Annotated in this window: 51 protein-coding genes (2 of these 51 cut by a window edge); 19 read left to right on the top strand and 32 right to left on the bottom strand. The window is 63.2% G+C overall.

Going from position 1 to position 57,261, the window contains the following annotated elements; all coding sequences use genetic code 11:
- The 5 genes from WA950_RS22920 to WA950_RS22900 all read right to left on the bottom strand — a co-directional run.
- On the bottom strand, positions 1-975 hold the 5' portion of the coding sequence (locus WA950_RS22920; RefSeq protein WP_424554055.1) for a bifunctional folylpolyglutamate synthase/dihydrofolate synthase. The gene continues 369 nt to the left of window position 1, outside the view; 975 of the gene's 1,344 nt are visible here — the first part of the coding sequence; it begins with the start codon at positions 973-975; its stop codon lies beyond the left edge, outside the window.
- Between the two features lie 20 nt (positions 976-995).
- Positions 996-1,898 (bottom strand): acetyl-CoA carboxylase, carboxyltransferase subunit beta, encoded by a 903-nt coding sequence (accD, locus tag WA950_RS22915; RefSeq protein WP_424554054.1) that lies wholly within the window; start codon positions 1,896-1,898, stop codon positions 996-998.
- A gap of 96 nt (positions 1,899-1,994) precedes the next feature.
- On the bottom strand, positions 1,995-2,834 hold the full coding sequence (gene trpA / locus WA950_RS22910) for a tryptophan synthase subunit alpha (RefSeq protein WP_424554053.1): 840 nt from the start codon (positions 2,832-2,834) through the stop codon (positions 1,995-1,997).
- A gap of 1 nt (position 2,835) precedes the next feature.
- The gene (gene trpB / locus WA950_RS22905; protein ID WP_424554052.1) at positions 2,836-4,056 is read right to left on the bottom strand and encodes a tryptophan synthase subunit beta; all 1,221 of its coding nucleotides are present in this window, start codon (positions 4,054-4,056) and stop codon (positions 2,836-2,838) included.
- Positions 4,053-4,727: a phosphoribosylanthranilate isomerase gene (locus WA950_RS22900; protein WP_424554051.1), complete on the bottom strand. Its 675-nt coding sequence runs from the start codon at positions 4,725-4,727 to the stop codon at positions 4,053-4,055. Before WA950_RS22900 ends, trpB begins: the two co-directional genes overlap by 4 nt.
- A gap of 129 nt (positions 4,728-4,856) precedes the next feature.
- Here WA950_RS22900 and WA950_RS22895 point away from each other — a divergent pair, with 129 nt between their 5' ends.
- On the top strand, positions 4,857-5,054 hold the full coding sequence (locus WA950_RS22895; protein ID WP_424554050.1) for a YqaE/Pmp3 family membrane protein: 198 nt from the start codon (positions 4,857-4,859) through the stop codon (positions 5,052-5,054).
- A gap of 32 nt (positions 5,055-5,086) precedes the next feature.
- Here WA950_RS22895 and WA950_RS22890 read toward each other — a convergent pair whose 3' ends face one another.
- The 10 genes from WA950_RS22890 to gabD form a co-directional block, all read right to left on the bottom strand.
- Positions 5,087-5,848, bottom strand: a complete 762-nt coding sequence (locus WA950_RS22890) for a M48 family metallopeptidase (RefSeq protein WP_424554049.1) — start codon at positions 5,846-5,848, stop codon at positions 5,087-5,089.
- 95 nt (positions 5,849-5,943) lie between these two features.
- Positions 5,944-6,378: a DUF2852 domain-containing protein gene (locus WA950_RS22885; protein ID WP_424554048.1), complete on the bottom strand. Its 435-nt coding sequence runs from the start codon at positions 6,376-6,378 to the stop codon at positions 5,944-5,946.
- A 128-nt stretch (positions 6,379-6,506) separates the two neighbouring features.
- Positions 6,507-7,796: a polyhydroxyalkanoate depolymerase gene (gene phaZ, locus WA950_RS22880; RefSeq protein ID WP_424554047.1), complete on the bottom strand. Its 1,290-nt coding sequence runs from the start codon at positions 7,794-7,796 to the stop codon at positions 6,507-6,509.
- 152 nt (positions 7,797-7,948) lie between these two features.
- Positions 7,949-8,923 carry an ABC transporter permease gene (locus tag WA950_RS22875; RefSeq protein WP_424554046.1) on the bottom strand — a complete coding sequence of 325 codons (975 nt, stop codon included), beginning with the start codon at positions 8,921-8,923 and terminating at the stop codon, positions 7,949-7,951.
- Positions 8,924-8,951: 28 nt separating this feature from the next.
- Complete coding sequence (locus WA950_RS22870) at positions 8,952-10,505, bottom strand: sugar ABC transporter ATP-binding protein (RefSeq protein WP_424554045.1); 1,554 nt, start codon at positions 10,503-10,505, stop codon at positions 8,952-8,954.
- Positions 10,506-10,582: 77 nt separating this feature from the next.
- A complete protein-coding gene (locus WA950_RS22865; RefSeq protein ID WP_424554044.1) occupies positions 10,583-11,572 on the bottom strand; it encodes an ABC transporter substrate-binding protein in 990 nt (329 codons plus the stop codon).
- A 209-nt stretch (positions 11,573-11,781) separates the two neighbouring features.
- The gene (locus WA950_RS22860; protein ID WP_424554043.1) at positions 11,782-12,228 is read right to left on the bottom strand and encodes an RbsD/FucU family protein; all 447 of its coding nucleotides are present in this window, start codon (positions 12,226-12,228) and stop codon (positions 11,782-11,784) included.
- Between the two features lie 27 nt (positions 12,229-12,255).
- Positions 12,256-13,275 carry an aldo/keto reductase gene (locus WA950_RS22855; protein ID WP_424554042.1) on the bottom strand — a complete coding sequence of 340 codons (1,020 nt, stop codon included), beginning with the start codon at positions 13,273-13,275 and terminating at the stop codon, positions 12,256-12,258.
- Between the two features lie 262 nt (positions 13,276-13,537).
- Positions 13,538-14,338 carry an aldolase/citrate lyase family protein gene (locus tag WA950_RS22850; protein ID WP_424554041.1) on the bottom strand — a complete coding sequence of 267 codons (801 nt, stop codon included), beginning with the start codon at positions 14,336-14,338 and terminating at the stop codon, positions 13,538-13,540.
- A 65-nt stretch (positions 14,339-14,403) separates the two neighbouring features.
- Positions 14,404-15,858, bottom strand: coding sequence for an NADP-dependent succinate-semialdehyde dehydrogenase (gabD, locus tag WA950_RS22845; RefSeq protein ID WP_424554040.1), 1,455 nt, complete (start codon positions 15,856-15,858; stop codon positions 14,404-14,406).
- A 165-nt stretch (positions 15,859-16,023) separates the two neighbouring features.
- Between gabD and WA950_RS22840 the strand changes: the two genes are divergently transcribed.
- Positions 16,024-16,617 carry a nitroreductase family protein gene (locus tag WA950_RS22840; RefSeq protein ID WP_424554039.1) on the top strand — a complete coding sequence of 198 codons (594 nt, stop codon included), beginning with the start codon at positions 16,024-16,026 and terminating at the stop codon, positions 16,615-16,617.
- A 45-nt stretch (positions 16,618-16,662) separates the two neighbouring features.
- On the opposite strand, the gene gyrB is transcribed toward WA950_RS22840, so the two are convergent.
- From gyrB to WA950_RS22815, 5 genes are all read right to left on the bottom strand, one after another.
- Entirely contained in the window at positions 16,663-19,095 is a 2,433-nt protein-coding gene (gyrB, locus tag WA950_RS22835) for a DNA topoisomerase (ATP-hydrolyzing) subunit B (protein ID WP_424554038.1), read from the bottom strand.
- 137 nt (positions 19,096-19,232) lie between these two features.
- Positions 19,233-19,613: a helix-turn-helix domain-containing protein gene (locus WA950_RS22830; protein WP_424554037.1), complete on the bottom strand. Its 381-nt coding sequence runs from the start codon at positions 19,611-19,613 to the stop codon at positions 19,233-19,235.
- Positions 19,610-20,176, bottom strand: coding sequence for a Smr/MutS family protein (locus tag WA950_RS22825; RefSeq protein WP_424554036.1), 567 nt, complete (start codon positions 20,174-20,176; stop codon positions 19,610-19,612). Before WA950_RS22825 ends, WA950_RS22830 begins: the two co-directional genes overlap by 4 nt.
- Positions 20,163-21,278, bottom strand: coding sequence for a murein transglycosylase A (locus WA950_RS22820; RefSeq protein WP_424554035.1), 1,116 nt, complete (start codon positions 21,276-21,278; stop codon positions 20,163-20,165). Before WA950_RS22820 ends, WA950_RS22825 begins: the two co-directional genes overlap by 14 nt.
- 12 nt (positions 21,279-21,290) lie before the next feature.
- Positions 21,291-21,995 (bottom strand): Tim44/TimA family putative adaptor protein, encoded by a 705-nt coding sequence (locus WA950_RS22815; RefSeq protein WP_424554034.1) that lies wholly within the window; start codon positions 21,993-21,995, stop codon positions 21,291-21,293.
- Positions 21,996-22,148: 153 nt separating this feature from the next.
- On the opposite strand from WA950_RS22815, the gene WA950_RS22810 reads away from it, so the two are divergent.
- Together WA950_RS22810 and secB are read left to right on the top strand one after the other, a co-directional pair.
- Positions 22,149-22,607: an FxsA family protein gene (locus WA950_RS22810; protein ID WP_424554033.1), complete on the top strand. Its 459-nt coding sequence runs from the start codon at positions 22,149-22,151 to the stop codon at positions 22,605-22,607.
- A 72-nt stretch (positions 22,608-22,679) separates the two neighbouring features.
- Positions 22,680-23,144 carry a protein-export chaperone SecB gene (gene secB, locus WA950_RS22805; protein WP_424554032.1) on the top strand — a complete coding sequence of 155 codons (465 nt, stop codon included), beginning with the start codon at positions 22,680-22,682 and terminating at the stop codon, positions 23,142-23,144.
- Between the two features lie 81 nt (positions 23,145-23,225).
- On the opposite strand, the gene dnaQ is transcribed toward secB, so the two are convergent.
- From dnaQ to WA950_RS22780, 5 genes are read right to left on the bottom strand one after another with little or no spacing between them, the layout of a single operon-like run.
- Positions 23,226-23,930: a DNA polymerase III subunit epsilon gene (dnaQ, locus tag WA950_RS22800; protein WP_424554031.1), complete on the bottom strand. Its 705-nt coding sequence runs from the start codon at positions 23,928-23,930 to the stop codon at positions 23,226-23,228.
- Entirely contained in the window at positions 23,930-24,517 is a 588-nt protein-coding gene (coaE, locus tag WA950_RS22795) for a dephospho-CoA kinase (protein WP_424554030.1), read from the bottom strand. The genes dnaQ and coaE overlap by 1 nt, the downstream gene beginning before the upstream one ends.
- The gene (locus WA950_RS22790) at positions 24,517-25,374 is read right to left on the bottom strand and encodes a shikimate dehydrogenase (protein WP_424554029.1); all 858 of its coding nucleotides are present in this window, start codon (positions 25,372-25,374) and stop codon (positions 24,517-24,519) included. The genes coaE and WA950_RS22790 overlap by 1 nt, the downstream gene beginning before the upstream one ends.
- Positions 25,367-25,966 carry a Maf-like protein gene (locus WA950_RS22785; RefSeq protein ID WP_424554028.1) on the bottom strand — a complete coding sequence of 200 codons (600 nt, stop codon included), beginning with the start codon at positions 25,964-25,966 and terminating at the stop codon, positions 25,367-25,369. Before WA950_RS22785 ends, WA950_RS22790 begins: the two co-directional genes overlap by 8 nt.
- 25 nt (positions 25,967-25,991) lie before the next feature.
- Positions 25,992-26,813: a pyruvate, water dikinase regulatory protein gene (locus WA950_RS22780; RefSeq protein WP_424554027.1), complete on the bottom strand. Its 822-nt coding sequence runs from the start codon at positions 26,811-26,813 to the stop codon at positions 25,992-25,994.
- Positions 26,814-27,219: 406 nt separating this feature from the next.
- Between WA950_RS22780 and hemE the strand changes: the two genes are divergently transcribed.
- From hemE to WA950_RS22740, 8 genes are all read left to right on the top strand, one after another.
- Positions 27,220-28,254 (top strand): uroporphyrinogen decarboxylase, encoded by a 1,035-nt coding sequence (gene hemE / locus WA950_RS22775; protein ID WP_424554026.1) that lies wholly within the window; start codon positions 27,220-27,222, stop codon positions 28,252-28,254.
- On the top strand, positions 28,251-28,790 hold the full coding sequence (gene hemJ / locus WA950_RS22770; protein WP_424554025.1) for a protoporphyrinogen oxidase HemJ: 540 nt from the start codon (positions 28,251-28,253) through the stop codon (positions 28,788-28,790). The genes hemE and hemJ overlap by 4 nt, the downstream gene beginning before the upstream one ends.
- Before the next feature lie 185 nt (positions 28,791-28,975).
- The gene (rho, locus tag WA950_RS22765; protein ID WP_424554024.1) at positions 28,976-30,241 is read left to right on the top strand and encodes a transcription termination factor Rho; all 1,266 of its coding nucleotides are present in this window, start codon (positions 28,976-28,978) and stop codon (positions 30,239-30,241) included.
- Positions 30,242-30,367: 126 nt separating this feature from the next.
- Positions 30,368-31,693 (top strand): tRNA uridine-5-carboxymethylaminomethyl(34) synthesis GTPase MnmE, encoded by a 1,326-nt coding sequence (mnmE, locus tag WA950_RS22760; protein WP_424554023.1) that lies wholly within the window; start codon positions 30,368-30,370, stop codon positions 31,691-31,693.
- Between the two features lie 67 nt (positions 31,694-31,760).
- Positions 31,761-33,650, top strand: coding sequence for a tRNA uridine-5-carboxymethylaminomethyl(34) synthesis enzyme MnmG (gene mnmG, locus WA950_RS22755; protein WP_424554022.1), 1,890 nt, complete (start codon positions 31,761-31,763; stop codon positions 33,648-33,650).
- A complete protein-coding gene (locus WA950_RS22750; protein ID WP_424554021.1) occupies positions 33,647-34,279 on the top strand; it encodes a 16S rRNA (guanine(527)-N(7))-methyltransferase RsmG in 633 nt (210 codons plus the stop codon). Before mnmG ends, WA950_RS22750 begins: the two co-directional genes overlap by 4 nt.
- 13 nt (positions 34,280-34,292) lie before the next feature.
- Positions 34,293-35,087, top strand: a complete 795-nt coding sequence (locus WA950_RS22745) for a ParA family protein (RefSeq protein ID WP_424554020.1) — start codon at positions 34,293-34,295, stop codon at positions 35,085-35,087.
- A gap of 25 nt (positions 35,088-35,112) precedes the next feature.
- Positions 35,113-36,009: a ParB/RepB/Spo0J family partition protein gene (locus WA950_RS22740; protein WP_424554019.1), complete on the top strand. Its 897-nt coding sequence runs from the start codon at positions 35,113-35,115 to the stop codon at positions 36,007-36,009.
- Between the two features lie 10 nt (positions 36,010-36,019).
- Here the strand turns inward: WA950_RS22740 and holA are convergent, their stop codons facing one another.
- Genes holA through leuS form a run of 3 tightly spaced genes read right to left on the bottom strand, consistent with a single transcriptional unit; the run spans position 36,020 to position 40,203 of the window.
- Positions 36,020-37,054 (bottom strand): DNA polymerase III subunit delta, encoded by a 1,035-nt coding sequence (gene holA / locus WA950_RS22735; protein WP_424554018.1) that lies wholly within the window; start codon positions 37,052-37,054, stop codon positions 36,020-36,022.
- Positions 37,055-37,061: 7 nt separating this feature from the next.
- Positions 37,062-37,586: an LPS assembly lipoprotein LptE gene (gene lptE / locus WA950_RS22730; RefSeq protein WP_424554017.1), complete on the bottom strand. Its 525-nt coding sequence runs from the start codon at positions 37,584-37,586 to the stop codon at positions 37,062-37,064.
- Positions 37,573-40,203 (bottom strand): leucine--tRNA ligase, encoded by a 2,631-nt coding sequence (gene leuS, locus WA950_RS22725; protein WP_424554016.1) that lies wholly within the window; start codon positions 40,201-40,203, stop codon positions 37,573-37,575. Before leuS ends, lptE begins: the two co-directional genes overlap by 14 nt.
- 250 nt (positions 40,204-40,453) lie before the next feature.
- Between leuS and WA950_RS22720 the strand changes: the two genes are divergently transcribed.
- Positions 40,454-41,113, top strand: a complete 660-nt coding sequence (locus WA950_RS22720; protein WP_424554015.1) for a YggS family pyridoxal phosphate-dependent enzyme — start codon at positions 40,454-40,456, stop codon at positions 41,111-41,113.
- A 132-nt stretch (positions 41,114-41,245) separates the two neighbouring features.
- Positions 41,246-43,144 (top strand): propionyl-CoA synthetase, encoded by a 1,899-nt coding sequence (locus WA950_RS22715; protein WP_424554014.1) that lies wholly within the window; start codon positions 41,246-41,248, stop codon positions 43,142-43,144.
- 66 nt (positions 43,145-43,210) lie between these two features.
- On the opposite strand, the gene WA950_RS22710 is transcribed toward WA950_RS22715, so the two are convergent.
- Complete coding sequence (locus WA950_RS22710) at positions 43,211-43,906, bottom strand: DUF1013 domain-containing protein (RefSeq protein ID WP_424554013.1); 696 nt, start codon at positions 43,904-43,906, stop codon at positions 43,211-43,213.
- A gap of 230 nt (positions 43,907-44,136) precedes the next feature.
- Between WA950_RS22710 and acs the strand changes: the two genes are divergently transcribed.
- Complete coding sequence (gene acs, locus WA950_RS22705) at positions 44,137-46,092, top strand: acetate--CoA ligase (protein WP_424554012.1); 1,956 nt, start codon at positions 44,137-44,139, stop codon at positions 46,090-46,092.
- A 133-nt stretch (positions 46,093-46,225) separates the two neighbouring features.
- Here acs and WA950_RS22700 read toward each other — a convergent pair whose 3' ends face one another.
- Entirely contained in the window at positions 46,226-46,423 is a 198-nt protein-coding gene (locus tag WA950_RS22700; protein WP_424554011.1) for a DUF1674 domain-containing protein, read from the bottom strand.
- A 136-nt stretch (positions 46,424-46,559) separates the two neighbouring features.
- On the opposite strand from WA950_RS22700, the gene htpX reads away from it, so the two are divergent.
- The 4 genes from htpX (at position 46,560) to purH (ending at position 52,425) form a co-directional block, all read left to right on the top strand.
- The gene (htpX, locus tag WA950_RS22695) at positions 46,560-47,525 is read left to right on the top strand and encodes a zinc metalloprotease HtpX (RefSeq protein WP_424554010.1); all 966 of its coding nucleotides are present in this window, start codon (positions 46,560-46,562) and stop codon (positions 47,523-47,525) included.
- A complete protein-coding gene (locus WA950_RS22690) occupies positions 47,522-48,928 on the top strand; it encodes an RsmB/NOP family class I SAM-dependent RNA methyltransferase (protein WP_424554009.1) in 1,407 nt (468 codons plus the stop codon). Before htpX ends, WA950_RS22690 begins: the two co-directional genes overlap by 4 nt.
- A gap of 103 nt (positions 48,929-49,031) precedes the next feature.
- Positions 49,032-50,714 carry a heparinase II/III family protein gene (locus WA950_RS22685; RefSeq protein WP_424554008.1) on the top strand — a complete coding sequence of 561 codons (1,683 nt, stop codon included), beginning with the start codon at positions 49,032-49,034 and terminating at the stop codon, positions 50,712-50,714.
- 100 nt (positions 50,715-50,814) lie between these two features.
- Positions 50,815-52,425 (top strand): bifunctional phosphoribosylaminoimidazolecarboxamide formyltransferase/IMP cyclohydrolase, encoded by a 1,611-nt coding sequence (purH, locus tag WA950_RS22680; RefSeq protein ID WP_424554007.1) that lies wholly within the window; start codon positions 50,815-50,817, stop codon positions 52,423-52,425.
- Positions 52,426-52,482: 57 nt separating this feature from the next.
- Here purH and WA950_RS22675 read toward each other — a convergent pair whose 3' ends face one another.
- Positions 52,483-53,868: an MFS transporter gene (locus tag WA950_RS22675; protein ID WP_424554006.1), complete on the bottom strand. Its 1,386-nt coding sequence runs from the start codon at positions 53,866-53,868 to the stop codon at positions 52,483-52,485.
- Between the two features lie 86 nt (positions 53,869-53,954).
- Positions 53,955-57,261, bottom strand: the 3' portion of a protein-coding gene (locus WA950_RS22670) for an NAD-glutamate dehydrogenase (protein WP_424554005.1). It continues 1,475 nt past the right edge of the window; the window shows 3,307 of its 4,782 coding nt (coding positions 1,476-4,782); the start codon falls outside the window, past its right edge; the stop codon is at positions 53,955-53,957.

Raw genomic sequence — 57,261 nt, 5'->3', positions numbered from 1 at the left:
GGGATTGTGCCCGCCATCCACCCAGATCTCGCTACCGCGCGGGGCAACCCGCAACAATGCGCCATCCGAGAGGCGCTGCAGGCGGCCCGGCCATTCGACATGGACGAGACCCAGTTCCAGCGCCTTGTCGGAAATGGCAAAGCCGGCAGCCTTGACGGCGCGGATCGCCACGGCCGCGTTGGCATATTGGTGGCGGCCCGGCAGGCGCGGCAAGGGCAGGTCGGCAAGGCCGAATTCGTCCTGGTAGACCAGGCGGCCATATTCCTCATGCGCCATGAAATCCTGGCCATAGACGGCATGCGGGCAGCCGAGCCGTTCGGCCGTCTCGATCAGCACGTCGCGGGCAGCATCCTCCGACTGGTAGCCGATGACCACAGGCACGCCGCGCTTGATGATGCCGGCCTTCTCTGCCGCAATGAGCTCCACACGATCGCCGAGATAGGCCTGATGATCGAGGGAAATCGGCATGATGACCGAGATGGCGGCGTGCGGGATGACGTTCGTCGCGTCGAAGCGGCCGCCGAGGCCAACCTCGATGATCGCGACATCCGCCGGATGCTCGGCGAACAGCAGGAAGGTGACGGCCGTCAGGATTTCGAAGACGGTGATCTTTTCACCGCCATTGGCCTGTGCCACGCGGCGCACCGCGTCGGCCAGAACGGCGTCCCCGACGAACTGCCCGCGGCCGCCCTTGACGCCGAGGCGGTAGCGCTCGTGCCAGTTGACGAGATGCGGCGAGGTATGGACGTGGACGCTGAGACCCTCGGCCTCGAGGATCGAACGGCAGAAGGCCGTGACCGACCCCTTGCCGTTGGTGCCGGCCACATGGATGACCGGCGGCAGTTTGAGATGCGGATCGCCGAGCGCTGCAAGCAGCCGCGTGATGCGGTCCAGCGAAAGATCGAACCCTTTGGGATGGAGGCCGAGAAGCTTCTCGATCTCCGCTGCCGCTTCGCTGGCCGTTACCATCGACATGCCGCCCTCGCCAATCCGGCTTACTGGGCCGCGATGGCGACAGCGCTGTTCGCCACGGCGGACGTCGCCGGCTTTTTCATCAGGATCTTCAGGAGACGGGCCAGCGTATCGGGAATGTCATGGCGCTTGACGACCATGTCGATCATGCCGTGCTCCAGCAGATATTCCGCCGTCTGGAAGCCCTCGGGGAGCTTCTCGCGGATCGTCTGCTCGATGACGCGCTTGCCGGCAAAGCAGATTTCCGCGCCCGGTTCGGCCATATGGATATCGCCCAGCATGGCGTAGGAGGCCGTCACGCCGCCCGTCGTCGGATTGGTGAGCACGACGATGTAGGGCTGGCCGGCTTCTTTCAGCATTTCCACGACAACGGTGGTGCGCGGCAGCTGCATCAGCGAGAGGATGCCTTCCTGCATGCGCGCGCCGCCCGAGGCGGGGAACATGACCAGCGGGCACTTTTCGGCGATCGCCCGCTCGAAGGCCTTGATGATCGCCTCGCCCGCGGCAATGCCGAGCGAGCCGGCCATGAAGTTGAATTCGTGCACGACACCGACGAGCTTGACGCCACGCACCTTGCCGACGCCGGCGACGATCGTGTCTTCCAGCTCGGTCTTGGCGCGGCTGTCACGCAGACGGTCCACGTACTTCTTCGAATCGCGGAACTTCAGTGGATCCTGCGCAACCTTCGGCTGCTGCAGGGCCTCGTAGACGCCATCGTCGAAGAGGTCCTTGAGACGCGCCTTGGCCGGCATCTTCATGTGGTAGCCCGATGCCGGGATGACCCACTTGTTTTCCTCGAGATCGCGGTGGAACACCATCTCTCCGGTTTCCGGGCACTTGATCCAGAGATTCTCGGGCACGTCCCGGTCGGGGCGGCCAAACATCGAGTTGATCTTCGGCCGAACGTAATTTGTGATCCAGTTCACGGTCTAGACTCCCGTTGTCGCTTTTGCGCAATCCCGAACGGAAAGCCGCATCGGGCTTTTCCTGGAATTGCTCTTATCCATTCCCATGTGGGACTTTCATTCCGCCGCCGCAAGGCGCGCACCGCGCACGCCCGAGGCAAGGCTCATCACCAGCGTCTCGACACCGGCAACGGTGGCGGCGCTGGCCTTGCCTTCCGCAGTCAGGCTGGAGGCGATCTGGTTGACGATCGCCGTACCGACGACCACCCCATCCGCCGCAGCCCCGATGGCGCGGGCATGCTCGGCCGTCTTGACGCCGAAGCCGACGCAGACCGGCAGATTCGTATGCGCCTTGATGCGCCCGACGGCGCCGCCGACCAGCGACGGATCCGGCAGGGCCGAGCCGGTAATGCCGTTCATCGAGACGTAGTAGACGAAGCCGGAGGTGTTTTTCAGAACGGCCGGCAAGCGCTTCTCATCGGTTGTCGGCGTTGCCAGACGGATGAAATTGACGCCCTTTGCAATAGCCGGCAGGCACAGTTCATCGTCCATTTCCGGCGGCAGATCGACGACGATCAGGCCGTCGATGCCGGCTTCAAGCGCATCGTCGAGGAACCGATCGACACCATAGATATAGATCGGATTGTAGTAGCCCATCAGCACGATCGGCGTCGCATCGTCCGACTTGCGGAAGTCGCGGGCCATCTGGATCGTCTTGGCGAGCGTCTGGCCGCCCTTCAGCGCGCGCTGGCCGGCCAGCTGGATCGCCGGGCCGTCGGCCATCGGATCGGAAAAGGGCATGCCCAGTTCGATCACGTCGGCGCCCGCCTTCGGCAGCGCCTTCATGATCTCGAGCGAGCTGGCATAATCCGGATCGCCGGCCATGAAATAGGTGACAAGGGCCGGGCGTCCTTCGGCGGCGAGATCCGCAAAGCGTTTGTCCATGCGTGCGGTCATCTTACAGCTCCATACCGAGGATCTTGCCGACGGTGAAGATATCCTTGTCGCCGCGGCCGGAGAGGTTCATCAGGATGATCTGGTCCTTGCCCATATTAGGCGCGCGCTTGATCACCTCTGCGATAGCATGGCTCGGCTCCAGCGCCGGGATGATGCCCTCGAGCCTCGTCAGAAGCTGGAAGGCCTCCAGCGCCTCGTCGTCCATGATCGGCACATATTCGGCGCGACCCGTTTCGTGCAGCCAGGCATGTTCCGGGCCGATGCCGGGATAATCGAGGCCGGCGGAAATCGAATGGCCTTCCTTGATCTGGCCGTCCGCATCCTGAAGCAGATAGGTACGGTTGCCGTGCAACACGCCGGGCGAACCGGCCGTCAGCGAGGCACAGTGCTCCTCGCCGTCGAGACCCTTGCCGCCCGCTTCGACGCCGACGATCCGAACGCCCTTGTCGTCAAGGAAGGGATGGAAGATGCCGATGGCGTTGGAGCCACCGCCGACAGCCGCGATCACCATATCGGGCAGGCGGCCTTCGGCGGCGAGAATCTGCTCGCGCGCTTCCGTGCCGATCACCGCCTGGAAATCACGCACCAGCTCCGGATAGGGATGCGGGCCGGCAGCGGTGCCGATCAGGTAATAAGTATCGTCGACATTGGTGACCCAGTCGCGCAGCGCCTCGTTCATGGCGTCCTTGAGCGTGCCGTGACCGGCGGTCACGGGGCGGACTTCCGCCCCAAGCAGCTTCATGCGGAAGACGTTCGGCGCCTGGCGCTCGACATCCGTTGCGCCCATGTAGACGACGCAGGGAAAACCGAAGCGCGCGGCAACCGTGGCCGAGGCCACGCCATGCTGGCCGGCGCCGGTTTCCGCGATGATGCGCGTCTTGCCCATGCGCTTGGCAAGCAGGATCTGGCCGATGCAGTTGTTGATCTTGTGCGAGCCGGTGTGATTCAGCTCCTCACGCTTGAAATAGATCTTCGCGCCGCCGAGATGCTGCGTCAGGCGCTCGGCATAATAGAGCGGGCTCGGGCGGCCGATATAATGGGCGCCGAGATGCTTGAGTTCGGCCTGGAAGGCGGGATCGGTCTTCGCCTTGTTCCATTCTTCCTGAAGGTCCAGGATCAACGGCATCAGGGTTTCGGCGACGAAGCGGCCCCCAAAAATGCCGAAACGGCCGTCCTCGTCCGGACCCTCGCGGTACGAATTCAGGTTGGGTGACTGGTTCACTTGCTTCTCCCTGCGACGGCGGTCTCGCGTTCCGCTTTTCGCGCCGCCTCAAAAAACGCTTCCATCAGGCCGAGATCCTTGACGCCCGGTGCACTCTCGACCCCGGAACTGAGGTCGATGCCCGGCGCGCCGGTCAGCCGAATGGCCTCGGCGAGGTTATCCTTGTTCAGCCCACCCGAAAGCATGTAATCGACGCCCCCGTCAAGCAGATGCATGAGCGACCAGTCGAAGGTGACGCCGTTGCCGCCCGGCAGCTCCGAGCCCGCCGGGGGCTTGGCATCGAACAGGAACCGGTCGGCAATGCCGATATAGGGGTCGATCTTCTTGAAATCGTCCGCCTCGCGCACAGAAAAGGCCTTCATCACCGGCAGGCCATAGACCGCCTTGAGGTTCAGCACCCGTTCGGGGCTTTCGCTGCCATGCAGTTGCAGGATATCCGGCGCAAGCTGGTCGACGATCTCGTCGAGGAGATCGTTGTCGGCATTCACGGTGACGGCAACGATCTTCGCACGGCCGCGTGCGCGCTCGGCAAGATGGCCGGCATCCGAGGGCTCGATGTTGCGCGGGCTTTTCGGAAAGAAGATGAAGCCGACATGGCTGGCGCCCAGGGATACAGCCTTGTCGACGGCCTCCTCGGTCTTCAATCCGCAGATCTTGATGTCGAGTGTCATGGCGCAGGAAGTCGCACGAATCCAGTGAAGAGTCGAGCCGAAAGACGGTGCGGCCCGCCCGCAAGGGGCGGCTCTTGCACGGGCGCGCGGCGGGCCCATATGGGGGGTGAAACAAGAACGGAGACAACCATGCGGCTCATCATTGCCATCCTTCTGCCCTTCCTCGTGTTTTTCACCATCGGGCGGCCGATTGCCGGCATCATCTGCCTCATTCTGCAGATCACGCTGATCGGCTGGCTGCCGGCGGCGATCTGGGCCGTCTATGCGCTGGGGCAGTACAATACCGACAAGAAGATCCGCGAAGTTCTGGCGGACAGGGGCCGGTAAGCCTCGCAGCCGATCGCTGACGGGAGACCGCTTCAGCCGAAATCGATTGCGTGCAACAGGCTGCCGTTGCGCTTCAGCCAGCGCTTGGCGTCATCCGTTGTCGGGCAGAGCTGCTCGCAGAGCGACCAGAACGCCGGGCTGTGGTTCATCTCGCGAAGATGCGCCACTTCATGGGCGGCGAGATAGTCGATGACATGGGGCGGCGCCATGGCGATGCGCCAGGAGAAGCTGAGCGCGCCGTCCGCCGAGCAGGAACCCCAGCGGCTGCGGGTATCGCGCAAGGTCAGGGACTTGACGCGCCGGCCGATGCGGCCGGCATGGACGGCGACGAGCCGTTCCAGCTCCAGCCGTGCCTCCTTCTTCAGGAAATCGCTGATGCGGCGCGGAATGCTTTCCTCCATGCCGCCCACAAGCAGCACCGCCTCGTCGTCGACGAGGACCGCCTCGGTCAATCCGCGCAGCCGTCCCGTCGCCTCGATGCGGTGGGAAACGCCGCGGATCATCACGTAGCCGCCATCCGCCAATTCGTTCGTCGTGCGGAATTTGGCGAGCTTCGTCATCAGCCAGCCCTGATGACGATCGAGGAATTCATGGATTTCGCGCTCGGGAAGGCCATTCGGCACGGTCATGCGCAGCGCCCTGCCACCGGGCTCGATGCGCAGCGTCAGGCGCGTTGCGCGCAGGTCGCGCCGGATCGTCAGCGGCAGGCGCTTGCCGTTGACGTCGATCTCGCGCCGTTCCGGCGGAGGCGGCGCCTTCAGGGCTTTGCGGGGCTTGCGAGCCAAGGAAAACATACCGTCTTTCATAGCCGATTCGGCACAAACTGAAACGCCTCAACGAAAAACCGGCGCCTGAGGCGCCGGTCCTGTTCTCGTTCTTCCAGGTGAGCCTACGTGGCAGGGAAGCCCGGGACATTGCCCTGACCGTTGGCGCGGCGTTCGCGCATGAAGCGGTCGAACTCCTCCTGGTCCTTGGCGCGACGCAGCTCACGCACATAGGAATCGAACTCCTCGCGCATCTCGTCGAGCTTGCGGCGCTCCTCGTCCAGGCGAGAGAGTTCGGCGTCACGCCAGTCGTCGAAGGCGACGTTGCCGGTGGCGCTGCGGAAGGCGTGGCCGCGACGCCCGCCGAACTTGCTGCGGCACGAGGCGAACATGTTGTCGACGGTCCCGTTGGCGTCCTTCTTGAAGTTTTTCAGGCGGTCGCCAAAGATGATGTAGGCGAGCATGGCAAGGCCGAGCGGCCAGAACACCACGAAGCCAAGCACCATCAGGGCGATGGTCGCAGGCGTCCAGTCCGGACGGATCAGTGCTGACTGGTTCATAGGCAATCTTCCTCACGATCGGCGGAAACCACCTCGGTTTCCGGTGTTTTCGATGTGGGCAGAGCGCCGATCACGTTCAAGACAAGGCCGGCCGAATTCGGGCAAGTGCCTGAAAGGGGCCCGAAAAATCAGGAGGCAGCGCCTGATTTTCCACCCTTGATGACGCGCGGAACCGGCTTTGCCTTCTCGCTTGCGCCATGCTCGGCAATGAAGGAGAGGATGCGCGGCGCAATCTCCTTGCGGAAGCGCGAACCGTTGAAGACGCCATAGTGACCGACATCCGGCTGCATGTAGTGCATGCGCATCGTATCGGGGATGTTGGTGCAGATGGTCTGCGCCGCCCTGGTCTGGCCGACGCCGGAAATGTCGTCGTTCTCGCCCTCGACGGTGAGCAGCGCCACCTTGCGGATCGCCTTCGTATCGACGGGGCGCGAGCGGTGCATCATCTCACCCTTCGGCAAAGCGTGCTTCATGAACACCGTTTCAACCGTCTGGAGGTAGAATTCGGCGGTCAGGTCCATGACGGCGAGATACTCGTCATAGAAGTCGCGGTGCTTTTCGGCAGCATCCCCGTCGTTCTTCACCAGATGGGCGAAGAACTCCTTGTGGGCGATGACGTGGCGGTCGAGATTCATCGACATGAAGCCGGAAAGCTGGAGGAAGCCCGGATAGACCATGCGCATGCAGCCGGGCTGCGGCCACGGCACCGGCATGATGACATTGTCGCGGAACCAGTCGATCGGCTTTTCTTCGGCGAGCTTGTTGACGGCTGTCGGGTTGATGCGCGTATCGATCGGCCCACCCATCAAGGTCATGGTCGAGGGCGACAGCGGATCGTTGTCGGCTTCCATGACGGCGACGGCCGCCAGTACCGGCACGGCCGGCTGGCAGACGGCGATGACATGGGTATCCGGCCCGAGCGCATGCAGCATCTCGATGACATAATCGATGTAATCGTCAAGATCGAAGCTGCCGTCCGACAGCGGCACCATGCGCGCATCCAGCCAGTCGGTGATATGGACTTCGGCATGCGGCAGCAGCGCCTCGACGGTACCGCGCAGCAGCGTCGCATAGTGGCCGGACATCGGCGCGACGATGAGGACCTTGGGGTCCTTGCGGTGGCCTGCCGGCAGACAGCGCTCGAAATGGATGAGATTGCAGAACGGCCGCTTCCAGACGATCTTTTCATGCACGGAGACGTCCTGGCCGTCGATGACCGTGACGGGAAGGCCGAATTCCGGCTTGCCGTAGCGCCGGGTGGTGCGCTCGAGAACCTCGAAGCCTGCATCCATCGTGCGGCCGAGATAGGTATGCGCCATCGGATTGAGCGGATTGCGCAAGGCGATGCGCATCTGATCCGCGGCTGCGCGCCAGGGCGCCATCATCGCATGATTGAGTTCGTAGAGCTGATAATACATCGAACGCGATACCCCTTCTGGGTGCGGGCTCAAATCTCTTGCGCCGCCACCCGGTTTCCGCAGTTGCGAAAACACTAACAGGTTTTCGCTGCGTGGCAACAAGTCACAGGGGCATGCCGCCGCTGCCAGCCACGCAGGCCGCTGGCTTCATCTCATCGGCTTCCGCGGCGGCGCAGCTGGTCGAAATAGACGATGACGATGATCAGCAGGCCCGTGATGATGCGCTGCCAGAACGAGTTGATGTTGAGCAGGTTCGCGCCGTTGTTGATGGTCGCCAGGATGAAGGCGCCGAGCAGCGGGCCGTGCACCGAGCCGACCGCGCCGAACAGGCTGGTGCCGCCGATGACCGAGGAGGCGATCGCCTGAAGCTCCCAGCCCTCCGCCTGCGTCGCATTGCCGATGCCGATGCGCGAGGCGAGCAGCAGGCCGACGAAGGCGGCGCAGGTGGCCGAGAGGATATAGGCGAGATAGATGGTGCGGTTGACGTTGACGCCGGAAAGCCGCGCCGCCTCGCTGTTCGAGCCGACCGCGAAGAGATAGCGGCCGAAGCGAGAGAGGTGCAGGAAGACGAAAGCCGGGATCGCCACCAGCACGACCATCCAGAACAGGCTCGGCACGCCGAGGAAATCTGCGCGCGAGAAATTCGTGAACCCCTCATGGCTGATGGAGATGGTCGAACCGTTGGTGATGAGAAGGCCGATGCCGCGAAGCGAGGTGAGCGTTGCAAGCGTGATGATGAAGGGCGGCAGGCCCATGCGCACGATGCCGAAACCATGGAAGGCGCCGATGGCGACGCCGATCAGCAGCGTCAGGATGATCGCGATCCAGAGCGGCACGCCCGCCTGGAGCAAGCCTGCGATGACGACAGTGGTGAACCCGACGATGGCGCCGACGGAAAGATCGATGCCGGCGGTGATGATGACAAAGGTCTGGCCGACCGCGAGGATCGCCGTCATCGCGCCCTGACGCAGGAGGTTGCTGATATTGTTGGGCGTCCAGAAGGCATGGGTGGACAGGCCGAGGGCGAGCCACAAAGCCAGCAGCAGCCCGAGCAGCGTCAGCCCCAGCAGGATGTTCGTGCCCCTCTTCGGTGCCGGTGCGCTTTCCGTTGTCGTCTCCACGCTCATGCTTCTTCTCCCTTTTGTCGCGTGACGTTCAGATGCCGATGGCCTGGGTCAGGACGTCCTCATGGGTGGCCGCCCGGTGGTCGTGGCTGGCGACAAGCCGGCCGCCGCGGAAGACATGCAGCCGGTCGGCAAGCTCGTAGACTTCCGGCAGGTAGGACGAGATGAGGACGATGCCGGCGCCCTGCTTGAGAAGTTCACCGAACAGGCGGTAGATTTCCGCCTTGGTGCCGACGTCGACGCCGACGGTCGGCTCGTCGAAGATGAAGAGCCGTGCGCCATGGCTCAGCCACTTGCCGATGACGATCTTCTGCTGGTTGCCGCCGGACATGGCGGAAGCAAGCACGCGGCGCGACGGTGTCTTGATGCTGAGATTGCGGATCTGCCGGTCGGCGTTGGCCGCCTCGTCGCCCTTGCGGATCACCAGGCCCGAACTCAACTGCCTGAAGACCGGCAGGTTGATGTTGAGGCCGATCGGCAGGTTGAGGCACAGGCCCTGGTCGCGGCGGCTTTCCGGCGCTAGCGCGATGCCGAGATCCATCGCCTTGCGCTCGTTGCGGATATCGACCTTCTTACCGTCCCAGAAGATTTCCCCGGCGGAAAGCGGCTGGCGGCCATACAGACCAAGCGCGAATTCGCTGCGGCCGGCGCCGATAAGGCCGTACAGGCCGACGATCTGCCCGGCGCGCACGCTCAGCGACACATCCTCGAAGCCCGGCCCCGACAGGCCGCGCGTCTCCATGATGACATTGCCGATCGGCACCTTTTCCTTGTGGTAGATCTGCTCGATCGTGCGGTTGATCATCAACGCGATCAGCTCGTTCTCGTTGGTCTCGCTTATCAGGCGCGTGCCGACATGGGTGCCGTCGCGCAGAACGGAGACGCGATCGGCCAGCTCGAAGACCTCTTCCATGCGGTGGCTGATATAGACGATGGTCACGCCCTGATCGCGTAGCCGGCGAATGAGCCGGAAGAGCTGGGCGGATTCCTGACGCGTCAGATAGGCCGTCGGCTCGTCGAAGATGAGGAAGCGGATGCCGCGCATGGCGGCCTTGGCGGTGGCGACCAGCTGCTGCTGGCCGATGGTAAGGATGCCGAGCCTTGCGGCGGCGGGAAGCTGGAAGCCGAGATCGTCCAGCACGGCCTGCGCGGCGCGCTCCATGGCGCCCTTGCGCATCAGGCCGTAGCGGTTCATCTCGTCGCCGAGGAACATGTTCGCCGCCACCGAAAGATGCGGGCAGAGCACGACCTCCTGGTGCACCGCGTTGATGCCGCGCGAAATGGCTTCGTTCGGCGTTGCGAGCTGCACCGGCCTGCCGCACCAGAACACCTCGCCGGCCGTGCGGCGGATGACGCCCGTCAGCAATTTGATCAGCGTGGATTTTCCCGCGCCGTTCTCGCCGACAATGGCGTGGATTTCGCCGGCCAGAAAGGTGATCGTCGCCGGTTTCAGCGCCTCGACGAGCCCGTATTTCTTCTGAAGTCCCCGCAATTCGAGAATAGGCGCGCCGTGCGGCACCGCATCGGATTCGGCGAGCTTCGCCTCGTCTTCGTGCCGATGGCTCAGCTCTTCAAGGCTGCTCATCGCTCTGTCCTCCCTGACGTCAAGCGCAAGTCGTTTTCGCCCGGATCATGCTATCCGGGCGAAACAGGCCAGATCGATCAGTTGACCTTCGGGTTGAGCAGGGCGTCGATCTTCGGATCGGCCATGTTGTCCTTGGTCACGAGGTTCGCGCCGGTATCGACAAGCGCCTCGACCTTCTCGCCCTTGGAGACGGCGAGCGCGGTCTTGATGCCGTCATAGCCCATGCGGTAGGGGTCCTGCACGACGAGGCCGGCCAGAACGCCCTCCTTGAGGAAGCCGACGGTCTTTTCATCGCTGTCAAAGCCGATGACCTTGATCTTGTCGCTAAGCTTGTTTTCCGCGATCGCCTGGCCGACGCCCTGCGCCATGATGAGGTTCGAGGCGAAGACGCCGACGAGATCGGGATTGGCGGTGATGAGGTCGGTCATGATGTTGAGGCCGGTGGACGCCTGGCCGTCCGCGTACTTGTCGGCAACCACCTTGAAGCCGGGATATTTCGTGGCCATCTGGTCGAGGAAGCCTTCACGCCGCTGTTCGAGCGAGCCGGCGCCCGGCGTGTTGGTAATGATCGCGATCTCGCCCTCTTCCTTGCCCGTTGCCGCCTTGACGGCGGCCGCCAGACCATCGGCGGCGATGCGCCCGCCCTGGGTGTTGTCGGTCGTCAGGAAGGAGGTGAAGGATTTGGAATCGGCGCCCGAATCGATGCCGATGATCGGTACGGACTTGGCCGCTTCATCGACGGGCTTGCCGAGCGCCTTGAATTCCGTTGGTGCGATGACAACGGCGGCCGGGCTGCCGGCAACGGCATTTTCAAGGATGCTGATCTGGCCGTTCACATCCGTTTCGGCCTGCGCGCCGAGTTCCGGCACGCTGACGCCGAGGTCCTTGCCGGCGGCGCGCGCGCCCGCAAGCACGATCTGCCAGTAGAAGGACGTGGTGTCCTTGACGATGATGGGAATGGTGACGTCCTGCGCGAAGGACGCGGCAGGGGTCATGGTGGCGAGGACTGCGGCACCCGCGAGCGCCGTGAAGGCGCGACGGGTAAGAATCGATCTTACAATGCTCATCAGTATTCTCCTCTCGATGCTTCCCGTCCTCCTTCGGGATCGTGTTGCAGGAAGCGAACAACTCGATCTTTTATAGATAAAAAACATTTATCAGGTGACGCTATACCCGCTTCCACCACTTGGCAAGCGGCGAATTCCCTCCAAAACAGCGGCGTCTCCAGGCATTGCTGTCCATCGCCCCCGTCCTCCCAAACGGCCGCGACCGGGCGCTAGGCCCGGAAGACCTCATGCGGGTGCACGACACCCTTTTTCAGAATGATATTGCCATAGAGGCGCAATTCCGTCGTAGCCACGATGCAGGCGGCCTTGCGCGCCATTGCGTAGAAGGCAAAGCGCTCCACCGTCCGCACGGTGAAATCCCCGGCGAGACGGTGCACCAGATCCTGGAACGTCGCGCAGATTTCCGGCACCGCTTCCGGGTCGCCGACCACCTCCATGCGCCAGGCGGCATCGGGCGCGAACGTGTCGAGCGGCATATGCGTCAGGATCGCCTCGGTGATCGCGACGGCATCGACGCCGTCCGCCCGGATGACCTTCGGCCCGAGAGAGCTCGAGGGAAAATTCGCGTCGGCGACAACGATATCGTCGCCGTGCCCCATGGTCCTGATCGCGTGCAGGAGATCGGGGCCGAGCAGTGGATGAATACCTTTCAACATGGCTTTTCGACCCTCCCCGATCGAAGCCTATTGCCTGATGGCGTCGATCCCAAGTTCCGGCGCCACCAGCGTATATGGGTCGAAAGCCGGATAAATATTCCCGGGCAACACCATGCGGGCAAGCGCCATGTTCCGGCGCAGGCTCTCCGGTTTCGCCGTACCGGTAAGGACCGATGCGACTGCCGGATGCTGCAGCGGGAATTGCAGGGCGGGCGCGGCAAGCGGCAGGCCCCTTTGCTGCGCGGCCTCCATCATCGCGCCGACCTTGCCGGCGATCTCCGGCGTGGCGGGCATATAGTCGAAATGCGCGCCCTCGACCGGGCCGGTGGCAAGGATGCCGGAATTGAAGACGCCGCCGACAACCAGCGACGTGCCCTTCCTCTCGCAAAGCGGCAGCAGTTGCGCCACGGCAGACCGGTCCAGCAACGTATAGCGCCCGGCCAGCAGGATGCAGTCGAGATCAGCCCGCCCCAGCACATCGAGGCAGACGGGCACCTCGTTCACCCCGAGCCCGAAGGCCTTGATCGTTCCCGAGGACTTGAGCTCGCAAAGCGCCTTCAGGCCGGAATCGAGCAACTGGCGGAGATAGACGGCATTGCGCGCTGCACCATGGGTATAGACGCCGATATCGTGCACATAGAGAATATCGATCCGGTTCAGCCCAAGCCGGGCATAGCTCAGCTCGACGCAGCGCATGATGCCGTCATAACTGTAGTCGTAGCGGGCATCGAAGGGCAGCGGATCGACGAAGCCGTAGTCCGGGACCTTGTCATCCGGCACCGGCATCATCACGCGCCCGACCTTGGTGGAAAGCACATAGCTTGCCTTCGGCTTGTCACGCAGAAAATCGCCGACATGGCGTTCCGCGCGGCCGAAGCCGTACCAGGGCGCGGTATCGTAGTAACGAAGGCCCTCTTCCCAGGCGGCGTCGAGGGTCGCCATGGCGATATCCCGCGGACAGGCGCGATAGAGCCCGCCGAGCGGCGCCGTACCGAAACTGTATTCGGTCACGGCAAGGTCCGTCTTCCCGATCATCCGCGTCTTCATGCATCCCCCGGCTGGAGTCCTCACACAGACCTGTGTCCTGTCGATATTGGATCATAGGCGGGAGGAAGCGACGGGGAGCGTGTCGGCGGGGCGCTCAGAAAGCGATCCGGTTCTTCACCCATTCAGCCAACCGGACACGCGACCCAAGAACCGAAAGCACCATGCGCAGGCAGAATACCGTCTTCAAGCACGCCGTCAATCGTTGCGTAGGCTGCTGGGCGGACACCCGGCCAGCCCTCGCGAGCTGGAGCTTGCCCGGCGGTCAGTAACCGCCGCCGGACTTTTCTGCTGCCTCCTCGCCGAGGAAGCGGCGGCGAAGGCCGTCGACCGCTGAAACGAGGCAGTTGACATCGGTGCCGATCGCCATGAAATCCGCTCCGAGATCACGGTAGATTTCGGCCTGCGGCAGCGAGACGGTCATGATGCCGCGCGCCTTGCCATGGGCTTTGGTACGCGCGAAAGCATGCGTGATGGCCGCCAGAACCTCCGGCGCGCCGGGATTGCCGAGATGGCCCATGTCGGCGGCTAAATCCGACGGGCCAATGAAGATGCCGTCGACACCCTCGACCGCCGCGATCGCGTCGATCGCCGCAAGGCCCGCCCGGTTCTCCACCTGCACGATAAGGCAGATCTCGTCATTGGCGGTCGTGATGTAGTCCGGCGTGCGGTTGAAATCACTCGCCCGGCCGAGGCCGGCGCCGACACCGCGAATGCCGTGCGGCGGGTAACGGACGGCGCGCACCAGCGCTTCGGCCTGCTCTGCCGATTCGACCATCGGAATGAGGAAGGTCTGCGCCCCCTGATCGAGCAACTGCTTCAGGATCCAGGCCTCGCCCATTGGCGGGCGCACCATGGCATGGGTTTGCGAATGGCGCAGCGCGCCGACCTGCGCGCTCATCAGCGGCATGTCGTTCGGGCCATGTTCACCGTCGATCAGAAGCCAGTCGTAACCGCTGGTGGACAGGATTTCCGCCGCATAGGCGCTGCCCAGCGCCACCCAGAGGCCAAGCTGGAACCGGCCTTCGCGAAGCGAAGCCTTGAACATGTTTTTCGGTGCTGCCACGATTTTCCCTCTCCGAATCCAGAATCCGGCCGGACGGTGCCGGCCGGGTCTTCATGCGTCGTTGCTCAGGCGATGCCGCCGAGGCAGACATATTTCATCTCGGTGAATTCCTCGATGCCATAGCGCGAACCCTCGCGGCCGAGACCGGAGAGCTTGACGCCGCCGAAGGGTGCTTCCGCCGTCGAGATCAGCCCGGTATTGACGCCCACCATGCCATATTCCAGTGCCTCGGCGACGCGGAAGACGCGCGCCAGATCCTTGGCGTAGAAATAGGAAGCGAGGCCGAATTCCGTGTCGTTCGCCTGGGCGATGACGTCGTCCTCATCCGTGAAGCGGAAGAGCGGCGCGACGGGGCCGAAGGTTTCCTCCCGCGCAACCGCCATGTCCGGCGTCACGTCGGCAATGACGGTCGCCTCATAGAAGGTGCCGCCGAGCGCATGGCGCTTGCCGCCCTGCACGACGCGGCCACCCTTCCGCAGTGCGTCGTTGACGTGTTCCTCGACTTTTTCCAGCGCCGCCGTATCGATCAGCGGGCCAAGCACCACACCTTCGTCGAAACCGTTGCCGGTCTTCAGCTTGCCGACGGCGGCGGCGAGCTTTTCCGAAAAGGCGTCATAGACGGCGTCCTGCACGTAGATGCGATTGGCGCAGACGCAGGTCTGGCCGTTGTTGCGGAATTTCGCGATCAGCGCGCCCTCGACGGCCGCATCGAGATCGGCATCGTCGAAGACAATGAAGGGCGCATTGCCGCCAAGCTCGAGGCCGAGCTTCTTGATGGTCGGCGCGCACTGCTTGTAGAGCTCGGCGCCGATTTCCGTCGAACCGGTGAAGGTCAGCTTGCGCACGGTCGGGTTGGCGGTCATTTCCGCGCCGATCTCGCGGGCCGAGCCGGTAATGACGGAGAAGAGGCCGGCGGGAAGACCCGCACGCTCGGCAAGGAGGGCGATGGCGATGGCCGAGAACGGCGTCTGCGAAGCGGGCTTCAGAACCATGGCGCAGCCGGCGGCAAAGGCCGGACCGGCCTTGCGGGTGATCATGGCATTCGGGAAGTTCCAGGGCGTGATGGCCGCGACAACGCCGATCGGCTGCTTCATCACGAGAAGGCGCTTGTCCTTCTGATGGCCGGGAATGATATCGCCATAGAGGCGGCGGGCCTCTTCGGCGAACCATTCGACGAAGCTTGCGCCATAGACGATCTCGCCGGTGGCTTCCGCCAGCGGCTTTCCCTGTTCCATGGTGAGGATGCGGCCGAGATCGTCCTTGTTCTCGATCATCAGCTCGAACCATTTGCGCAGCACGGCCGAGCGTTCCTTGGCGGTCCGTGCGGCCCAGCCCTTCTGTGCGCTCGCTGCCGCGTCGATCGCTTCCTTCGTTTCCTTCGCACCGAGCTTGGGAACATAGCCGACAAGCTCGCCCGTCGCCGGGTTCTTCACGGCAATGCCGGTCGATGCCTCCGCTTCGATCCAGCGGGTGCCCACCAGGGCTGCCTGCCGTAGCAGGCTGGGGTCTTTGAGGCTCATCGGATATCTCCCATTTTTCGCGATGCCGTCTGATATCGTGTCGCAAGGGTTATATTGCGTCAGCCACCCATTCGACAATGCGACAGAGCGGTGATTATACCGCTTCGCGGCGGACGTGGGTGGGGCTAAGGTCGGCCCCGCAGATTCTGAAATTCGAGGCTTGCAATGACCCACCCTACCGGCCGCTCGGCGGACCATGCCATAGATCCCATCTTCCTCGACCGCTGGTCGCCCCGCGCCTTTACCGGTGAGGCCATGCCACAGGAAACGCTTCTTTCGCTGTTCGAGGCAGCTCGTTGGGCGCCTTCGGCCGCCAACGGCCAGCCCTGGCGCTTCATCTACGGCCACCATGGCACGGCGGCGTTCGAGGCGATCTACAACACGCTGGACGAAGGCAACCGGCGCTGGGCCGACAAGGCCTCCGTCCTGGCTGTCATCGTCTCGCAAACCCACCGCAAGAGTGCCGATGGCGAGATGCGGCCCTCCTATACCCATGCCTTCGATACGGGAGTGGCCTGGGCCTATCTTGCGCTCCAGGCAACCCGCGCAGGCTACCACGCCCACGGCATGGGCGGCATCGATCGCGCGAAGGCCTGTGAGGTGCTGGGCATTCCGGAAGGTTTTCGCGTCGAAGCGGGCCTTGCCATCGGCAGGATCGCGGGTAAGGAAACGTTGCCGGAGGATCTCATGAAGCGCGAGGTGCCGAGCACGCGCAAGCCCGTGGCCGAATTCGTCACCGAAGGCCGCTTCGCCTCGTAACCCGGCTCATGAATTGAAAGAGCCGCCTTGCGGCGGCTCTTATCGTCAGATGTCGAGGTTTGCGACGTTCAGCGCGTTTTCCTGGATGAAGTCGCGGCGCGGCTCCACCTCGTCGCCCATGAGGCGGGAGAACAGACCGTCCGCATCGGTCGCGTCCGGAACCCGCACCTGCAGCAGGGAGCGGACGTTCGGATCGAGCGTCGTTTCCCAGAGCTGTTCGGCGTTCATTTCGCCCAGCCCCTTGTAGCGCTGCATGGAAAGGCCCTTGCGGCCGGCCGCGAAGACCGCATCGAGCAACGCCCGCGGGCCGTTGATTTCGATCTGGCCATCCTTGCGGCGCAGCACCGGCGGCACCGAATAGGTTTCCTGGAAGCGCTCCGAAAGCTGGTCCATATAACGGGCATCGGACGAGCCGATCAGCGCCATGTCGATATGGGCGAACTCCTTGACGCCGCGCACCATGCGCTCGAAATGGAGACCTCCGTCGGCAGCGACAGACCCTTCCCAGCCGCGCTCCGTCTCCTCGGCAATGAGGTCGAGGCGGCGTGCCACTTCCTGCGCCTTTGCGGCGAAGCCCTCGCGGTCATGGCTGAGTTCGAGGTTCAGCGCGCCGGCAATCGCCGCCTGCTCGATGATCGAGCGGCTGTAGCGCGAATGCAGGCCGTCGAGCAATGCGCGCAGGCGCAGGGCGTCCTGGATCAGCTCGAGGATATCCTGGCCGGCACGAACCTCGCCCGAGCTCAGCTCCAGCGTCGCATCGTCGAGGCCCGAATTGATCAGGTAGTCTTCCAGTGCCTTCTCGTTCTTCAGGTACTGGCTCGATTTGCCGCGTGCCACCTTATAGAGCGGCGGCTGGGCGATGTAGATATGACCGCGCTCGATCAGCTCCGGCATCTGCCGGAAGAAGAAGGTGAGCAGCAGGGTGCGGATATGGGCGCCGTCCACGTCGGCGTCCGTCATGATGATGATCTTGTGGTAGCGCAGCTTGTCGGCGTTGAACTCGTCCTTGCCGATCGAGGTGCCGAGCGCCGTGATCAGCGTGCCGATTTCCTGGCTGGAAAGCATCTTGTCGAAACGCGCGCGTTCGACATTGAGGATCTTTCCGCGCAGCGGCAGGATGGCCTGGTTCTCGCGCGAGCGGCCCTGCTTGGCCGAGCCGCCGGCCGAATCGCCCTCGACGAGGAAGACTTCGGACTTTGCGGGATCGCGCTCCGAGCAGTCTGCCAGCTTGCCGGGCAGCGACGAAATATCGAGCGCGCCCTTGCGCCGCGTCAGTTCGCGCGCCTTGCGCGCCGCTTCACGGGCAGCGGCAGCCTCGACGACCTTGCCGATGAGGGTCTTTGCATCCGCCGGATGCTCTTCCATCCAGATGCCGAGCGCTTCGTTGACGAGGCTTTCGACAACGGGGCGGACTTCCGAGGATACCAGCTTGTCCTTGGTCTGCGAGGAGAACTTCGGATCGGGCACCTTGACCGAAACGACGGCGGTGAGGCCTTCGCGGCAGTCATCGCCCGTCAGCGAGACCTTCTCCTTCTTCATGATGCCGGAGCTGTCGGCATAGGAGACGACCTGGCGCGTCAGCGCGCCGCGAAAACCCGCCATATGGGTGCCGCCGTCGCGCTGCGGGATGTTGTTGGTGAAGCAGAGCACGTTCTCGTGGTAGCTGTCGTTCCACCACATGGCGACTTCGACGGTGATGCCGTCCTTCTCGCCGCGGATGGCAATCGGCTTGTCGACGAGCGGCTTCTTGGCGCGGTCGAGATAGGTGACGAAGGCTTCAAGACCGCCCTCGTACATCAGCTCGTCCTGCTTGACGTCCGAATGGCGGCGGTCCGTGAGTAGAATGCGCACGCCGGAATTGAGAAAGGCGAGTTCGCGCAGGCGGTGTTCCAGCGTCGAATAGACGAAAGCGATGTTGGTGAAGGTTTCCGGCGACGGCAGGAAGGTCACCTCCGTGCCGGTCTCGTCGCCGCATTCACCGGTTACGGCCAGCGGGCCATTGGCAACGCCGTGGGAGAAACTCATCTCGTGGATCTTGCCGTTGCGGCGGATCTTCAGCTTGAGCAGAACGGAAAGCGCATTCACCACCGAGACGCCGACGCCGTGCAGGCCGCCCGAGACCTTGTAGGAGTTCTGGTCGAATTTACCACCGGCATGGAGCTGGGTCATGATGACCTCGGCTGCGGAAACGCCCTCTTCCTTGTGGATGTCGGTCGGAATGCCGCGACCGTTGTCGGTCACCGTGACGGAACCATCCGCATTGAGCGTGACCGTCACGATATCCGCATGGCCGGCCAGCGCCTCATCGATCGCATTGTCGACGACTTCGTAGACCATGTGATGCAGACCTGAACCGTCATCGGTGTCGCCGATATACATGCCGGGGCGCTTTCGCACCGCGTCAAGCCCCTTGAGGACCTTGATCGAATCTGCGCCATACTCGGCCGGGCCGTTGTCGGTCTCGGGTGTGTCAGTCATTCAAAAGTCTTTCCAGAGTTCTCGCGAAAGGCGGGGAAAGCAGGGGCGAATCACGGCTTTCCGGATTCTATGAATATAGGGATTTTGCCCTGAAGTTCCAAATCAGAGACCGTGCAAACACGACAGAATTCAGGGGATCAACGGGGTTTTACCCGCGAATTGCACGCTTTTTCGAGAATGCCCGCAAGACGGCGCACCGTCTCGGGCGGCAGGTTGCCGATTTCGGCCGAAAGCCGGTTGGCAAGGGCCGTATATTCCGGCGGCAGGCCGGCCGTATCGACCACCACACGCGGATCGGAAATCTGGGCGATGCGGAAGAGTTCCTCTGCCTCGTCCCAGATGACATTGAAATAGCCGGCGACGCGCTGGAGAAAATCGAAGCTCGGCATGCCGCGCTTGCCGTGCTCCAGCGCCGAAAGATAAGCAGGACTGACACCAAGCGCCTCGGCCATCGCCTTCTGCGAGACGCCCTTGCGATCGCGCAGATGCCGAACCGCCTTGCCGAAGGGTGTCGTCATGACCTGTCTCCGGGATGGCGGGCGAGCCGGACATAGAGCGCGCCCTCCCCGCCATGGTTCCGCGCCGCCGGCTCGTAGGAAGAGATCAGCGGACGAAATTCCGGCAGCGAGAACCACAGCGGCACCGCCCGCTTCAGCGCGCCGTCGCTGCCAAAGGACGCGCCCTTGCCGGTAATGACCAGCACATGCCGCAGGCCGCGCTCATGCGCCTTGATGAGGAAGCCGAGCAGGAAGCCGTGCGCGTCGCTCTGGATCATGCCGTGCAGGTCGATGCGGGCCTCGAGCGCCAGGCGGCCCTTGGCGATCTTGCGCTTGACCGGACGCTCCAGCGGATGATGCCGGGTTTCCTTGCCCCGGCTTGCGGTGAGCGCGATATCTTCAGTCGGCTTTTTGGCGACCTTGGGCTTTTCCGGCGCCGGCGCCTTCTGCTCCTCGACCTTTTCAGCGAAAACAGCCTCGAATTCGGTCAAGGCGTCGAGCTTGCCGGGCATCGCCCGCGTGCTGCGGGCAACCTTGCCCCACAGGATGCGGTCTTCGCTGGAGAGCGTCTTATCCCTTGGCATGGAGGTAGCGCTCCGCTGCCGCCCTGGGGACGAGGATATGGAAGGTCGCGGCATTGCGCACATGGCCGGCCAGCGCGCCCGCAGCGTCGCCCGAGCCGGTGAAAATATCGCCGCGCGCCGGGCCGACGATCGCCGTGCCCGTATCGAGCGCCAGCATCAGGCGGCCAAACGGCTTGCCGCCGTCCATATGGGTGAGGCTGTCCGAGGCGATGAAGAAGGGCAGGCCGAACGTGTGGATCATCCGGTCGACCGCCAGCGAGCGGCCGGGAACGAGCGGCACCTTGGCCGCGGCGATCGGGCCGAGCGCGCTATCGGCGACCGGCGCTTCCTTGAAGAAGATGAAGGAGCGGTTGTGCCAGAGGACATCGTCGACCGCCGCTTCATGGCGCGCAAGCCAGTCGCGGATCGACGCCATGGAAACGGTCTCCGCATCGATCTCGCCGCGGTCGATCAGGAGCTTGCCGATCGGCGAGAAGGGATGGCCGGTCTTTCCGGCATAGGTGATGCGTTTCATCGAGCGGTCGGGATAGACGAGCCGCGCCGCGCCCTGGACATGGGCGAAGAACACGTCGACCTTCGAGCGGGCATAGGCGATCTCAAGCCCGCGGCCGTTCAGGTAGCCGCGTTCGACTTCGCCGCGATCCGGGTGCTCGACGATGACGCCGTCCTTCTGCAGCCCGAAGGCATAGCCCGCCGGCAGGCCAGCGGGGCGATTGCTGTCGTCGATATCGATAAGGTCGGCCGGCCGGCGATAGAAGGGATAGCAATAGTCCGCATCCGGCTCGGCCTTCACCGCCACTTCCGGCTCGTAGAAGGCCGTGACGAAGCCGGCCGATCGATCCGCCTTCTCGATGAGAAAGGGCACGCACTGCGCCTCGAAGAAGGCGCGCACCGCCGCTGCGCCCTCGGGCCTTTGCGCCGCCGCCGCATCCAGAAGCGCCAAAAGCTCGCCGGCGGTGATGCCGAGCGAGCCTGTCTTGTAGGGTTTGACGGTACGGATATGATCGCGACAGCGGCTCATCGCCGCCAGCAGGGGTGTCGGGTCGTCCTCGTCCCAGCCGGGAAGCGCCGAAAACCGGGCCGGAACCAGACGGTAATCCATGATTGGCCTCGCTCAGCCTTCCGATTCGGTGGCGATCAGCTTCCAGTTCGGGTCGCGCGAGCGGATGTCGCGGGCGAAGGTCCACAGGTCATTGACCTCGACCACCGTATCCGCATCGCCTTCGACCAATGCACCGGCCTTGTCATAGGTGGCGGAGATCAGCTGGCTGACGATGCGCACCGTCACGTTCGCTTCGCTGTCCTTGACCTCGGCCCCGACGATGTCTGCCTTCTCGATGCCGACGAAGCTCGAGCGCACGACCTCGCCCTTGCTCTCGCGTTCGGTGATGGCGGCATCGAAGCCTTCATAGACGTCGCGCGACAGAAGGTTCTTCAGCGTTTTGCGGTCGCCATCGGCAAAGGCGGCGACGATCATCTCGTAGGCCATGCGGGCGCCATCGACGAACTGCTTCGGATTGAAGGCCGCGTCGACTTTCACGACCGAGCGAAGCTGCTCATTGAGGGGTGTTCCGGGCGCAGCAAAGCTGTCGACGGAGGCAAAGGGATTTTCTTCCTCGTCGGTACCGTCGCGCCGCGGCAGCGTCACCACCTTGCCGCGCTCGGCCGAATCAGCCTCTCCAGCGGCCTCCCGCTTGGAGTACGGATCGAACGGCGGACGCTCGCTGCCGGTGCGGCGGCCAAGCACGCTGCGCAATTGCAGGAAGATGACCACCGCAGCCACGAGAAAGAAAATCGTTACAAAGTCGAATGAGCCCATTATCGATCCGCTGCCGGTTTCTGTTTTTTGTTCCTTCCCCATATAGTCTGCAAAGACCGATCATTCAAATGGCGATGACGTGAATGCGTCGAAGAGATGCGAAACCGGCGGCGGCGGTATCGGTCCGGAAAAATCTATGCGACATTGAAAGCCATGCTCAGACTCCTCATTCCCCTCTTCGTTCTCGTTCTGCCGCTGGCGGAAATCGCCGGTTTCATCCTCGTCGGACGGCGGATCGGCCTGTTTCCGACGCTGTCGCTGATCGTGCTTTCCGGCGTCGCCGGTGTCCTGCTGGTGCGCATCCAGGGCTTTGGCGTGCTTGCCCGGTTGCGGCAGACGGGGCAGACGGGCCGGGCCCCCGGCAAGGAGCTGCTCGATGCAGCGATGATCCTGATTGCCGGCATCCTGCTGATCATTCCCGGTTTTCTGACCGATATTCTCGGCCTGACCCTGTTTCTTCCGCCGGTTCGCTCCTTTTTATGGAACCGTTTGATGCGCAACATGGTTGTTGTCGATATCGGCGGCATGGACGCCGGCCGACGGCCGCAGACCGGGCCACAGCGCACGATCGACCTCGACGAGGACGACTTCCGTCGCGACGACCGGGCCTGAAGGCCCAGGGTTGTAAGGCTTCTGCCGAAATGTTAGATGGCCTGACTTTCCAAAGCCCCCGAGGATATTCGCATGACCGACGCAGCAACCGAGAACCCTTCGCTCAACATCCTGGCGCAGTATGTGAAGGACTTCTCCTTCGAAAACCCGGGTGCACCGCGGTCGCTGCAGGCCCGTGACAAGGCGCCGGCGATCAACATCAGCGTCAACGTCAACGCCAATCCGCTCGCCGAAAACGACTTCGACGTCATCCTGTCGCTGAACGCGGAAGCCAAGGACGGCGACAAGGTTCTGTTCAATGCCGAGCTTGCCTATGGCGGCGTCTTCCGCGTCACCGGCTTTGCGCAGGAACACATGCTGCCGGTCCTCTTCATCGAGTGCCCGCGCCTGCTCTTCCCCTTCGCCCGCCAGATCATCGCCGACGCCACCCGCAATGGCGGCTTCCCGCCGCTGATGATCGACCCGATCGACTTTGCCCAGATGTTTGCCCAGCGCATGGCTGAAGAGCAGGTCAAGGCCAAGGTCCAGACCAACTAAGGTCAGCCCGCTTCCCGAATGCAGAATGCCCGGCACATCGTGACCGGGCATTTTCTTTGGCTCAAACTTTGTAAGCCGGATTCAGGCGTCGTATTTCGCCCAGATGGCCTTGCCGCCCATCTTGCCCACCATGGCGGCATGGGCGGCGCGGTCTTCTTCCGAAAGCCGGGGAGCAAGCGGCTTTGTCCGCATGCCGAGCGGCTCGATGATCTCGTCCTCCGCATCGATCAGCGCGTTGCGGCCGCTTTCGGCCGAACCGAGGCCGAGCGCGGCCTGACGGCCGCCGATCATCTCGATATAGACTTCGGCGAGCAGTTCGGAATCGAGCAGCGCGCCGTGTCTCGTGCGGTGCGAATTGTCGATGCCGTAGCGCCGGCACAGCGCATCCAGCGAATTGGGCCCCATCGGATGCTTGCGGCGGGCAAGCGCCAGCGTATCCGTCACTCGCTCCGACATGATCGGCGGCAGGCCGAGACGGTCGAATTCAGCATTCATGAAGCCCATGTCGAAGTTGGCATTGTGCGCCACCCAGCGCGCATCGCCGAAAAACTCGAGAATCTCGTTGGCCACGTCCGCGAAGGGGGGCTTGTCCTTCAGGGACTCGTCCGTGATGCCGTGCACGGCGAGGGCATCGGGATGGACCTTGCGGTCGCCGGGATTGATATAGATGTGCAGGACCCGGCCGGTCGGGAAATGGTTTTCCAGTTCCACGCCGCCGATTTCAATGACACGATCGAGCTTGTTGTCGAGGCCGGTCGTTTCCGTATCGAAGATGATCTCGCGCATCAGTCCCGTTCCGTCAGTTTTGAAATTATCTCTTCGACCTGTTCGCGCGCCGCTTCAAGCCCCTTGCCCGTATCGATGAGGAAATCGGCACGCCGCCGCTTTTCCGCATCGGGCATCTGGCGCGACAGGATGAGGGAAAACTTCTCCTCCGTCATGCCCGGCCGGGCGAGCACGCGCTGCCTCTGCATGTCCGGATCGCAGGTAACGACCACCACCTTGTCGACCCGCGCCTCGCCACCCGTCTCGTAAAGCAACGGAATGTCGAGCAGCACCAATGGCGCGCCGTTCTGCCGTTGCGTATCGAGGAAAGCCGTTTCGCGCGCGCGCACCAGCGGGTGGATAATCGTCTCCAGTTCGCCGAACCGTTCCGGCGATTGCGCGAGGACGGCCGAAAGTGCCTTGCGGTCGATGACGCCATCCCTGAGCGCTTCGGGAAATTTTTCCGCAACCGGCGCGACCGCTTCCTTCCGGTAGAGATCGTGCACGGTCGCATCGGCATCGTGCACCGGCACGCCGAGATCGTGGAACATCCCTGCCGTCGTCGACTTGCCCGTTCCGATCGATCCGGTAAGGCCGAGCACGATCATCAATGCTTCTCCATATCCGCAAGGATCAGCTGGCGCAGCGCCGCATCGACGGTCGGCCGCGCACCAAACCATTTTTCAAATCCCGGCACTGCCTGATGCAGCAGCATGCCGAGCCCGTCGACCGTCAGGAAACCCTGCTCCGCCGCCTGGCGCAGGATCGGCGTGACGAGCGGCACATAGACGATGTCCGTCACCACGGCGCCGGCCGAAAGTGGCGAGAAATCGAAGTCCGGCGCCGGCTCACCGTCCATGCCGAGCGAGGTCGTGTTGACGAAAAGACCGGCCCCCTTCGATACCTCGCAGAGAGCCTCCATGGCGTGGGCATGCACCTTGGGGCCGAACCGGTCGGCAAGTTCACGGGCGCGCGCGACCGTGCGGTTCACCACATGGATTTCACCGACGCCGCGGTCGCGAACCGCCTGGATGATCGCGCGGCTCGCGCCCCCTGCCCCGAGGATGACCGCACGGTCCGTCCTGTCCCAGCCCGGCGCTTGCGCCTCGAGATTGGCAAGGAAGCCATAGCCGTCCGTGTTGGTGGCGCAGAGTTTCCCGTCTTCCAGCCAGAGCGTGTTCGAAGCGCCGAGTTCTTCAGAGAGCAGGTCCGGGCGGTCCGCCAGCCGGAAGGCATTTTCCTTGTGCGGGATCGTGACATTGCCACCTATGAAGCCGGATTCTCCATTTTTTAATCGGGAAACAAAGCCTGCGAAATCCTCAGGCGAAACCTCCTGCCGCGTATAGGATCCGGTCAATCCAAGTGTCTTGAGCCAGTGACCGTGGATCAGCGGCGAACGCGAATGTTTTACCGGAAAGCCGGTGACGAAGGCATGGCGGGCGGATGTTTCACGTGAATCACGCATCGATTGCACCCAGATCGCGAAGTTTAGCCAGCAGCGGAAGCAGCGGCAGACCGAGGATGGTGAAGTAGTCGCCATCGATCCTCTCGAAGAGTTGCACGCCCTCGCCTTCGAGCTGATAGGCGCCGACGCTTGCAAGAACCCGCGTTCCGACCCGCGCCAGATGGCGGTCGATGAAGGCTTGCGACAGGGGTCGCATCGTCAGATGGGCGATGGAAACATGGCTCCACAGCGTCTCCCCGTCGCGCACAAGCGCGATGCCGCAGTTCAGCGAGTGGGTGCGCCCGGACATTGCCATCAGGTGTGTCTTGGCCTCCGCCATGTCGGCGGGCTTGTGAAACACACGGCCCTCCAGCGAAAGCGTCTGGTCCGAGCCGATGACGATTGCGCCGGGATTGCGCGCCGCGACATCGCGGGCCTTTTCTACCGCCAAAGCCGAGGCGACTTGCTGCGGTGTCGGATTGCCGACCGCAAGATCGGCTTCGACAGCACGCTCGTCGATATCAGCGGCCTGAGCCTGGAATGCCAGCCCGGCATTTTCCATCAGCATGCGGCGAAAGGGACTTTGCGAGGCAAGGATCAGCGGCGGCGTCATGAAAATCTCCTGTTCCGGTTCCGCGTTAGCGGAGCTTGGGGCGAAGAGCAACGATGGCGGCCGCCGTTTCCTCGATCGAGCGGCGGGTGACGTCGATGATCGGCCAGTTGTGCCGCGCACAGAGGGCGCGGGCATATTTCAGCTCCTCGGAGATCTGCGCGCGATCGATGTAGTCGTCGCCGCGGAAATCCTGCGTCTGCCCGAGAATGCGGTTCTGCCGCACCTGGGCGATGCGGTCGGTCGTCGCAATCAGGCAGACCGTCAGCGGTCTGGCCGCCGTCGACAGTCGCTCCGGCAGCGGCACGCCGAGCACGATCGGCACATTCGCGGTCTTGATGCCGCGATTGGCGAGATAAATGCTGGTCGGGGTCTTCGAGGTGCGGCTGATGCCGACGAGAATGACATCCGCCTCGTCGAGATCGGCCGGCAATTGCCCGTCATCGTGATCCATCGTGAAATTCAACGCATCGATGCGGGCGAAATAGTCCGCATTCATCACATGCTGGGCGCCGACCCGGCGGCGCGAGGGAGCGCCGAGATAGGACTGGAAGAGATCGATCACCGGTTCGAGCACAGAGACACAGGGTACGCCCATCTCGCGGCAGCGCTGGTCGATGATTTCCGAAAGTTCGCGATCGACGACCGTATAGAGCACGATGCCCGGTGCACCATCGATCGCATCGAGCACAGGCATCAGCTGCCTGCGATTGCGGATCAGCGGATAGACGTGTTCCAGCGCCTGCGAGGACTGGAACTGCGCCGCCGCCGCACGGCCCGCCGCGATCAGAGTCTCGCCCGTCGAGTCCGAAATGAGGTGCAGATGAAAGTAGTTTTTGGTGCTTTCCACAATATCCTCCGCCCCCTGTTGATGGCCTGGGACAAGTGTGAGCTAAGAACGGGCGGTGGGCTGAGGCAAGAGGATAAGTGCCGACTTTTCCACAATTGGCGCTAAGCGGGAAAGGGATTCACCGCGCATGTGGATAAGACTCATGGACATGGCATAGTGTCGCGCTTGTCCACAGGCTACCCACAGAATTCTGTTTTCGGCTCGATCCTGAATCCTTTTGATTCCAAAGGCCGATTCCCGTTTTCCTCGCAGTTTTTGAAAAATGGCGCCGCATGGTTCCGGTTTTCCCGGCGACGGACTTCATGACCGGCAATTTGTGGAGAGGATTTAATCCTTGATAGTCACCGACTCTAAGAAATAGAAACCTTCTTTAAAGAGCTTATTTATAGTTAGGGAGAAGCCCGCCTTGTCTGTGAAAAACCGGAAAATCGTAGATGTCCTGAACGGGAAGACGGTTTCACCGCCTCCGCTCTGGCTGATGCGCCAGGCCGGTCGGTACCTTCCGGAATACAGGGCAGTGCGCGCAGCGGCAGGAAGCTTCCTCGATCTGTGTTATTCGCCGGAGCTGGCAACGGAAGTCACGCTCCAGCCGATCCGTCGCTACGGCTTCGATGCGGCAATCCTGTTTTCCGACATCCTCGTCATTCCCGATGCGCTCGATCGCAATGTCCGCTTCGAAGAAGGGCATGGACCACGGCTCGATCCGATCGATCCCGATGGTATTCGCGCATTGAAGATGGAAGGCGTCCAGAAACACCTCCAGCCGGTCCTGGAAGCGGTTGGACGCATCCGGCAGGCCTTGCCCGAGGAAACGGCCCTGCTGGGCTTCTGTGGGGCTCCCTGGACGGTTGCGACCTACATGATCGCCGGTCACGGCACCCCGGACCAGGCCCCTGCCCGCCTATTCGCCTACCGGGAGCCGGAAGCCTTTGCGCGCCTGCTCGATGTGCTGGCTGAGCTTTCCGCTGACTATCTCGTCGCGCAGATCGATGCCGGCGCTGATGCGGTGCAGATCTTCGATTCCTGGGCGGGTGTGCTCGGGGAGAAGGAATTTGCCGAATATGCCATCCGCCCGGTGCGGAAAATCATCGATTCGGTGAAGAGCCGCAGGCCACAAGCCAAGATCATCGCCTTCGCCAAGGGTGCGGGCCTGCTTTTGAAAACCTACCGCCAGCAGACCGGTGCGGACGCCATTGGCCTTGACTGGTCGGTGCCGCTTTCCTTCGCCGCCGAGTTGCAGAAGGACGGTCCGGTGCAGGGCAATCTCGATCCGATGCGGGTTGTTGCAGGCGGCGCGGCGTTGGATGACGGCATCGACGCGATCCTGCAGGCGCTGGGCAATGGACCGCTGATCTTCAATCTTGGCCACGGCATCACGCCGCACGCTGACCCGGACAACGTCACGCGGCTCGTAGCGCGGGTTCGCGGAGAAAAAGGGTGAGTGAAAAACAGGCGGGCGAACGGGCCGGGCGCCGGGCGCGGTTGCGCGCCGCGGCGGCTCTCACCGTCTTCGCCCTGCTTGCCGTTTTACTGATCCTCTATCCGCCGGAAAATCTCTATCTCTGGATCAAGGCGCTCCACATCGTCGCCGTGATTTCCTGGATGGCGGGCCTCCTCTACCTGCCGCGCCTCTTCGTCTATCACACCGACGCAGCACCCGGTTCCGCCCAGTCGGAGATCTTCAAGGTGATGGAGCAGCGGCTCTATCGCACCATCATGCAGCCGGCGATGGGACTATCCTGGCTGCTGGGGCTCTACCTTGCCTGGTCGGTCTACGGTTTTTCCGGCGGCTGGCTTCATGCCAAGCTGGCCTTCGTCGTCCTTCTGACCGGCGTGCACCACTTTTACGGCCGCGCCGTGAAGGATTTCGCAGGAGACCGCAACGCCAGAACCGGCCGGCAATGGCGCATCTGGAATGAGGCGCCGGCGCTGCTGATGATCCTCATCGTCATCATGGTCGTCGTCAAACCGTTCTGAACGGTCGCGACAAATCGAACGAAATTACATGAACCCCTTGCGAGACAGCCCGGGAACCGCTACTTTCCGCCCATCTCATCTTTCGTGGCATGTGTATTCGTTCAGTGAACTGCATCCTATCCCCCGCAGTTCGTCCCTGACCCGCACGCCTTTTCCCATCCTATGACCTGCAGCATGGACCATTCATGGCCGAAATGAAGCTACAAGACCTCAAGAACAAGACTCCGACCGACCTTCTCGCTTTCGCCGAATCGCTTGAGGTCGAGAACGCGAGCACGATGCGCAAACAGGAACTGATGTTTGCCATCCTGAAGATGCTGGCCGAGCAGGACGTGGAAATCATCGGCGAGGGCGTCGTGGAAGTTCTGCAGGACGGCTTCGGCTTCCTGCGCTCGGCCAATGCGAATTACCTGCCGGGTCCAGACGACATCTACATTTCGCCCTCGCAGATCCGCCGTTTCTCGCTGAAGACCGGCGATACCGTCGAAGGCCCGATCCGCGGCCCCAAGGAAGGCGAACGCTATTTCGCGCTCCTCAAGGTCAACACGATCAATTTCGACGACCCGGAAAAGATCCGCCACAAGGTCCATTTCGACAACCTGACGCCGCTCTATCCCAACGAGCGCTTCAAGATGGAACTGGAAATCCCGACCTCGAAGGATCTGTCGCCGCGGGTGATCGACCTCGTCGCGCCGCTCGGCAAGGGCCAGCGCGGCCTGATCGTGGCGCCGCCGCGCACGGGTAAGACGGTTCTTCTCCAGAACATCGCCCATTCTATCACCGCCAACCATCCTGAATGTTATCTCATCGTCCTTCTGATCGACGAGCGTCCGGAGGAAGTGACGGACATGCAGCGGTCGGTGAAGGGTGAAGTCGTTTCCTCGACCTTCGACGAACCGGCAACGCGCCACGTGCAGGTCGCTGAAATGGTCATCGAGAAGGCCAAGCGCCTCGTCGAGCACGGCCGTGACGTCGTCATCCTGCTTGATTCGATCACGCGTCTTGGCCGCGCCTACAACACTGTCGTTCCTTCCTCGGGCAAGGTTCTGACCGGTGGTGTCGACGCCAACGCCCTGCAGCGTCCTAAGCGCTTCTTCGGCGCGGCGCGCAATATCGAGGAAGGCGGTTCGCTCACGATCATCGCGACGGCGCTGATCGATACCGGCAGCCGTATGGACGAAGTCATCTTCGAAGAGTTCAAGGGCACCGGCAACTCGGAAATCGTGCTCGACCGCAAGGTCGCCGACAAGCGCATCTTCCCGGCCATGGACATTCTCAAGTCGGGCACGCGCAAGGAAGACCTCCTCGTGCCGCGCCAGGATCTGCAGAAGATCTTCGTTCTGCGCCGTATTCTCGCGCCGATGGGCACGACGGATGCGATCGAATTCCTGATCGACAAGTTGAAGCAGACCAAGAGCAACGGTGATTTCTTCGATTCGATGAACACCTGAGCCAGATCGGCGATTTTCTCGTTAGACATGGTCCCGCCGCAAGGTGGGACCATTTTTCGTTGAGGACAGAAAATCGATTCTTTTCCGAAACAAAACAGTATCGATTCGTACCCGGAACATTGAAGCATGAGCGCCACCGATACGATCTTTGCCCTGTCGAGCGGCAGCCTGCCCTCAGGCGTGGCCGTCATTCGCTTGAGCGGACCGGAAAGCTGCAATGCGCTTGCACAGCTCTGCGGCCGGGTTCCCGCCGCGCGTCACGCGTCACTGACAACGATTCGGAATCGTAATGGTGAGAAGCTGGATGATGGGATCGTTTTGTTTTTCCCCGCTCCGAACTCGTTCACCGGGGAAGATTGCGTCGAATTGCAGATTCACGGCGGTCGCGCGACGGTAAAGGCGGTGCTTGCCGCGCTGGCCGGCATGGCGGGACTACGCCCGGCGGAGGCCGGGGAATTCTCTCGTCGCGCCTTTCTGAACGGCCGCATGGATCTTGTCGAAGTTGAAGGCCTGGCGGATCTGATTGCCGCCGAAACCGAGATGCAGCGCCGGCTTGCGGCGGAGCAGGCCTCTGGTGGGCTGTCCCGGCTTTACGATTCGTGGGCGAAACGACTGACCCACGCCCGCGCCATGATCGAGGCCGAACTGGATTTTGCCGATGAGGAGGATGTGCCCGGCTCGGTGGCATCTTCCATTTGGACCGACATGCGGGCGCTGGAGCAAGAAATCCTTAACCATCTAGCGGAGGCACGGGTCGGCGAAATCGTCCGCGACGGCCTGAACGTCGTCATCGCCGGACCGCCCAATGCCGGGAAGTCCAGTCTTCTCAACCATCTCGCGAAGCGCGATGTTGCTATCGTGACGAACGTTCCGGGGACGACACGTGATGTCCTGCATGTTGATCTGGATCTTTCGGGCTTCGCTGTGCGGCTCTACGATACGGCGGGACTACGCGATACAGACGATATCGTTGAGCAGGAGGGCATTCGCCGGACCCGGCTCTCGATGGCGGAGGCACACCTGGTCCTGCTCCTGTCCGACGAAGCGGATCCGAATTGGTCTGTACTGGATGGCAGCTATGGCGGCCCTGTCATTCGTGTCCGAACGAAATCGGATGTTGCGGCGCCACATTGGCCACGGCGGGCTGAAGATGTTACTATCTCCGTCTCATCTGGTCAGGGGATCGCAGATCTTCTGGAAGCGATCGGCCGGCATCTGCCTGAACTGGAGACCGGTAGTGCCCTGGCGCTGCCGACCCGTCAGCGCCATATACAAAACCTGGCTGACGCACGCGCTCATATTCTGTTGGCCGTTCAGGCGGATGGGCATGGGCTTGATATTCAGGCCGAACATCTGAGACTGGCTGGCCAGGCGCTCGGACGGGTGACAGGTCGCGTCGATGTGGAGAATCTGCTCGACGTTATTTTCTCGGAATTCTGCATCGGTAAATGATTCACGTGAAACACTGCAACGTGCACGAGTCGTTTCGAACGTTTCACGTGAAACAGGTAGGTACGATATGACAGCAATAGGTACGTATGATGTGGTGGTGGTCGGCGGTGGCCATGCAGGTGTCGAAGCAGCGTCTGCGGCGGCGCGATTCGGTGCCCGGACGGCCTTGGTGACACATAAGGCGGCGACCATTGGCGTCATGTCCTGCAACCCCGCCATTGGCGGTTTGGGCAAGGGACATCTGGTGCGGGAGGTCGATGCGCTCGACGGATTGATGGGCCGGGTGGCGGATCGCGCCGGGATTCAGTTCAGGTTGCTCAACCGCCGCAAGGGACCGGCGGTTCGGGGACCGCGCACGCAGGCGGACCGGAAGCTGTATCGCGAGGCGATGCAAAGTGAGATCGCCGCCATTGCCAATCTGGATGTGGTGGAAGGAGATGCCTTCGATCTCGACCTGGAAGGCGGTCGGATTTCCGGCATCATCATGAAGGATGGGCGACGCCTGGCCTGCCGCGCCGTTGTCATAACGACGGGTACTTTCCTGCGTGGCCTTATTCATATCGGTAACGAAAAGATTCCCGCCGGCCGCGTTGGCGAGGACCCTTCGATTGGATTGTCCGCGACTTTCGAGCGTCTTGACCTTGCGCTTGGTCGATTGAAGACCGGCACGCCGGCCCGGCTGGACGGGCGGACGATTGACTGGGATGCTGTCGGGCGGCAGGGGGCGGACGAGGATCCGGTACCGTTCTCCTTCATGACCGATCGCATCACCACGCCGCAGATCGAGTGTGGCGTTACCCGGACCACGCCGGCGACGCATCGCATCATTGAGAAGAATATCGGTAAGTCCGCGATGTATTCCGGCCAGATCGAGGGCGTTGGCCCGCGTTATTGTCCGTCGATAGAGGACAAGATCGTCAAGTTTGGCGAGCGTGACGGGCACCAGATTTTCCTGGAGCCGGAAGGCCTGGACGATCCTACCGTATACCCCAACGGGATATCCACCTCCCTGCCCGCGGATGTGCAGGATGCTTTCATTCGGACCATCCCCGGCCTCGAGCGGGTCACGATCCTTCAGCCCGGCTACGCGATCGAATATGATCATGTCGATCCAAGAGAGCTTTCGCCTACTCTTGAAGTGAAGCGCCAACCCGGTCTTTTCCTGGCCGGGCAGATCAACGGCACGACGGGCTATGAAGAGGCGGCCGCCCAAGGCCTTGTCGCGGGATTGAATGCGGCGCGGCTGGCCTCTGGCACGGACGGGCATGTCTTCAGCCGGACGGACAGCTATATTGGTGTGATGATCGATGACCTGACGTCGCGCGGTGTCACCGAGCCCTATCGTATGTTTACATCGCGGGCAGAGTATCGCCTTTCGCTGCGCGCGGACAATGCGGATATGCGCCTGACGCCGCTTGGCATGGCGCTGGGCATTGTGGGCGATGAGCGACGGGCGCGCTTCGTCGGCTGGTCCGACGAGATGGTCGCAGCGCGGGCATGCCTCCATGCCCTCAAACTGTCGCCGAATGAAGCGATGGCGCGTGGCATCCGTGTCAACCAGGATGGCGTGCGGCGTAGCGCCTATGAGCTCCTCGCCTATCCGGATATCGACTATGCGCGCCTCGCGACAGTCTGGCCGGAGGAACTCGGTGGCTTCTCCAACCGGGTTCGCGATGCGATCGAGATCGAAGCCGGTTATGCCGTCTATATGAATCGCCAGGAGACGGACATTGCCGAGGCGCGCCGCGAGGAGGATCGACTGATTCCGGACGGTTTTGATTTCAGCACGCTGCCGGGACTGTCCATCGAGCTTCGTCAGAAACTCGCGGCAGCACGACCGGCCAATCTGGCGCAGGCGGCCCGCGTTGACGGCATGACGCCGGCGGCCCTGACCCTTCTCCTGGCCTATCTCAAGCGCCTTCCCACTGAAATGACGAATCGGATTGCAAACGCATGAATACCCTGCCCCGCGAATTGAGCGGTCTGAATGTTTCACGTGAAACTGTGGATAGGCTGAATACCTTTGTTGCGCTGTTCCAGAAATGGGCCAAGGCGATCAATCTTGTCGCGCCATCGACGCTGTCGGAAGTCTGGAGCCGACATGTCGTCGATAGCGCCCAGATCTACGCGCTGCATCCGGGCCCGCGCATCTGGGCCGATCTCGGCAGCGGCGGTGGGTTTCCGGGCATTGTGACGGGTATCCTGCTCGCTGAAGCCGGCGATGGCTGGGTTCATCTGGTCGAAAGCAACAACAAGAAGGCCGCTTTCCTGCGCACTGCCATTCTGGAAACCGGCGCGCGGGCAACGGTTCATGCGATCCGAATCGAAGAGGCCCCTGCGGCCATCGAGCGATGCGACGCCATTTCCGCGCGCGCCCTCGCCGATCTTGATTTGCTGATGCAATTCAGCGCGCCGTGGGCAGAGCGCAATGCCGATCTTCGCCTTTTCCTCCACAAAGGCCGGGATTACCAGCGGGAGCTCGATAAAGCGCTTGGTCGGTGGAGATTCGATCTGGTAAAACATGCCAGCATCGTCGAGCCAGATTCTGTTGTGCTCGAAGTCTCGCATCTTTCGCGACAACCCTAGACTGGCGGCGTCCATGATTGGCGAAAAGAACCGGATCATCACCATAGCGAACCAGAAGGGCGGCGTCGGCAAGACGACGACCGCGATCAACCTGGCGACCGCGCTTGCCGCGATCGGAGAGCGCGTCCTGATCGTCGATCTGGATCCGCAAGGCAATGCCAGCACCGGCCTCGGTATCGACCGCCGGAACCGGGATCTTTCGTCCTATGATCTGATGGTCGGCAGCCACAGCGTGGCCGATACGGCGATGGAAACTGCCGTGCCGAACCTCTCCATCATCCCCTCGACCATGGACCTGCTTGGCGTCGAGATGGAGATCGCCCAGCAGAATGACCGTGTTTTCCGGTTGAAGCGCGCCCTTTCCGCGGCTGACGCTTTGTCTTACTCTTACGTACTGGTCGATTGCCCGCCCTCATTCAATCTCCTGACCATGAATGCACTGGCGGCGGCGCATTCCGTCCTCGTGCCGCTCCAGTGCGAATTCTTCGCGCTCGAGGGCCTCAGCCAGCTGCTGGAGACCGTCGATCAGGTGCGCCGCACCGTCAATCCGCGGCTCGATATCCAGGGCATCGTGCTCACCATGTTCGATTCGCGCAACAATCTTGCGCAGCAGGTCGTGCACGACGTGCGCACGCATCTCGGTGAGAAGGTGTATCATACGCTCATTCCTCGGAACGTGCGCGTTTCCGAAGCGCCGTCTTATGGAAAGCCGGCCATCCTCTACGATCTCAAATGCGCCGGAAGCCAGGCCTATCTTCAGCTTGCCTCTGAGGTTATTCAGCGTGAGAGACAGCGCAAAGCTGCCTGAATTTCAGTATTCGTGAGTGGAACCGATGAACGAAGACAATTCCAAGCGGCGCCTCGGCCGCGGCCTTGCCGCCCTGATCGGCGAAATGGACCAGTTGCCGGCAGCCGATGTCGGCAGCCAGCCGAGTGTCAACCCGGACCGTTTGGTTCCTATCGAGTTCGTCGGCCGCAACCCGCGCAATCCGCGCCGCTATTTCGATGAATCGGAGCTGCAGGATCTCGCTTCCTCGATCCGCCAGCATGGCATCGTCCAGCCGGTCGTGGTGCGCACCATCGCCGACAATCGCTACGAGCTTATCGCCGGCGAACGCCGCTGGCGCGCCGCCCAGCTGGCGGGGCTGATCGATGTTCCCGTCATCATTCGCGATGTGGACGATCGCACGGCGCTGGAAATCGCCATCGTGGAGAACGTCCAGCGCTCGGATCTCAACCCGCTTGAAGAGGCAATGGGTTATGAGTTGCTGATCGCCGATCATGGCTATACGCAGAACGACCTCGGCGAAATCATCGGCAAGAGCCGGAGCCATGTAGCCAACAGCCTGCGGCTGCTGAAGCTGCCGGAACCCGTGCGCGACATGCTGGCCTCCGGTACGCTGTCTGCCGGGCACGCCCGTGCCCTCATCCCTACATCCGACCCGGTTGCGCTGGCAAAGAGTATCGTGGCGAAGGGCATGTCGGTGCGTGACGCCGAGCGTATCGCGCAGAACGACATCAAGGCGCAGAGCGACCCGAATCCCGGCGCCGTTGCGGCAGCGCACAAGGACGAGAAGGATGCCGATACGCTGGCGCTGGAGCGCACGCTATCGGATGTTCTCGGCCTGGAAGTGACGGTCAATCACAAGGGTAGTGGCGGCCATCTGCGGATCGCCTACAAGACGCTGGATCAACTGGAAGAAATCTGCCGGCTTCTGGAGCGCAGGTAATTAGCCGGATTCAACGCCGGGCGGATTGAAGGACGGTGGCCAGCATGGTCTGCATGGCGATCGTATCTTCCAACGCTGGGCGCTGCCGGCTTTGCAGGATCGCGGCCTGCAGGCGCTGGGTTTCCCGGCGAATAGCGGGGCCGGTCCAGGTCTTCAGCGCGTTCTCCACGATCGGTTTGCGGCGGAAGTGAAGATGGCGGCCTAGCGTTGCCATTGCCTGGGCTGCCGGCGCCCGCTTTTCGTCCATTTCCGCTCGCATCAGTTCCAGCAACTGGAACTGCCGCATGCAGCCCTGCAGTACGAGGAAGACAGGCGTCTTGGACGATACGATCTTCTGGATGGCATGCATGAAGCCGTCGCGATCACCCTTCAGGATGGCGTCGATGGCGTCGTCCGTGGAAATGGCGCTGGCATCGCCCACGATGTCGGCGACATCCTGCTCCTCGATCTGTTCCTTGCCACGGCAATAGAGGGCGAGCTTGCGCACCTCGTTGCGCGAGGCGAGCCGGTCGCCGCCAATCGTCTCGACCAGGCGTTCACGCGCCGCAGGTGAAATCCGCAAACCTTCCGACGCAAGCTCCTGATCGATGAGCGCCTGCAGGGCACGGCCGTCATCGGCGTAACAGGCAATGGCAACGGCCTGGGGTCGGGACTCGGCCGCCTTGCGAAGCGCCGCGCCCTTCTTCAGGTCGCCGGCCTCGATGATCAGGGTGGAGGGTCCGGCCGGCATGCCCGCAAGAATCTCAAGCCCGTCGGAGAGCCCTTTCTCGCTGCCGGCATTGCGGATCCAGACGAGACGATCGCCGCCAAAAAGACCAATGGCCTGCATTTCGTCGATCAGGCGGCCGGGTTGGTTGCCGATATCGCCGGCGTCGAGTTTCACGACGGAGAAGGCATCGTCGAGATTGACGCCGCTTGCAGCGGCAAGCGCCGAGGCCCGCTCGGACACGAGCCCGCGATCAGGCCCGTAGATGAGAAAAAGCCGCACGGGCAGAGGCTTCCGCTTCAGGAAACCATCGAATTCGTGCGACTTAACCTCCGCCATAGCCGGCTCAGCGACGCGCCAGCGCGGCGGCGACGTCCGCGCGGATCAGCTCGGCAAGTTCGCGGGCACCGCGATTTTCCGCATCGCGTACCGAGCGCACCTTGCCGAATTCCTGCGTGGGAAAGTCCATCATGGCGACGGCGGAGCGCTTTCCGGAAACCACTGTTTCGCCGGAGTCGGCTCGTGTGAGGTTGTAGTCCGCCGTCACGGTGACGCGGCCGGAACGGGCCGTATCCGTCTTGACGTCATTCATCACGCCGACGGTCTTGGAGGTCACGTCCATCTCCAGATGGTAGACCGCATTCTGTGCTTCAGCGCCGTTGCCCGAGAAGAGGAAGACCAGGTCATTGCGGACCTGCTGCTCGATGCGATCGCCCGCCTCGGAAATGGCGATAGAGGCAAGCTTGCCGTCCGTATCGCTGGAGGCGGAGTAGAGCGGGCGCACCTGGCAGCCGGCGAGCGCGCCGGCAAGCGCGATGCCGGCAAGCGTTTTGACAAGCCGCGAGAGAACGGTTCCGTCAGACAACAACATTCACGATCCTCTGCGGTACGACGATGATCTTCTTGGGATGCTGGCCGGCGAGCACGGCCTGGACCGCCTCGAGCGCCAGCACGGCCGCTTCGATCGCACTCTGATCCGCGTCGCGGGCGATTGTCAAATCGGCGCGCTTCTTTCCGTTGATCTGTACCGGCAGCGTGATTTCGTTTTCGGCGACCAGCCGGTCCTCATAGGCCGGCCATGCGGACATCGCCACGAGGCCTTCGCCGCCGACCTCGCGCCAGCACTCTTCGGAAAGGTGCGGCGTCATGGGAGCGACGATACGGATGAGAATGGTGACGGCTTCACGCAGTGCCGAGGCCAGTTCCGGCGAGGCCTTGCCAGCGGCAGCGGTGGTAAGCGGCGCGGCGAGCGTGTTGACGAATTCGTAGATGCGCGCGACCGCCTTGTTGAAGGCGAGCTTGTCATAATCCGCCTGCACAGCCTTCAGCGTCTTGTGGGCCGCCTGCGACACCGCAAGGGCCTCGCCCTCGGTGCCTGGACGGCTTTCGACGGCCTTCAGGGTGGGCGCGGCTTCGGCGATCAGGCGCCAGACGCGCTGGACGAAGCGATGCGAGCCTTCGACGCCGGACTCCGACCAGATGACGTCGCGGTCCGGCGGCGAGTCGGAAAGCACGAAGAAGCGGGCGGTATCGGCGCCATAGGAGGCGATGATATCGTCCGGGTCGACCACGTTCTTCTTCGACTTCGACATCTTCTCGATAGAGCCGATGGTAATTTCTTCGCCGGATTCGAGGTGGGACGCATGGCGGTTACCGTCGATTTCCTCGATGCGGATTTCAGCCGGTGTCACCCATTCGCGCTTGCCGCCGACGGTGCGGCTGTAGGTTTCGTGCACCACCATGCCCTGGGTAAAGAGGCCCTTGAAGGGTTCCTTCACGTCGAGATGGCCGGAGACCTGCATGGCGCGGGTGAAGAAGCGCGAATAGAGCAGGTGCAGGATCGCATGCTCGATGCCGCCGATATATTGATCGACCGGCAGCCAGGCATCGGCCGCGGCCGGGTCGGTCGGGTTGTTTTCCCACGGTGCGGTGAAGCGCGCGAAATACCAGGACGAATCGACGAAGGTATCCATCGTGTCCGTCTCGCGACGGGCATCCTTGCCGCATTGCGGGCAGGCGACGTGACGCCAGGTGGCGTGCCGGTCGAGCGGGTTGCCCGGCTTGTCGAAGGTCACGTCGTCGGGCAGCTTCACCGGCAGGTCGGCCTTCGGCACGGGAACCACGCCGCAATCGTCGCAATGGATGATCGGGATCGGGCAGCCCCAGTAGCGCTGGCGCGAAATGCCCCAGTCACGCAGGCGGAAATTCACCTTTCGCTCGCCCTGCGGCGCATCGCCGAGCGTGGCGGCGGCAAGACGCTTTGCCACTTCCTCGAAGGCTTCCGTGGTGCTGAGGCCGTCGAGGAAAGCGGAATTGATCATCACGCCGTCGCCGATATAGGCCTCGTCGCCGATTGCGAAGGTTGCGGCGTCCGCTTCCTTCGGCATGACGACAGGAACGACGGGCAGGTCATACTTGCGGGCGAAGTCGAGGTCGCGCTGGTCGCCGGAGGGGCAGCCGAAAATGGCGCCCGTGCCGTAGTCCATCAGAACGAAGTTCGCGACATAGACCGGCAGCTCCAAGCTCGGGTCGAAAGGATGGCGAACGCGGATACCCGTGTCGACGCCCCTCTTTTCCGCGGTCTCAAGAGCGGCGAGCGACGTGCCGGCGCGGCGGCACTCCTCGCAGAATGCCATCATTTCGGGATTCTGTTCGGAGACTTCCCTGGCCAGCGGATGGTCGGCGGAAATGGCGATGAAGGAGGCGCCGAACAGCGTGTCGGGGCGCGTCGTGTAGACCGTGATGTCTTTCTCGGCCGTCAGGCCCGCGCTGTTGGAAACTTCCCAGCGCACCAGCATGCCTTCCGAGCGGCCGATCCAGTTTTTCTGCATAAGCCGGACCTTTTCCGGCCATTGGTCCAGCGTTTCCAGCGAATCGAGCAGGTCCTGGCTGAAATCGGTGATGCGGAAGAACCACTGCGTCAGTTCGCGCTGCTCGACGAGCGCGCCCGAACGCCAGCCGCGGCCGTCGATCACCTGCTCGTTGGCAAGAACCGTATGATCGACCGGGTCCCAGTTCACCTTCGACTTCTTGCGGTAGATCAGGCCCTTTTCCAGGAAATCGAGGAAGAGGTGCTGCTGGCGCTGGTAGTATTCGACGTCACAGGTGGCGAATTCGCGCGACCAGTCGAGCGACAGTCCCATGGACTTCAGCTGGGTGCGCATCGTCGCGATGTTCTCGTAGGTCCAGCCCTTCGGATGGACCTTGTTCTGCATGGCGGCGTTTTCGGCCGGCATGCCGAAGGCATCCCAGCCCATCGGATGCAGCACGTTGAAGCCGCGGGCACGCTTGTAGCGCGCGACGACGTCGCCCATGGCGTAGTTGCGCACATGGCCCATATGGATGCGGCCCGACGGATAGGGGAACATCTCAAGCACGTAGTACTTTTCGCGCGGGTCTTCGTTCTTGGTCAGGAAGACGTTCTCGTCGTTCCATTTTGCCTGCCAGCGCGGTTCTGCATCGCGCGGATTATAACGTTCGGTGGCCATGTCTTTGATGTTCCGGAAGTCTTTGGGAGTCTTGGCGGGCGGTTCGCCCATGCGAATATGATGCCGAGACCTTCATCATGAAACCGCCGAAGCGTCAAGTTTTCCGGCCCCCGAATGGACGCGCCGGACCGGCCAGCGCTTGGCAAGTCGCGCCGATTTCGATAGGTCCGGGGCTTACGTCAGGCGCATGTGATTGCCGCAAACCGCTGCACACTTTTGCGCGCCATGCCTTAGCCGATGGAGAGTGACCATGGACTTGCAGGATCGTCTCGAAGATGTTCGCAACAGGATGCACAAGGCTGCCGACGAGGCTGGCCTTGACCCCAGATCGGCCACCCTCGTTGCGGTGTCGAAGACCTTCGATGCCGACGCGATTCGCCCGGCCATTGCAGCCGGCCAGCGCGTCTTCGGTGAAAACCGTGTGCAGGAAGCGCAGGGAAAGTGGCCGGAGCTTCGCGGCGAAACCCCGGGCATCGAGCTCCACCTGATCGGTCCGCTGCAATCCAACAAGGCGGCCGAAGCGGTTGCGCTGTTCGACGTTATCGAGACGGTCGACCGGGAAAAGATCGCCCGGGCGATTGCCGCCGAGATGACGCGGCAGGACCGGGCGCTGCGGCTCTATGTGCAGGTCAATACCGGGCTTGAGCCGCAGAAGGCCGGCATTGCGCCGGACGATACGGTTGCTTTCGTTTCCTTCTGCCGCGACGAGCTCGGCCTCACCATCGAGGGCCTGATGTGCATTCCGCCGGCGGAGGAAAATCCGGGACCGCATTTCGCGCTGCTCGGCAAACTCGCCGAGCGCTGCAATCTCGACAAACTATCGATGGGCATGTCCGGGGATTACGAGGTCGCCATCGGCTTCGGCGCGACCAGCGTGCGTGTCGGTTCGGCGATTTTCGGTACGCGCTGATCCGCCTGTCTTGTCTTTTCGCAAGGGCGGCCTTGCCGCCTGAGGCTTTGGTCTGGCTTTGCGGAAAGACCGCCCTCTCCTATTCTTCCATCCGGAGGAACCGGCACCTGTTGGCCGGGCATGGAGGATGCGATGCAAAAGACCTATGCCGAAACCTATCTTGCCTGGAAGGACGACCCGCAGGGCCACTGGGCCGAGGCCGCCCGGGCGATCGAATGGTTCACCGAGCCGAGGGAAATTTTCGATGGCGGGCAAGGCGTCTACGGCCGCTGGTTCCCTGATGCGGTCGGCAATACCTGCCACAACTGCGTCGACCGGCATGTGGCGGCAGGACGCGGCGACCAGGCGGCGCTGATCTATGACAGCCCCGTTACCGGCCGCAAGGCGCGCTACAGCTATGCCGAGCTGCTGGAAAATGTGAAGGCCATGGCGGCCGTGCTTGCCGATCACGGCGTCGGGAAAGGCGATCGTGTCCTGCTCTACATGCCGATGATCCCGGAGGCGATCTTCGCGATGCTGGCCTGTTCGCGGATCGGCGCCATCCATTCGGTGGTCTTCGGCGGCTTTGCGGCCAGCGAACTTGCAGCGCGCATCGACGATTCGACGGCGAAGGTCATCGTTGCCGCGAGCTGCGGCGTGGAACCGAACCGGCTGGTTGCCTACAAGCCGCTGCTCGATGCGGCAATCGAGCAGGCCGACCACAAGCCGGAGCATTGCCTGCTGCTGCAACGGCCGGAGCTTTCGGCCGATCTCACGCAAGGCCGTGATGTCGATCTCGGTCCGGCGCTGGCGGCGGCGCGGGGTCGCGAGGTGCCCTGCCTGCCGCTCGCCGCCACCGATCCGCTCTACATTCTCTACACGTCGGGCACGACCGGCCAGCCGAAGGGTGTCATCCGCGACAATGGCGGCCATATGGTCGCTCTCGCCTGGACGATGCGGGCGCTCTATGGCGTCGAGCCGGGCGAGGTCTATTGGGCGGCCTCCGATATCGGCTGGGTTGTTGGCCATTCCTATATCGTCTATGCGCCGCTGCTGAATGGCAGCACGACGGTGCTGTACGAGGGCAAGCCCGTCGGCACACCGGATGCCGGCGCCTTCTGGCGGGTGGTCGAGGAATACAAGGTCTCTGCGCTTTTCACCGCGCCGACGGCTTTCCGGGCCATCCGCAAGGAGGATCCGGAAGGCCTGCTCGTGAAACGCCACGACCTTTCCAGTCTCAGGGCGCTGTTCCTCGCCGGCGAGCGGGCCGATCCCGATACGGTATGCTGGGCCGAGAGCGTGCTCGGCGTGCCGGTCATCGATCACTGGTGGCAGACGGAGACGGGCTGGGCGATTGTCGGCAATCCGATCGGCCTTGAGCGGCTGCCCGTGAAGCATGGCTCGCCCGCCGTGCCCATGCCGGGCTACGAACTGCACGTGCTGGACGATGCCGGCCATGAAGTGCCGTCCGGCACGCTCGGCAACATCGCCATCAAGCTGCCCCTGCCCCCCGGCTGCCTGCCGACTTTCTGGAACGCCGACGAACGGTTCCGCTCGGTGTGTCTTTCGGAGTTTCCCGGCTACTACAAGACGGCGGATGCCGGCTATGTCGATGACGACGGCTATGTCTTCGTGATGGCGCGCACGGACGACATCATCAATGTCGCCGGCCACCGTCTTTCGACAGGGGGAATGGAAGAGGTCTGCGCCAGCCACCCGGATGTCGCCGAATGCGCGGTTATCGGCGTTGCCGATGCGGTGAAGGGCCAGGTGCCGGCCGGCTTTCTGGTTCTCAAGAGCGGTGTTTCACGTGAATCATCGTTCATCGAGCAGGAGGTGGTGCGGCTCGTGCGCGAGCGCATCGGCCCGGTCGCCGCCTTCAAGACGGCTATTTGCGTCAAGCGCCTGCCGAAGACCCGCTCGGGAAAGATCCTGCGCGGCACCATGCAGAAGATCGCCGATGGCGAGGTGTGGAAAATGCCGGCGACGATCGACGATCCTGCCATTCTCGACGAGATCGCCGCCGCCCTGTCGGGACGCCGGATCAGCTGATTGTTTCACGCCATAGAAAAGCCCGATCGCGGAGCGGCCGGGCTTTGGTTTTTCTGCGAAGGACGCTCAGTGGTTGTCGTCTTCGTCCGGTACGGACGACTTCAGCGACTTGAGCTTGGCGAAGACGGCATCGGCGTCGATTTCCTGCTCTTCATCGCGGTCCGTGCTGTAGGGCAGCTTTTCCGTTTCCTGAGCGGCTTCCAGCGTCGCGCCGAGTTCGGCGGCGGTCGGCAGCGGACGGCCCTTGGAAGCGCGTTCGACTTCGAGGTCGAGATCGATCTGCGAGCAAAGGCCGAGCGTCACCGGATCCATCGGCGTCAGGTTCGTCGCGTTCCAGTGGGTGCGGTCGCGGATCTGCTCGATCGTCGACTTGGTCGTGCCGACGAGACGCGAGATCTGCGCATCCTTCAGTTCAGGATGATTGCGCACGAGCCAGAGGATGGCGTTCGGACGATCCTGGCGCTTGGAGACCGGGGTGTAGCGCGGGCCCTTGCGCTTGGATTCGGGCACACGGACCTTCGGCTCAGAAAGCTTCAGCTTGTGATTCGGATTGCTTTCCGCACGGGCGATTTCCTCGCGCGACAGCTGGCCGGTCGAGATCGGGTCGAGGCCTTTGATGCCCTGCGATGATTCGCCGTCCGCGATAGCTTTCACTTCGAGCGGATGCAGTTTGCAGAATGTGGCGATCTGGTCGAACGACAGCGCCGTGTTGTCGACCAGCCAGACCGCAGTCGCCTTTGGCATGAGCAGCTGTTGAGCCATGGATATAATCCTCTTGTCCGTCCGCGCCGGTGTCGCGGGCCGTGGGTAGTAACCACTATTTTCCGGGAATTCGGCACTCTATAACCCCACTGTCGCAGAAATGCAATTCTCCAAGCGCAAATGACCTTTTGTCTAATTGCCCGAAGGTTTTGACCTGTTATGTATGCTCACGGAGTTGCGGGGACTGGAGGAGTTCGGCCCTCGCGCATGCGCATTCTATGGAGGAACCCATGTCCGCAAAGACCTATCCGGTCCTGAAATCCGCGAAAAGCCGTGCGTTGATCGACAACGAAACCTATCAGAAATGGTATCGCGAGAGCATCGAGAACCCGGAGCGCTTCTGGGACAAGCACGGCATGCGGATTGACTGGTTCAAGCCCTATACCAAGGTCAAGAACACGTCGTTCACCGGCAAGGTTCCGATCAAGTGGTTCGAGGACGGCATCACCAACGTCTCCTACAATTGCATCGACCGTCACCTAAAGACGCATGGCGACCAGGTCGCCATCATCTGGGAGGGCGACAACCCGTATATCGACAAGAAGATCACCTATAACGAGCTGTACGAGCACGTCTGCCGCATGGCGAACGTGATGAAGAAGCACGGCGTGAAGAAGGGCGACCGCGTCACCATCTACATGCCGATGATCCCGGAAGCGACCTATGCCATGCTCGCCTGCGCGCGCATCGGGGCTGTTCATTCCGTCGTCTTCGGCGGCTTCTCGCCGGACGCGCTGGCCGGCCGTATCGTCGACTGCGAATCAACCTTCGTCATCACCTGCGACGAGGGCGTGCGCGGCGGCAAGCCGATCCCGCTGAAGGAAAACACCGATACGGCCATCGACATCGCCGCCAAGCAGCATGTCATCGTCAACAAGGTGCTCGTGGTGCGCCGCACCGGCGGCAAGACCGGCTGGGCGCCGGGCCGTGACCTGTGGCACCACCAGGAAGTGCTGACCGTGCCGCGCGATTGTCCGCCGGCCAGGATGAAGGCGGAAGATCCGTTGTTCATCCTCTACACCTCGGGTTCGACCGGCAAGCCGAAGGGCGTGCTGCACACGACGGCCGGCTATCTCGTCTATGCCTCGATGACGCACAAATATGTCTTCGACTACCAGGACGGCGATATCTACTGGTGCACGGCCGATGTCGGCTGGGTCACGGGCCATTCCTACATCGTCTATGGCCCGCTCGCGAACCGGGCGACCACGCTGATGTTCGAGGGCGTGCCGAATTTCCCGGATGCCGGTCGCTTCTGGGAAGTCATCGACAAGCACAAGGTCAATATCTTCTACACCGCCCCGACGGCGATCCGCGCCCTGATGGGCGCCGGTGACGACTTCGTGAAGCGCTCCGCGCGCTCCTCGCTGCGTCTGCTCGGCTCGGTCGGCGAGCCGATCAACCCGGAAGCCTGGGAATGGTACTACAACGTCGTCGGCGAGGGCCGTTCGCCGATCGTCGATACCTGGTGGCAGACGGAGACGGGCGGCATCCTGATCACCCCGCTGCCGGGCGCCACCGAACTCAAGCCGGGTTCGGCGACGCGGCCGTTCTTCGGCATCAAGCCGCAGCTCGTCGATAACGAGGGCAATGTGCTGGAAGGTGTGGCCGACGGCAATCTGTGCATCGTCGACAGCTGGCCGGGCCAGATGCGCTCGGTTTACGGCGACCACAAGCGCTTCGTCGAAACCTACTTCTCCACCTACAAGGGCAAGTATTTCACCGGCGACGGCTGCCGGCGCGACGAGGACGGCTACTACTGGATCACCGGCCGCGTCGATGACGTGCTCAACATTTCCGGCCACCGCCTCGGCACGGCCGAAATCGAATCGGCGCTCGTCTCGCACCATCTGGTGTCGGAGGCGGCCGTCGTCGGCTATCCGCACGGCCTCAAGGGCCAGGGCATCTACTGCTACGTCTCGCTGATGGCCGGCGAGGAAGGCAATGACGCGTTGCGCCAGGACCTCGTCAAGCATGTGCGCAAGGAGATCGGCCCGATCGCGACACCGGACAAGATCCAGTTCTCGCCCGGCCTGCCGAAGACCCGCTCCGGCAAGATCATGCGCCGCATCCTGCGCAAGATCGCCGAGGACGATTTCGGCGCGCTCGGTGACACCTCGACGCTTGCCGATCCGGCGGTCGTCGATGACCTGATCGCCAACCGGCAGAACAAGGCGGCCGGCTGACGGCGCCACGGGGTAAAAGGGAAACGGCGGCCACTGGCCGCCGTTTTCGTTTGTGATGCCGCCGGCTGGAAGGCGTTCCCTCCGCCTGAGCATCGTCAATGGCATCAGAAGATACTGAGCCGGATTCCCGGCCTCAGAAATCGATTGCCCGGCCGTTGATTTCCCAGTCGCCGTAGCGTGCCGGGTCCTCGCCGCCGCGACCGCCGAACTCCGGCGCCCGCTCGGCCGGCTGCGCTGCCTTGCGGCGTTCTTCCGCCTCCTGAAGCGCGCGCAGGGCAGCAGGCGAAAGCACCTTCCGGCCGTCCGTATGATTGTCGTTGTCGTTCTGCATGAAATTCGGCATCCTTCCCGGATATTGAAGAATTCCTGTCCGCTTACCATCATATAGGAGCGTGACTGCGTGCTGCAAAGCGCTGATTCACGTGAAACGCTATTAGTTAACGCGATCCAACAGGAGCCGAAAACGTATGAACATCGTTCGCACAGCCATGCTGCTCGCCGTCATGACGGCGCTTTTCATGGGCGTGGGCCTGCTCATCGGCGGCAAGGGCGGCATGATGATCGCGCTGCTCGTCGCGATTGCCATGAACTTCTTTTCCTACTGGAATTCCGACCGGATGGTGCTGTCCATGTATGGCGCCAAGGAGGTCGATGAACGCTCCGCGCCGGAATATTACGGTATCGTGCGCGATCTTTCCAAGCGCGCGGGCCTGCCCATGCCGCGCGTCTATGTCATCAACAACGAGCAGCCGAACGCCTTTGCGACCGGCCGCAATCCGCAGAACGCCGCCGTTGCCGCCTCGACCGGCCTTCTTCAGGCACTGAGCTATGAAGAGGTGGCAGGCGTGATGGCGCATGAGCTCGCCCATATCCAGAACCGCGACACGCTGACCATGACGTTGACGGCGACGATCGCCGGCGCGATTTCCATGCTTGCCAATTTCGCTATGTTCTTCGGCGGCAGCGGCAATCGCGAAAACAACAATCCGCTGGGTTTCATCGGCGTGCTGATCGCGATGATCGTCGCGCCTTTCGCCGCCATGCTGGTGCAGATGGCCATCAGCCGGACGCGTGAATACTCCGCCGACAAGCGCGGCGCGGAAATCTGCGGCAACCCGCTGTGGCTTGCATCGGCGCTCAAGAAGATCGCTGTCGCCGCCGGCCGCATTCCCAACGATGCCGCAGAGCACAATCCGGCGACTGCACATATGTTCATCATCAATCCGCTCTCGGGCGAGCGCATGGACAACCTGTTTTCGACCCATCCGAACACGGAGAACCGCATCGCCGCGCTACAGGAAATGGCTCGCGGCATGCAGGCGCGCTCGACGGAACCGGTCCGGGCTGATAATCCGTCACGCAAATCGCGCTCCGTTCCGACGACGGGCTGGGGACGCGGTGGTTCCGAACCACCCAAGGGTCCCTGGTCTTGAGCGACGACAGAAAACACAGAACACATCCGAAACGACATCGTGACGGCAGAGGCGGAAAGCCTGCGGAAGCCGACGCGAACATGCCGGAAAAGCCGGGTCTGCGTGCCCGGCAGGCGGCCGCCAAGATTCTCGCCGCGGTCGTCGACCGCAGGACGCCGCTTGACGGCATGCTGGATCTCGAGAACGGCAACCCGGCCTATCGCCAGCTCAACGATGCCGACCGGGCGCTTGTGCGCGCGATTCTCAACACGGCGCTGCGTCACCTCCCGCGCATCGAAGCGATTCTTGATACGCTGGTCGGCACGCCGCTGCCGGACGGCGCGCGGGCGCTGCACCATGTCCTGACGGTTGCCGCCGCGCAGATCCTCTATCTCGACGTGCCGGATCATTCCGCGGTCGACCTTGCGGTCGAGCAGGCCCAGATCGATCCGCGTAATCGCCGTTTCGCGAGCCTCACCAATGCCGTTTTGCGCCGGCTTTCACGCGAAAAGGCGTCGCACCTCACGGCAAGCCGTGCGATCTCGGTCATTCCCGGCTGGTTCGAGGCGCGGCTCGTCGCCATCTACGGCAAGGAGCATGCGGCGCGCATCGGCGAAGCCCTGCTCGAAACCTCCACCATCGATCTCACCGTCAAGTCCGACCCGCAGGGCTGGGCCGCACGGCTCGGCGGGCTTGTCCTGCCGACCGGCTCCGTGCGCCTGCCCACCGCGTCCGGCGCCATTCCGGCGCTTGAAGGCTTCGATGCGGGCGAATGGTGGGTGCAGGATGCGGCAGCCAGTATTCCGGCAAAGCTGTTCGGCGATCTTGCCGGCAAGCGTGTTGCCGATCTTTGCGCCGCCCCCGGCGGCAAGACCGCGCAGCTTGCACTGGCCGGGGCGGACGTCACCGCTCTCGACCAGTCCGGCAACCGCCTGAAGCGGCTTGTCGGCAATCTCGACCGTCTCGGCCTGTCGGCGACGGCCGTGGAAGCGAACATGGCGGACTACAAGCCCGCCGAGCTTTTCGACGCCATTCTGCTCGATGCGCCCTGCTCCTCGACCGGCACGATCCGCCGTCACCCGGACGTGCTCTGGACCAAGGGGCCGGAAGACATCGAAAAGCTCGCGCGCCTGCAGGAGCGCCTGCTGCGCCATGCGCTGACGCTGGTGAAACCGGGCGGCGAACTGGTCTTTTCCAACTGCTCGCTCGATCCGAGCGAGGGCGAGGAGATGATTTCGCGCGTTCTCGCCGATAATCCCACCTGGCGGATCGCACCCGTCGACCCGGCCGACTGGCCGGGGCTCGAGACGGCGATCACACCGCTTGGCGAATTCCGCACTACCCCGGCCATGTTGCCGCCGACGGCGACCCATGCCGGTGGAATGGACGGCTTCTACGCCGTTCGGCTGACGAATGGCGGATAAGGAAAATCAGGGCCGTCACGCTCATCAACAGTCCATAAGCGGCGATGAATTGACGCCGCTCGTCTCCTCGGCCTACCTATAGGTCTGGAGGCATTTGTTAATCATGCAGCTTTCCGACCGTCAGCGGCTTTCCTATCTGTATTTGCGTGAGGGTTGGCGCCGGTTCTCTCGAAGGCTTGCCTTGGGCCGAATCAGCGCCATGCGCTTTTCCGGTGGCACGCCCGACCGGTTGATCGTTGCGCCGACCGACCTCCACCCCGCGGATTCCTTTGCCGGCGAAGAAATTACCGCCGGCCGCTTTCCGCTGGCGGGCCGCATCCTCGAATGCGAGGGCGAATCACCTTTCGCGCTGGAGCTTCCCTCGGAGGAATTCGCCGGCCGTCTGCATTCCTTCGGCTGGCTGCGCCACATGCGGCTGGTGGATCCGGACCGGGCGGCGCTGACCTCGCGCTTCATCGTGGATGACTGGCTGCAAAGCCATGGGCGCGTCATCGGCGGTCTCGCCTGGCGGCCGGATGTCACCGCCAAGCGCATCATTGCGTGGCTTTCGCACTCGCCGGTTGTGCTGAAGGATGCCGATTATCCCTTCTACCGCCGCTTCCTGAAGAGCCTCGCCTTCCAGGTGCGCTATCTGCGCCATGTGGCGGACACGACCCGCGACGGCGAGCAGCGGTTGCGCGTGCGCATCGCGCTTGCCATGGCGTCCATCGCCATGCCGGCCTCGCCTTCCAAGATGCGCAAGGCCGCGCGCCATCTCGGCGAGGAACTCGACCGGCAGATCCTGCCCGACGGCGGTCATTGCTCGCGCAATCCGCGCGCGGCCCTCGACCTGCTGCTTGACCTGCTGCCGCTGCGCCAGACCTATGTCAATCTCGGCCACGACATGCCGGCACAGCTTATTGCCTGCATCGACCGCATCTATCCCGCGCTGCGCTTCTTCCGGCATCAGGGTGGCGAACTCGCGCTGTTCAACGGCGCGACCTATACGATGGCGACCGAACTGATGTCGGCCCTGCGCTACGACGAGACTGGCGGCGCGCCGTTCAAGGCCCTTCCCTCGATCAACTACGATCGTCTGGCGGTGCAGGAAACGGTCGTGCTGATGGATACGGGCCTGCAGAAGTCCGTAGATCTGTCCTCGACCGCTTCATCCGGCACGCTGTCGATTGAAATGTCGTCCGGCAAGAACCGGTTCATCGTCAATTCCGGCCGGCCGCGTTTTGCCGGCGAAGCGATGCGGCAGATGTCGCGCATGACGGCGGCCCATTCCGTCGCGACGCTGAACGACACGTCGTCGTCGCGCATTTCGACCTCCCGTTTCCTAGGGCCGATCATCATCGGCGGCGTCAGCAAAGTGGACGTCTCGCGCATCGAGCGCGAGTCGGGCGCCGACGGCGTGACGGCGATCCATGACGGCTACCTGAAGCGCTTCGGCCTGCTCTACGAGCGGGATATTCACGTTGCGGCCTCCGGCAGCGAGATTCGCGGGCGCGAACACTTCTACAGGCCCGGCAATCCGGATGGGCCGGTCGATCAGGGAACGGCGGTGGTGCGTTTCCACATCCATCCCGCCATCCAGCTCTACCGCGTTTCCGCCAATGAAACGCGGCTCGTGGCGTCCGATGGCGAGGCCTGGGCGCTGACCTGCCTCGATGTATCCGTCGAGGAGGAAGAGGACGTCTTCTTCGCCGACCCGTCCGGCGTGCGTGCTTCGCGGCAGCTGACGCTGACCATGCGGCTTGCCGAAATGCCGGAAGTTCAGTGGTTGCTGGCGCGTCAACGCTGAATTCCGGGCGTTTCGCGGTTTTCTCCGGGCAGCGCCTGTGATAACGGGGCGCATGACCATCCGGCCCCTCCTCCCGGGCCGTCAGAACGGAGCGCCCCCCATGGCCGTTATTTCCAAGAAAATCCCCGCCCCCGACCGCGTCACCGTGCGCACGGCACTGCTCTCGGTGTCCGACAAGGCCGGCATTGTCGACCTCGCCAGGGCTCTTGTCGAAAAAGGCGTGCGGCTGCTGTCGACCGGCGGCACGCACAAGGCGCTCAGCGATGCCGGGCTTGCCGTAACGGACGTCTCGGAAGTCACCGGCTTTCCGGAAATCATGGATGGCCGGGTCAAGACGCTGCATCCCTCGGTCCATGGCGGCCTGCTGGCGATCCGTGACGATGCCGAGCATGTCGAGGCAATGAAGGCGCACGGCATCGGCGCGATCGACCTCACGATCATCAACCTCTACCCGTTCGAGGAAGTCCGCGCCAAGGGCGGCGACTATCCCACCACCGTCGAGAATATCGATATTGGCGGACCGGCGATGATCCGCGCCTCCGCCAAGAACCATGCCTATGTGACGATCGTGACCGACCCTGCCGATTATCCGGCTCTGCTGGAGGAACTGGCGGACGGTTCGACCGCCTACGCATTCCGCCAGCGCATGGCGGCGAAGGCCTATGCCCGCACCGCGGCCTATGATGCGGCGATCTCCAACTGGTTTGCCGAAGCGCTCGATATCGCCATGCCGCGTCATCGCGTGCTGGGCGGCGTCCTGAAGGAAGAAATGCGCTACGGCGAAAATCCGCACCAGAAGGCGGGTTTCTACGTCACCGGCGAGAACCGCCCGGGCGTGGCAACGGCCACCTTGCTGCAGGGCAAGCAGCTTTCCTACAACAATATCAACGATACGGACGCTGCTTTCGAGCTGGTCGCCGAGTTCCTGCCGGAGAACGGCCCGGCCTGCGCGATCATCAAGCATGCCAATCCCTGCGGCGTTGCCACCGGCAAGACGCTGAAGGATGCCTATGCACGGGCGCTCGCCTGCGACCCGGTTTCGGCCTTCGGCGGCATTATCGCGCTCAATTCGACGCTCGATGGCGAGACGGCGGAGGAGATCGTCAAGCTCTTCACCGAGGTCATCATCGCGCCGGATGCGGATGAACAAGCCCGGGCGATCATTGCCGGCAAGCCCAACCTGCGCCTGCTCGTCACCGGCGCCCTGCCCGATCCGCGCGTTCCCGGCCTTTCCGCCAAGACCGTTTCGGGCGGCCTGCTCGTCCAGAGCCGCGACAACGGCATGGTCGAGGATCTGGAGCTGAAGGTCGTCACGAAGCGCGCGCCGACGGCGCAGGAGCTTATCGACATGAAGTTCGCCTTCAAGGTCGCCAAGCACGTCAAGTCGAATGCCGTGGTCTATGCCAAGGACGGCCAGACGGCGGGCATCGGCGCCGGCCAGATGAGCCGCGTCGATTCCGCCCGTATCGCCGGCCTGAAGGCCGAGGAAGCCGCCAAGGCGATGGGCCTTGCCGAGCCGCTGACGCGCGGCTCCGCGGTCGCCTCCGAAGCCTTCCTGCCGTTTGCTGACGGCCTGCTCTCGGCCATTGCCGCCGGCGCAACGGCGGTCATCCAGCCGGGTGGCTCGATGCGCGATGCGGAGGTGATTGCGGCGGCCGACGAGGCCGGCGTCGCCATGGTCTTCACCGGCATGCGCCATTTCAGGCACTAAACCTTACCCGGATTCTCCCCGGAATCGAAACGCCCCGCTTGCGGGGCGTTTTGCGTTTCAGGCTTCCACTTTGGCGGCGGGATAGGGCGTGCGCAGCAAAAGCAGGAAGCCGACGACGAGAAAGATGATGAGGGCCATCATGCCGATGCGCGCCGAACCGGTGGCCGTGGTAATGAGCGCGACGGAGAGCGGGGCGAGGAAGGACGTGGCTCGGCCCGACAGGGCGTAGAGGCCGAAATAGCGGCCCGCTTCGTCGGGGTGGATGCTCTGGGCGAGGTAGGAGCGCGCCGATGCCTGCACCGGGCCGAAGGCGACGCCGATCAGGAGGCCGTAGAGGATATAGGCCTTCTCCGCCGCCGTGCCGAACAGGCCGCCGGAATCGGCGACCGGCAGGGGGATAAGCCCGAACAGCGTGAAACCGGGCCCTGTGGACACGATGCCGACGGTCGCGATGGTCAGGCAGATGAGGCTGATGATGACGACGGTCTTCGAGCCGAGGCGCTTGTCCAGCCGGCTGGCATAGAGGCAGCCGCCGATCGCCACGACATTGAGGATGATGCCGTAGATGCCGAGTTCAAAGGTCCGCCAGGCGAACATGCCGGCGGCGAAGGTGCCGCCGAGCGCCAGCAGGCCGTTGACCCCATCCTGATAGATCATGCGGGCGACAAGGAAGCGCAGAATACCGGGCTTGCTGCGCAGGTCACGAAGCGCGGCGGAAAGGTCGGCAAAGCCGGCGCGCACGGCAGCGGCGATCGGCAACCCCTTGCTCTGGTCGGGCGTGAAGAAAAACATCGGCAGGATGAAGACGAGATACCACAGCGCCGAGATCGGGCCGGTGATGCGTGCATCCTCGCCGGTTGCCGGGTCGAGGCCGAAGAGCGGGGCGATGCCGATGGCGGTCTTGCCCGTCTCGGGATTGGCCGCGAGCAGCGCCACGACGGCGATCAGCACGATCATGCCGCCGAGATAGCCAAGGCCCCAGGCGATATTGGAAATGCGGCCCGTATCCTCGGGCCTGACGAGCCGCGGCATCATCGAATCGTTGAAGACGATGGAGAACTCGGCCGCCACGGTCGCAAGCACGATCATTGCCATGGCGAAGGGCAGGCTGCTGCCGGGGGCGGCGAACCACAGGGTGGCGAGCGACAGGATCTTGATCATCGCAAAGGCGGCGATCCAGGGTTTTCGCGCGCCGGAGGCGTCGGCGATCGAGCCCATGATCGGGGCGAGCAATGCGATCGCGATGCCGGCGATGCTGAGCGTATAGCTCCAGGCGGCCTGGCCGGCGGCATGGTCCTCGGTGAGGCGCGAGACGAGATAGGGGCCAAAAATAAACGTCGTGATGACGGTGAAGAAAGGTTGGGCCGCCCAGTCGAACAGCATCCAGCCCGCTATGCCGCGGCGGCTGACCTGCGGCTCCCGGCTTTGCGCGACACGCGTCATTGCCCCTCCTTGCATATGGGCAACGACCATGCGCCCGTCCTCAGCCGGCTAACGGAATTTTGCCCCGTCAGCCGGCAGGGACTGTCTCATTTCGCCCTTTCCTGTGCAAGGTCGCTCAGGATGCCGGCTGCGACGCTGACCTTGGCGAGGGTTGCCTCGCCCGCTTCCGTCAGAGCGGAAAGGTTCGCCGTTACGCGGGAAAGCCGCTCTTTCTCGGCCTGCTGCCAGGCGGCGAGCGGGGCCTTCTCGCCCTTGTGGCGGGTCAGGACGGCGCTCGCCAGATCGCGGCGGGCATTGGCGATGTCGGTCAGGCTTCGCTGCAGGGCGAGCGCCTCGTAGAGATCGCCGGTCGGAATATTGCCCGCGGCGGAAAGCAGTCGGCCGATATTCAGCGCCGAGCTGATGCCGGCGAAGGTCTGCGCCGTCTTGCCGAGCGAATCGCCGGTCGCGCCCGCAATCAGCATGACCTCCGGCACGAAGGTCAGCATCGAGAGCGTGGCGATTTCCGTCGCAAGGTCGCCGGGTACGCCCTCGTCCTCATAGGCATGCGCCTTGCGGCGGGCTTCGTCGCCGGCCGCTTCCGAAATCAGCGTCGCAAGGTTCGGGCGAAGCTGCTTCAGCGCCTGCCTCAGCCTGTGCACCGCCTGGTCCATCGGGCCGGAGACGGCGCCCGTCGTCAGAAGCAGGCCGGTGACGGTGGCGTAGATGCGGCCGATCTCCTCGTAGAGTTCGTTCTGCACCGAGCCCGCAACCACATTGTCCAGTGCATCCACGCCGGCATAGAGCGCCGAAAGGCCATAGCCGTCGCGGGCGATGATGGCGGCCTTCACCGCTTCTGCCGGGCCGAAGCCTGTGCCGTCGGTCAGTGCATTGACGAAGGCCGGGCCGCCGCGGTTGATCGCCTCGTTGGCGAGGATCGTCGCGATGATCTCGCGGCGCAGGCGGTGCGCGCGGATATCGTCCCCATAGGCCTTCTGCATCTTCGCCGGGAAATAGCTCATGAGCGTCGGTTCGAAATAGGGCTCGTCCGGCAGGTCGGTGTGGATGAGCTCATCGAACAGCACCAGCTTGGCATAGGAGAGCAGCACGCCGATCTCCGGCCGCGTCAGCGGCTTGCCGGCCTGATAGCGCTCGGCCATCGTCCGGTCGTCCGGCAGGGTCTCCACCTTGCGGTTGAGCTGGCCGGCGGCCTCGAAACGGTCCATCAGGCGCGTCAGCGGTGCGCGATTGGCCGCGCCCTGCTTTTCCGTCAGCGAGATCGCCAGCGATTGCAGGTAGTTGTTGCGCAGCACCAGATGGGCCACCTCGTCGGTCATCGAGGCGAGCAGCACGTTTCGCTTGGCGCGGGTCAGCCGTTCGTCGCGCATGGCCGAGGCGAGCGCGATCTTGATGTTGACCTCTACGTCCGACGAGTTCACGCCGGCCGAATTGTCTATGGCGTCGGAATTGTTGCGTCCGCCCTTGAGGCCGAAGGCGATACGACCGCGCTGGGTGACGCCGAGATTGGCGCCCTCGCCGATCACCTTGGCGCGCACGTCTTCGCCGACGATACGGATCGCGTCATTGGCGCGGTCGCCGACTTCCGCATCGGTCTCGTTCTGGCCGCGGATATAGGTGCCGATGCCGCCGAACCACAGAAGATCGACCGGTGCCTTGAGGATCGCCGTCATGACCTCGGACGGCGTTGCCTTCGGCTTGTCGATACCGATCACGGCCATCGCTTCCGGTGTCAGGGTCACGGATTTTTCCGCGCGCGAGATGATCATCGCACCCTTGGAAAGGACCGAGCGGTCATAGTCCTGCCAGCTCGAGCGCGGCAGGTTGAACAGGCGTCGACGCTCGGCGAAGGACGTATCGGTATCCGGCGACGGATCGATGAAGATGTCCCGGTGATCGAAGGCCGCGACGAGCCTGATCTTGCGCGACAGCAGCATGCCGTTGCCGAAGACGTCGCCGGACATGTCGCCGACGCCGGCGACGCTGAAGGGCGTCTTCTGGATGTCGATGTTCATTTCGCGGAAGTGGCGCTTGACGGTCTCCCAGGCGCCGCGGGCGGTGATGCCCATCTTCTTGTGGTCGTAGCCGGCCGAGCCGCCCGACGCGAAGGCGTCGTCGAGCCAGAAGCCGGCTTCCTGGGCAAGGCCGTTCGCCGTGTCGGAGAAGGTTGCGGTGCCCTTGTCGGCGGCGACGACGAAATAGGGATCGTCACCGTCGATGCGCACCGTATCGGCCGGCGGCACGATGTCCTGCCCGACGATGTTGTCGGTGACGGAAAGCATGGTGCGGATGAAGGTCTTGTAGGCTTCGGTTCCGGCTTTGAAGACGGCGTCACGGCTGCCGCCGACGGGAAGCTGCTTGGGATAGAAGCCGCCCTTGGCGCCGACCGGTACGATGACCGAGTTCTTCACCTGCTGGGCCTTGACGAGGCCGAGCACTTCCGTGCGGTAGTCCTGGGCGCGGTCCGACCAGCGAAGTCCGCCGCGGGCGACCTTGCCGAAGCGCAGGTGCACGCCCTCCACCTCGGCGCCATAGACGAAGATTTCGCGGAAGGGGTGCGGTTCCGGCAGCCCGTCGAGGGCCTTGGGATCGAGCTTGATCGCCAGTGTCCTGCGGGGCTTGCCGTCCGCATCGCGCTGGAAATAGTTGGTCCGCAGCGTCGCCTCGATGGCATTGACGTAGCGGCGCAGCATGCGGTCCTCGTCGAGGCTCGGCACCTTTGCCAGCGCCTCTTCGATGGCCGCCGCGACATCGGCGGACTTCTTCTCGCGCTGGCGCTCGGAAAGCTTCGGGTCGAGACGGGTGTCGAACAGGCGGAAGAGGTCTGCGGCGATGGCAGGATACTTGTTCAGCGTATCGGCGATGTAGCCTTGCGAATAGGCGATGCCCGTCTGGCGCAGGTAGCGCGAATAGGTGCGCAGCGCCATGATCTCGCGGGCCGAGACGCCGGCAGTCAGGATGAGGCGGTTCAGCGCATCGTCATCCACCTCGCCGTGCCAGGCTGCCAGGAAGGCCTCCTCCAGCATCGGGCTCAGCTTGGCGAGGTTGATCTCGAGACCGTCGCGGTGCCGCAGTTCCATGTCATGCAGGATGACGCGGCGCTCGCCGCCGTCGAGGCCCACGACCGTCAGGTCATGCGTCTGCTCGCTGATGACGCTGAAGCCGAGATTTTCAAGCAGCGGCACGCGGCGCGACAGCGAGACGGGCTCGCCCGCATGGAAGATCTTCAGCTCGACCGAGCCGAGGTCCGTGTTCCAGGCCTTGCGATAGAAGGCGATGGTGATCGGGTTCTCGGCCGTTGCCGTGGTGATGAGGGTGAGGTCCGCATTGGCTTCGGCGGGGGTGAAATCTTCCTGGTAGCTGCGGTCGGTGACCAGCCGCACGCCCTCCGCATTG

It is taken from the genome of Shinella sp. (assembly GCF_049651085.1).
Lineage (GTDB): Bacteria > Pseudomonadota > Alphaproteobacteria > Rhizobiales > Rhizobiaceae > Shinella.
This window is presented reverse-complemented; position numbering and strand designations above follow the sequence as displayed.

Excerpts from the sequence above, each read along its gene's own strand:
- trpA (WP_424554053.1), bottom strand. The coding sequence starts at position 2,834 with ATGACCGCACGCATGGACAAACGCTTTGCGGATCTCGCCGCCGAAGGA.
- WA950_RS22900 (WP_424554051.1), bottom strand. The coding sequence starts at position 4,727 with ATGACACTCGACATCAAGATCTGCGGATTGAAGACCGAGGAGGCCGTC.
- WA950_RS22895 (WP_424554050.1), top strand. The coding sequence starts at position 4,857 with ATGCGGCTCATCATTGCCATCCTTCTGCCCTTCCTCGTGTTTTTCACC.
- WA950_RS22890 (WP_424554049.1), bottom strand. The coding sequence starts at position 5,848 with ATGTTTTCCTTGGCTCGCAAGCCCCGCAAAGCCCTGAAGGCGCCGCCT.
- WA950_RS22885 (WP_424554048.1), bottom strand. The coding sequence starts at position 6,378 with ATGAACCAGTCAGCACTGATCCGTCCGGACTGGACGCCTGCGACCATC.
- phaZ (WP_424554047.1), bottom strand. The coding sequence starts at position 7,796 with ATGTATTATCAGCTCTACGAACTCAATCATGCGATGATGGCGCCCTGG.
- WA950_RS22875 (WP_424554046.1), bottom strand. The coding sequence starts at position 8,923 with ATGAGCGTGGAGACGACAACGGAAAGCGCACCGGCACCGAAGAGGGGC.
- WA950_RS22870 (WP_424554045.1), bottom strand. The coding sequence starts at position 10,505 with ATGAGCAGCCTTGAAGAGCTGAGCCATCGGCACGAAGACGAGGCGAAG.
- WA950_RS22865 (WP_424554044.1), bottom strand. The coding sequence starts at position 11,572 with ATGAGCATTGTAAGATCGATTCTTACCCGTCGCGCCTTCACGGCGCTC.
- WA950_RS22860 (WP_424554043.1), bottom strand. The coding sequence starts at position 12,228 with ATGTTGAAAGGTATTCATCCACTGCTCGGCCCCGATCTCCTGCACGCG.
- WA950_RS22855 (WP_424554042.1), bottom strand. The coding sequence starts at position 13,275 with ATGAAGACGCGGATGATCGGGAAGACGGACCTTGCCGTGACCGAATAC.
- gabD (WP_424554040.1), bottom strand. The coding sequence starts at position 15,858 with ATGAGCCTCAAAGACCCCAGCCTGCTACGGCAGGCAGCCCTGGTGGGC.
- WA950_RS22840 (WP_424554039.1), top strand. The coding sequence starts at position 16,024 with ATGACCCACCCTACCGGCCGCTCGGCGGACCATGCCATAGATCCCATC.
- gyrB (WP_424554038.1), bottom strand. The coding sequence starts at position 19,095 with ATGACTGACACACCCGAGACCGACAACGGCCCGGCCGAGTATGGCGCA.
- WA950_RS22830 (WP_424554037.1), bottom strand. The coding sequence starts at position 19,613 with ATGACGACACCCTTCGGCAAGGCGGTTCGGCATCTGCGCGATCGCAAG.
- WA950_RS22825 (WP_424554036.1), bottom strand. The coding sequence starts at position 20,176 with ATGCCAAGGGATAAGACGCTCTCCAGCGAAGACCGCATCCTGTGGGGC.
- WA950_RS22820 (WP_424554035.1), bottom strand. The coding sequence starts at position 21,278 with ATGGATTACCGTCTGGTTCCGGCCCGGTTTTCGGCGCTTCCCGGCTGG.
- WA950_RS22815 (WP_424554034.1), bottom strand. The coding sequence starts at position 21,995 with ATGGGCTCATTCGACTTTGTAACGATTTTCTTTCTCGTGGCTGCGGTG.
- WA950_RS22810 (WP_424554033.1), top strand. The coding sequence starts at position 22,149 with ATGCTCAGACTCCTCATTCCCCTCTTCGTTCTCGTTCTGCCGCTGGCG.
- secB (WP_424554032.1), top strand. The coding sequence starts at position 22,680 with ATGACCGACGCAGCAACCGAGAACCCTTCGCTCAACATCCTGGCGCAG.
- dnaQ (WP_424554031.1), bottom strand. The coding sequence starts at position 23,930 with ATGCGCGAGATCATCTTCGATACGGAAACGACCGGCCTCGACAACAAG.
- coaE (WP_424554030.1), bottom strand. The coding sequence starts at position 24,517 with ATGATCGTGCTCGGCCTTACCGGATCGATCGGAACGGGCAAGTCGACG.
- WA950_RS22790 (WP_424554029.1), bottom strand. The coding sequence starts at position 25,374 with ATGCGTGATTCACGTGAAACATCCGCCCGCCATGCCTTCGTCACCGGC.
- WA950_RS22785 (WP_424554028.1), bottom strand. The coding sequence starts at position 25,966 with ATGACGCCGCCGCTGATCCTTGCCTCGCAAAGTCCCTTTCGCCGCATG.
- rho (WP_424554024.1), top strand. The coding sequence starts at position 28,976 with ATGGCCGAAATGAAGCTACAAGACCTCAAGAACAAGACTCCGACCGAC.
- mnmE (WP_424554023.1), top strand. The coding sequence starts at position 30,368 with ATGAGCGCCACCGATACGATCTTTGCCCTGTCGAGCGGCAGCCTGCCC.
- mnmG (WP_424554022.1), top strand. The coding sequence starts at position 31,761 with ATGACAGCAATAGGTACGTATGATGTGGTGGTGGTCGGCGGTGGCCAT.
- WA950_RS22750 (WP_424554021.1), top strand. The coding sequence starts at position 33,647 with ATGAATACCCTGCCCCGCGAATTGAGCGGTCTGAATGTTTCACGTGAA.
- WA950_RS22745 (WP_424554020.1), top strand. The coding sequence starts at position 34,293 with ATGATTGGCGAAAAGAACCGGATCATCACCATAGCGAACCAGAAGGGC.
- WA950_RS22740 (WP_424554019.1), top strand. The coding sequence starts at position 35,113 with ATGAACGAAGACAATTCCAAGCGGCGCCTCGGCCGCGGCCTTGCCGCC.
- holA (WP_424554018.1), bottom strand. The coding sequence starts at position 37,054 with ATGGCGGAGGTTAAGTCGCACGAATTCGATGGTTTCCTGAAGCGGAAG.
- lptE (WP_424554017.1), bottom strand. The coding sequence starts at position 37,586 with ATGTTGTTGTCTGACGGAACCGTTCTCTCGCGGCTTGTCAAAACGCTT.
- leuS (WP_424554016.1), bottom strand. The coding sequence starts at position 40,203 with ATGGCCACCGAACGTTATAATCCGCGCGATGCAGAACCGCGCTGGCAG.
- WA950_RS22720 (WP_424554015.1), top strand. The coding sequence starts at position 40,454 with ATGGACTTGCAGGATCGTCTCGAAGATGTTCGCAACAGGATGCACAAG.
- WA950_RS22715 (WP_424554014.1), top strand. The coding sequence starts at position 41,246 with ATGCAAAAGACCTATGCCGAAACCTATCTTGCCTGGAAGGACGACCCG.
- WA950_RS22710 (WP_424554013.1), bottom strand. The coding sequence starts at position 43,906 with ATGGCTCAACAGCTGCTCATGCCAAAGGCGACTGCGGTCTGGCTGGTC.
- acs (WP_424554012.1), top strand. The coding sequence starts at position 44,137 with ATGTCCGCAAAGACCTATCCGGTCCTGAAATCCGCGAAAAGCCGTGCG.
- WA950_RS22700 (WP_424554011.1), bottom strand. The coding sequence starts at position 46,423 with ATGCAGAACGACAACGACAATCATACGGACGGCCGGAAGGTGCTTTCG.
- htpX (WP_424554010.1), top strand. The coding sequence starts at position 46,560 with ATGAACATCGTTCGCACAGCCATGCTGCTCGCCGTCATGACGGCGCTT.
- WA950_RS22685 (WP_424554008.1), top strand. The coding sequence starts at position 49,032 with ATGCAGCTTTCCGACCGTCAGCGGCTTTCCTATCTGTATTTGCGTGAG.
- purH (WP_424554007.1), top strand. The coding sequence starts at position 50,815 with ATGGCCGTTATTTCCAAGAAAATCCCCGCCCCCGACCGCGTCACCGTG.
- WA950_RS22675 (WP_424554006.1), bottom strand. The coding sequence starts at position 53,868 with ATGACGCGTGTCGCGCAAAGCCGGGAGCCGCAGGTCAGCCGCCGCGGC.